Here is a 56705-nt window from a genome sequence, read left to right on the forward strand (position 1 = left end):
CGAGTTCGGCAAGGCGTCGCCGCTCGGGTTGCTCATCATCATCGTGCTGCTGATCGCCACCGCATTTCTGATCTGGTCGATGAACCGGCAGCTGAAGAAGCTGCCGAAGACCTTCGACGCCGAACATCCCGAGGCCGACCAGGCCTTCGACGAGGGCACGGACGCACCGGCGACAACAGACTCGGCGACAACGGAATCGGGGGTCGCCACCGATGAACGAAAGTCGGCCGATACCTGACGGGGCCACCCCCGACGGCGCGCGCAACTTGCTGAGCGCGTCGTCGAGTCCCTATCTGCGCCAGCACGCCGACAACCCGGTGCACTGGCAGGAGTGGGGTGCGGACGCACTGGCGCAAGCCCGACGACGCGACGTGCCGATCCTGCTGTCGGTGGGCTATGCGGCCTGCCACTGGTGCCACGTGATGGCGCACGAATCCTTCGAAGACGCCGACACCGCCGCGCAGATGAACGCCGACTTCGTCTGCATCAAGGTCGACCGCGAAGAACGCCCCGACATCGACGCCATCTACATGAGTGCGACGGTCGCGATGACCCGCCAGGGTGGCTGGCCGATGACCTGTTTCCTCACCCCGGCCGGCGAACCGTTCTACTGCGGCACGTACTTTCCGCCGTCGCCGCGACCGGGCATGCCGTCGTTCCGTCAGGTGATGGCGGCGGTCACCGAGGCGTGGACGCAGCGGCGCACCGAGATCGACGCGATGGCAAGCAAAGTGCGCGAACACGTCGAGGCGAACGCGAGTGCGTTGCCGCCGGGCACCTTGGCAGTCGATGAGAAGTTGCTGGCGCACGCGGTGACCGCCGTCCTCGGGGACGAGGACCGAGCCGCAGGCGGATTCGGTGGTGCGCCCAAGTTCCCGCCGTCGGCACTGCTCGAGGGACTGATCCGGCACACCGAGGTCACCGGCGATCAGGCTGCGCTGGCAGCGGCCCGTCGCACGTGTGATGTGATGGCGCGCGGCGGAATCCACGATCAGCTCGGTGGCGGTTTCGCCCGCTACGCCGTCGACAACGACTGGGTGATACCGCATTTCGAGAAGATGCTCTACGACAATGCGCAACTGCTGCGGGTGTACGCCCATCTCGCGCGCCGCACCGGAGATCTGCTGGCCCGCCGGGTGACCGGTGAGATCGTCGACTTCCTCGACCGGGACCTGCGGGTGGCGGGCGGCTTCGCGTCGTCCCTCGATGCCGACACCGAGGGCGTCGAGGGATCGACCTACGTGTGGACCCCCGAGCAGCTGACGGCGGTCCTCGGCGACGACGACGGACGTTGGGCGGCAGAGCTTTTCGCGGTCACCGCCGACGGTACCTTCGAGCACGGTACCTCGACGCTGCAGTTGCGCACCGACCCCGACGACGCGCAGCGTTTCGATTCGGTGCGGGCGCGACTTCGGGTCGCGCGGGCGTCACGCGCACAGCCCGCGCGGGACGACAAGGTGGTGACCGCGTGGAACGCCATGGCGATCACCGCGCTCGCCGAGGCCGGCGCCGGACTCGGCGAACCGGCCTGGATCGATCACGCGGTCTGGTGTGCCGAACAGATCCTGGATACCCACGTCGTCGACGGCGCGGTCCGGCGATCCTCGCTCGGCGGCACGATCGGGGTGCCCGCCGGTGGACTCGACGATCATGCGGCACTGGCCACGGCATTGCTCACCCTCTTCACCGTCACGGGTGATACCGACTGGCGCACAGCCGGTCTCGGGATACTCGATCGGGCCATCGACGTCTTCGCCGACCGAGATGAAGCCGGTTCCTGGTACGACGCCGCCGGCGACGGATTGATCGCCCGCCCGCGCGATCCGGTCGATGGTGCGACGCCGGCCGGAGCGTCACTGATGGCCGAGGCGTTGCTGCTGGCGTCGGGGCTGGCCGGGGTCGACGACGCGGCGCGCTACACCGAACTTCTGGACGCGACCTTGGCCCGGGGCGCGGTTCTGCTCGCGAAACTCGCACGTTCCGCCGGTCATTGGCTGGCGGTGGCGCAGGCTCGGGTGGCCGGACCGATGCAGATCGCGGTGGCGCAGGCGTCCCGCAGCGACGGGAAATTGGCCCGCGCCGCCCGCGAACTCGCGGCCGGAGGCACTATCGTCGTTGTGGGCGAACAGGATTCACAACCGCTGCTCGACAGCCGGGGGCCGGTCGACGGTCGAGACGCCGCCTATGTGTGCCGCGGCAACGTGTGCGGCCTTCCGGTGACGGCGTTGGACCAATTGGCCGACGCGGTGCTCACAGCGCCGTCGTCGACAGGCTCGCGCCCTCCGGACCCACCAGATGAGTGATCCGGCGATCACCGGCCACGTCGGCGAGCATCGCGGTGCCGGCCGGCCGTAGGTCGACGTTGGCGCCGAAGGCGATCGGCCACCCCAGGAACCGGCAGATGAACGAGCGGGAGAAATGCCCGTGCGACACGATGACCACATCGTGATCGGCCAGGTGTCCCGCGACCATCGCGACCGCCATGTCGACGCGGCGGGTCATCGCGTCCACTGACTCGCCGTGCGGGGCACCGGAAGTCCAGATGGCCCAGTCCGGATCGTGGTCGGCGTGAATCTGGACGCGCGTCAGCCCTTCGAAATCGCCGTAGTCCCACTCGGCCACCCCCTCGGTGATCTCGTCGGCGCGGAGGCCGGCGAGGTCGGCCGTGCGCTGTGCCCGACGTCGCGGCGAGACGATGACGTAGGGATCGATCGGGCCGAGCCGGTCGAGGACCCCGTCGAGGGTGGCGGCGTCATGCTCGCCCTTGGCGGTGAGGTCGATGTCGGTGCGACCCGTGTGACGGTCGGTGAGCGACCACTCGGTTTGGCCGTGCCGGATGAGCAGGACCCGACGGTGGGTTCGGTCGGTCATCGTATGTCTCCTGTCGTTGCGACGGCATACCCGTCCTCGTACCCGAGAACCGCAGCGACACCCCGGATGTCGGGGTCGAGTGGATTGGGCCCGAAACCGGCTGCGGCGCGTTCCGACGGCCTGATGACGGTCGCGCGATCCAGCACGGCCGCCACCTCGGGAGCAGGTGCGCCGCCGAGGTTGGCCATCGGTGCGAGCACGAAGACGCGATCGGCGACGGCGGCGAGGTGGGCATTGGTCGCCGAGAGACTTCCGCCGTCGATGTAGTCGGCATCATCGACGTGGACGGCCGGCCAGACGCCGGGGACCGCGCAACTCGCGGCCACCGCGTCGACGATTCCGACGCCCGTCCCGCTGGTGAAGGCGACCAGTTCGCCATCGGCGCGCAATGCGGTCACCTGCAGATTCTCCGGCCATTGCTGGGAGGGCAACCGGCTGGCCACCACCGCCCGGCGTGCGGCGGGGTCGGTCCGGGCGTATCGCTGCGACAGCTCGACGAGCCGACGCGCCTTGTCCGCGGCATCGGCGTCGCTCTCGTTGATCGCGACGATCCCGGTCATCACAGCGGTCAGATCGGAGCTGGGGGAGAGTTCGGTGTTGCGCCGAGTCGCGCGGACCATCACATCGAATTGCGTGACCGCCGAGCCGGATTGGAGAACCGCCGCACCGACGGCCGAGCCGGCCGAGGTGCCGATCACCGTGTCGGCGTCGGCGAGCGTCAGTGCCCCCGTCTCCTCGAGCGCGGCCAGCACACCGGTCAGCCAGCCGATACCGGCCAGACCGCCCCCGCCGAGCACCACTGTTGAGGACATGCGGCCAGCGTAGTCGTGGAGGTCTAGCGGCAGGCACCGGCGCGCAGCGTCTCCCCGAAACGCTCCGCCATCCAGTCGATCTCGTCGTGGGTGATCACCAGGGGCGGCGCCAGGCGCAAAGTGGAGCCGTGCGTGTCCTTGGCGAGCACGCCGTTCTCGGCCAGCCGCAGGCAGAACTGTTTGCCGGTGCCCAGGGTGGGGTCGAGGTCGATGCCCGCCCACAGACCGAGCCCGCGGACCGCGGCGACGCCCTGCACGAGGAATTCGTGCAGCCGGGCGTGCATGTGGTCGCCGAGTTCGGTGGCGCGTGCCTGCCACGTCCCGTCGGCGAGCATGTCGACCACCGTGTGCCCGACGGCGGCGGCCAGGGGATTGCCGCCGAAGGTGGAGCCGTGCTGGCCGGGATGCAGGACACCGAGGATGTCCCGGTCGGCGACCACCGCCGACACCGGCAGGATCCCGCCGCCGAGTGCCTTGCCCAGCGTGTACACGTCCGGGATCACGCCCCAGTGGTCGCAGGCGAACGTCGCTCCGGTGCGGCCGAGGCCGGACTGGATCTCGTCGGCGATCATCAGCACGTCGCGTTCGGTACAGAGCGCCCGCACACCGGGCAGATAGTCGTCGGGCGGCACGATGATGCCGGCCTCACCCTGAATGGGTTCGACGAGCACCGCGACCGTGTTCTCGTCCATGACCGCCGCGAGTGCAGGCAGGTCGCCGAACGGGACACGGACGAAACCTGGTGTGTACGGGCCGAATCCGGCGCGCGCCTCGTCGTCGTCGCTGAAGCTGATGATGGTGGTGGTGCGTCCGTGGAAGTTGCCGCCCGCGACGATGATTGTCGCCGCGCCGTCGGGAACACCCTTGACGTCGTAGCCCCATTTGCGGGCCACCTTGATCGCCGACTCCACCGCTTCGGCACCGGTGTTCATCGGGAGCACCATCTGTTTGCCGCACAACTCGGCGAGGGCGGCGCAGAACGGTTCGAGTCGGTCCGAGCGGAAGGCACGGCTCGTCAGGGTCACGCGAGAGAGCTGATCGATTGCGGCGGCGACGATCCGCGGATGGCGATGGCCGAAATTGACCGCCGAGTACGCACCCAGGCAATCGAGGTAGCGGGCACCGTCGACGTCGGTGATCCAGGCGCCCTCGGCACTCGCCGCGGTCACGGGGAGCGGTGAGTAGTTGTGGGCGACATGCGGTTCGGTATCGACCATGGGCGTTGCACTCCTCAATTCCAGTGTGCAGCATTTGATGCCGCCGCCACCCTTGAGGAGCTCGGAGAGATCGAGCGTGATCAGTTCGAAACCCGCCTGACGCAGTTGCGATTCCAGATGCGGTGCCCGATCGGTCATCACGACGTGAGCGCCGTCGGAGACCAGGTTGAGTCCGAGCACCTCGGCGTCTTCGCGGGTGGCGATGATCGCGCCGGGGTACAGCTCGGCAAGCAGTTGTTGTGACGCAGCAGAGAAGGCGTCGGGATAGTAGGCGATGGTGTGCTCGCCGAGGACGCCGAGCGCGGTGTCGAGGTGATAGAACCGTGGGTCCACCAGTTCCAAGGTGACCACGGGCAGACCGGTGATCGCGGCGATTTCGGCGTGGGTGTCCCGATGGGTACGAAACCCGCTGCCGGCCAAGATGCGATCACCGACGACGAGGAGATCACCCTCGCCCTCGCCGAGGCCGTCGGTGCGCCGCACGGGGCCGAATCCGGCGCGGGAAAACCAGGCGGCGTAGTGGTCGCTCTCGGCTGCGCGCTCGGGGAAGGTGAACCGCGCGGCGATGGCGCGGCCGTTCACCACGAGCCCGCCGTTGGCGGCGTAGACCATGTCCGGCAGTCCCGGTTGCGGCTCGACGAGATGCACCCGGTGACCCAGACGTTCGTAGGTGGCCCGCAGCGTGTTCCACTGCGCGACGGCGCGAACGGTGTCCACCGGGACACCCGGGTCCATCCACGGGTTGATGGCGTAGGTCACCGTGAAGAACGTCGGCGGGGTCATGGCATAGCTGCGTACCCGCGGGACTCGGGTGGTGGGCGCGACGAAGGACGGGCTGGTCAGCGTCATCTTTCGAGCGTATTCTCGGCATCTGGCGCAATCAATCGCCAAAGATTGCCTGATTGAGCAATAGGTCGATGGTCAACCGAGTCTCGGAGGGGATCTATTGCGTGAACTTGACGAACTCGACGAGAAGGTGGTGTCCTGCCTGACGCGTGACGCGCGCGCGACCTACGCGCAGATCGGCGACGAGGTGGGACTCTCGGCGCCCGCGGTGAAACGGCGGGTGGACCGGTTGGTCTCCGACGGCATCATCAAGGGATTCACCGCGGTCATCGATCCCGTTGCGCTGCAATGGAATACCGAGGCCTACGTGCAGGTGTTCTGCCGTGGCAACATCTCGCCCGAGTCGCTCGCCGCGGCGTGGGAACCCATTCCCGAGGTGGTGAGTGCGGCCACCATCACCGGTACGGCCGACGCGATCCTGCGCATCATGGCCCGGGACGTGCGGCATCTGGAGGAGGCGCTCGAACGCATCCGGCAGGCGAGTCCCGTCGACCGGACCGAGTCGATCATCGTGCTGAGTCAGTTGATCGACCGAGGGCACCCGTGAGGCATCCCGCGAACCTGTGTTAGCCTGGTCGCCGTGATCAGCACCGTGCGCGCGTATTGGCGCTTTATCGAGGCTCCGGGTGAGCCTGCGATGAAGCGCTGATTGCTGCACGCAAACACACAACCCGGAGCCCGAGCAGTGACCGTCAGGTCGCTGCTTTTGTCATTTCAGGGGCTCCGACCGCACCGGCCGTGCCCCGCCAACCACCAACATGGGCGTGACCACGAAAGGCACAGTGACGTGACCACTCTCCCGAAACTCTCCCCGGTCGGCGAATCCACCTCGGACCGGCGGATCACCGCCTTCCGGCCGATTCCGTCGCCGGACACGATCCGCAGCGAACTCCCGTTGACGCCGCGGCGCGCGATCGCGGTACAGCGCGACCGCGACGAGATCGCCGACATACTCGCCGGCCGCGACGACCGGCTGCTCGTCGTCGTCGGGCCGTGCTCGGTCCACGACCCGATCGCGGCGATCGACTACGCCCGCCGGCTCGCGCCGCTGGCCGAGGCCTACCAGGATCGCCTGAAGATCGTGATGCGGGTGTACTTCGAGAAGCCGCGGACCACCATCGGGTGGAAGGGCCTGATCAACGACCCCGGCATGGACGGCACCTTCGACGTAGAGCGCGGACTGCGCACCGCGCGCTCACTGCTGCTCGACATCATCGATCTCGGACTTCCGGTCGGTTGCGAGTTCCTGGAGCCGACCAGCCCGCAGTACATCGCCGACGCCGTCGCGTGGGGCGCCATTGGCGCGCGCACCACCGAATCGCAGGTGCACCGGCAGCTCGCGTCCGGGCTGTCCATGCCGATCGGCTTCAAGAACGGCACCGACGGCAACGTGCAGGTCGCCATCGACGGCGTGAAAGCCGCTGCGGCACAGCATGTGTTCTTCGGTGTCGACGACTTCGGCAACGGTGCGGTGGTGCAGACCGCGGGCAACGAGGATTGCCACATCATCCTGCGCGGCGGCACCGGCGGACCCAACTTCGACGCCGAGTCGATCGCCACGGCGACCGCGGCGCTCGAGCGGTCCGGCCTGGCTCCGCGGGTCATGATCGATGCCTCCCATGCCAATTCGGGGAAGGATCACCTCCGGCAGGCCGAGGTCGCGACCGAACTCGCGTCGGCGATCCGGGCGCGACGTGCGGCCGGCGAGGCACCGAGGATCAGTGGTCTCATGTTGGAGAGCTTCCTGGAGCCCGGCGCTCAGTCCCCGGACGCGCGGCCGCTCACCTACGGACAGTCGGTCACCGACAAGTGCATGGGGTGGGCGGCGAGCGCCGACGTCCTGGCAGCACTGGCCCGGACCTGAGGCCGAGTCGACGTTCTGCCCACAGCAGAACCGGTCTCGGTCTCGCGCACCGGACGCCTACGCTCGGTGGGTATGAACCCCGGTACAGCGCGCCGTGACCCTGAACCGCTCTGGCGTGAGGCGGCCGGACGTGTGCTGCGCCGTCACCGGCGCGACCGTGAGGAGCGGCTGGTGGAGACCGCGGCCCGCGCCGGGATCTCGAGTCAGTACCTGTCGGAGATCGAACGCGGGCGCAAGGACGCCTCGTCGGAGGTGCTGGCCGCGGTGGCCGGTGCACTCGACCTCGACCTGCGCCGACTCGCCGTCGAGGTGATCCGCGAACTCGACCGCCCCGTACCGGTGCGGTTGCGTTCGGTCTCGTCGACGGCAACGCCGATCGCCCCGCGCGCCGGTTACCGCGGGCCGGTCGCGCTGGCCGCGTGAACCGTGGTCAGGTGTGTCGGATCACCCCGGTATGGGCGATGACCGCATCGGCGATGCCGTAGTCGACGATCTCGTCGGCGCGTAGCACGCGGTCGCGGTCGGTGTCGCGGCGAAGTGTGGCGATGTCGCGACCGGTGTGCCGGCTCAGCGCCTCCTCCATCTCTTCGCGTACCCGCAGGATCTCTTCGGCGGCCAGGATGAGATCGGGGATCGTTCCGCGACCCTGTCCCGACGGCTGATGAAGCAGTACGCGTGCGTGCGGGAGTACCGAGCGCCGGCCCGCGTCGCCTGCGGCCAGCAGGAGTGCCGACGACGAGAGTGCCTGGCCCACACAGGTTGTCGCGATGGGTGCGTGACAGTACTGCATCGTGTCGTACAACGCGAAGGTCGCGTTCACCGAACCGCCGGTGGAGTTGATGTACAGATCGATCGGCGCCTCCGGATTGTCGGAATCCAGGTGCAGGATCTGCGCGATGAGCGCATTGGCGACGTCGTCGTCAACCGGGGTACCGAGGTAGATGATGCGTTCCTCGAGCAACCTGCTGTAGACGTCCATGACCCGTTCACCCTGCGGGGTGCGGCTGACCACGTTGGGGATCGTGTACGTGCTCATCGGTTCACCCCGAATCCGGTGGCTGCGGTCGCCAACGGCCGGATCTGGGTCAGGTCGGCGGCCAGGTGATCGACGAAGCCATAGGCGATCGCCTCGTCGGCGGTGAACACATGATCACGCAGCGAGTCGTCGAAGACGCGTTCCGGTGGTTGGCCGGTCTGCTCGGCGATGATCCCGAGAACGGTGTCGCGGACGTGACGCAGGTCGTCGGCTTGCAACTCGATGTCGGGGGCGTAACCGCCGATGCCGGCCGAACCCTGATGGAGCAGCACCTTGGCATGCGGCAGGATGAACCGCTTACCGGCGGTGCCGCAGCACAACAGGAATTGTCCGGCGCTGTAGGCCATTCCAAGGTTCACCGTGCGAATGTCGTTGGGAATCAAGCGCATGGTATCCATGATCGCGAGCATCGCCGGTACCGATCCGCCGGGAGAGTTGATCCACAGCGCGATGTCGGCGACGGGATCCTCCACCGACAGCAACACCATCTGTGCGCAGAGTTCGGACCCGATCTCGTCGTCGAGGGCTGTGTCGAGTAGCAGGATTCGTTGGGTGCGAAGGTTGTCGATGGTCTTCTCGTGCAGACGCGTTGGCGCTTTGTCGTCGCTCATGAGCACATCGTCCGATGCGGACACGCGCCCTCGGGTGTGGCACTGCCGAGGGCGGCATGATTCTGCGCTGGGCAGAACCATCCAATCCTCACACCACGTCGATCTCGGCCCGGGCGGCCGGAACGGTGATGAGGGAGTGCCGATACAGGGTGGCCGCCGGATCGGTCACGGAGTCGGTGACGCGGATCTCGGTTTCCCAGTGGCCGGGGCGGATACGGTTGAGCAAATAGCCGCGCTGTGCGTTGCCGAACCGCACGTGCGGGGAGGCCTCCTTCAACCGCGCGTCATCGAGGTCGCTGTTGGCCCCGTTCCCGCCGGAGGTGATCGAGGTCCCGGCGAGTTCCACACCGAGGACCGGGGATTGGTGTCGATAGTCCGATCGCAGATCGGCGACGACGGTGCGATGGATGTCGCCGGCGAGGGAGACGAGGTTTCTCACCCCGCGTTCGTGGGCGCCGTCGAGAACCCGTGCCCGTGCCGGCTCGTAGCCGCTCCAGCCGTCCATGCTCACCGCGCGCGTTGTTCCGTCGAGGCGGGCGAGGTCGGCCATCGGAATCTGCTGGGCGATCACGTTCCACCGGCTGCGTCGGCGCGCGAGGCCGTCGAGCAGCCACCGTTCCTGCGTCGCGCCCAGCATCGTGCGCGTCGGATCGGCGGTGTGCACATTCTGTGCGGTGTCGTTGTCGCCGTTGACCTGATCGCTGCGGTGACTACGGGTGTCGAGCAGATGGAATTCGGCGAGGTCGCCGAAGGTGAAGCGGCGGTAGGCGCGCAGATCGACACCTCGTGGGCGTGCCGATCGCCGGGTCGGTGTGTTCTCCCACCAGGCGCGCAGAGCGGCGGCCCGTCGTAGCCGGAACTGAGCCGCCGGTGTGCCGTCCTCGGGTACGGGGCCCGCCCAGTTGTTGTCCACCTCATGGTCGTCGAAGGCGATGATGAAGGGGGAAAGCTGGCGCGCTGCTTGAAGATCCGGGTCCGAATGATACAGCGCGTAGCGATCGCGATAATCGTGCAGCGATCGTGCCTCCCGGGTGGTCGAGCGGGGCCGCGGAAGGTGCCGTCGAGGACCGGCCGCCACGATCGGCGTCTCGTAGATGTAGTCCCCGAGGTGGAGCACCACATCCGGTGCCCGCCGCGCGAGATCCCGGTGGGCGACGTAGAAGCCCTCGGCCCAGTTCTGGCAGGACGCCACCGCGACGGTGAGCAGCCCGGTGCGCGCGTGCGAAGCCGGTGCGGTGCGGGTCCGGCCGATCGGGGACATGTCGCCGAGAGCACGAAAGCGGTAGAAGTAGTCGGCGGCGGGTTCGAGGCCGCGCACATCGATGTGCACGGCGTGGCCGCCTCGCTCGTCGGCCACCGCACTCCCGCGTCGGATCACCCGGCGCATCGACGCGTCGGTGGCCAACTCCCAGTCGACGCGTACGGATTCCCCGCACATCCCGCCACCCCGGGCCGTGGGGTCCACCGCCAGCCGGGTCCACAACACCACCCCGTCGGGCAGCGGATCGCCGGAGGCCACGCCGAGGGTGAACACGTGATCGCCGCGTCGTGGCGGGGGAGGGATCGAATCCGCTTCGGAGGACCGCAGTCCCGAGGTCGCGACGAGTCCGGCAGCAACCCCGGCCCAGCCGAGGAGACGTCGTCGCGACATCGGATGTCCGGACGTGGATGTGGCCACCCCGCCACCACAGCAGCGTCGGTTGTCCGGACGGCGACGAGGACCGGACCGGTGCGTGACGGGCCGGGAAACTCGGACCAATCGGGCGCCGGTAGGCTGATCGAGGCGTTCGGTGAGGGAACCCGGTGGGAATCCGGGACTGGCGCGCAACGGTGACGGCCGCGGGTGTCATGACATCCGCCGGGCCGGAGTCCGACTACTCGCCGAGTGCTGGTTTCCGATTCCCGGCCTCGCGCACAGGCCCCGAGCTGAGGGCATTGTCATGTCCCTGCATCGTCCGGCCCGGCTGATCTGCGGCCTGGGTATCGCCACGCTGACCCTGACCGCCGTGAGCGCCTGTTCCACAACCACTTCCGACGACGCCACGGCGGCAGGCGCAACATCGGTCGAGAACTGCGGCGTCACCACCACCGTGACCGCACCCCCGCAGCGCGTCGTCTCCCTCAATCAGGGTTCCACCGAGATCCTGCTGTCGCTCGGCCTGGCCGACCGGATGGTCGGTACCGCCACCTGGACCGATCCGGTCCGGCCGAATCTCGTCGCCGACAACGAGCGGGTACCGCGCCTGGCGGACAACAAACCGTCCTTCGAGGCGGTGCTGGCCACCGAACCCGACTTCGTCACTGCCTCCTTCGGCGGGACCCTGGGGCCCGGCGGGGTCGCCGAGCGTGCCCAGTTCGAGAAGCTCGGCGTCGGAACCTACCTGTCCCCGACGGATTGCGTGGGCAAGACCGGGGAGAGCGTGAATGCCGACGGCGCGCGGACCGAACCGTTCACGATGGATCTCGTCCATCAGGAGATCCGGGAACTGGCGCGCATCTTCGGGGTGACCGAGCGGGGTGAGGCGCTCGTCGCCGACCTGCGGCGTCGGCAGAGCGCTGCGGCCGGCGACGTCGAGGCGCCGGACGTGTCGATGGTGTTCTGGTTCGCCGACACCAAGACACCATATGTGGCGGGCTGTTGCGGATCGTCGGGAGTCATCGCGTCGGCGGTGGGCGCCCGCAACGTCTTCGTCGGAACCAAAGACGAATGGCCACAGGTGAGTTGGGAATCCATCGCGGAAGCCGACCCGACGGTGCTGGTGCTGGCCGATCTGAGCCGGCGCAGTATCGACGGCGACGCGCTCGACAGCAAGATCGCCTTCCTCGAATCGAACCCGGTGACCCGGGAGATGGCTGCCGTGCGTAATCGCCGGTACGTGGTGGTCAACGGTGCCGACCTCAATCCGTCGATCCGCACGGTCGACGGGGTGGAGAAAACCGCTGCCGCACTGCGGCATTGGGGGTTGGCGCGCTGACCACCCGGATTCTGTGGGTCGCCGGGCCGGTGGTGCTGGTGCTCTCGATCGCCGCGTCGACGACGATCGGTGTCGCCGACCTGTCTCCGGCCGACGTCTACCGGGTCCTGGTCGCGCATCTCGGTGGTCCGCCGTCGGGGCTGTCGGCGATCCGGGACGGCATCGTGTGGCAGTGGCGTCTGCCGCGCGCGGTGATGGCCGCCGTCTGCGGTGCCGGACTGGCACTGTGCGGTGTCATCATGCAGTCGTTGCTGCGCAATCCGCTCGCCGATCCCTACGTCCTCGGGGTCTCGTCCGGGGCGTCCACCGGTGCGGTGGCGGTAGTGGTGCTCGGCATCGGGTCGGGCGCGGTGTCGCTGTCGGGTGGTGCGTTCCTGGGGGCGATCGCCTCCTTCGCCCTGGTGATGCTGCTGGCCTACGGCGCCGGCGGTGGGACCTCGCGCATCGTTCTCGCAGGAGTCGCCGGCACCCAACTGTTCTCGGCACTGACCTCGTTCATCGTGATCTCGTCGGCCGACGCCGAACGCATCCGCGGCATCCTGTTCTGGTTGCTCGGCTCGCTGTCCGGGGTGGACTGGGCGGATGTGGCGGCGGCGGCGATCGCGGTGGGAATCGGGTTCGCCGTGTGTATCTGGCAGGCGCGGGCGCTGGATGCCTTCACCTTCGGCAACAGCGCCGCCGCATCGCTAGGGGTGTCGGTGGCCTGGGTGCGGGCCGGGCTGCTGGTGGTGGTCGCCCTGGTGACCGCGACCCTGGTGAGCGCGGTGGGCGCGATCGGTTTCGTGGGCTTGGTGTTGCCACACGCCACGCGACTCGTCGTCGGGGTGAAGCATCGCCTGCTGCTGCCGGCGGTCGCCGTCTCGGGCGGGATCTTCATGATCTGGGTCGACGCCATCGCCCGTACCGTCTTTGCGCCGCAGGAGGTTCCGGTGGGTGTGGTGACCGCGCTGATCGGGGTCCCGGTGTTCGCTGCGCTGCTCTTCCGGATGCGGAAGCCGACATGAGGGCAGGCATGATGTGGGGGCCGAAATGACTCTGGAGGCCAAGGGACTCTCGTGGAGCCGTGGCGGCAACCTGGTCCTCGACGACGTGACGTTGCGCCCCACAGAGGGGGAGACCATCGGCATCCTGGGCCCCAACGGGTCGGGGAAGTCGTCGCTGCTGCGTGCTCTCGGTGGCCTCGCGCATCCCCAGCAGGGGACGGTGACCCTGGAGGGCACCGACATCCGGCGGCTACGTCGACGGCAGATCGCGCGGCGGGTCGCGATGGTCTCCCAGCACGCGACCACCGATGTCGATCTCGCCGTCATCGATGTGGTCCGGCTCGGACGCATCCCACACAGTTCGGCCTTCGGCGGCGACGACGAGGGTGAACGCGTCGTCGCCGACGCGATCGCGCGCACCGGGCTCACCGACAAGGCACATGACCTGTGGCACACCCTGTCCGGGGGTGAGCAGCAGCGTGCCCAGATAGCTCGCGCACTGGCACAGGAGCCGCGGGAACTGCTGCTCGACGAGCCGACCAATCACCTCGACATCCACCATCAACTCGAACTGCTCGACTTCGTCGCCGCGCTACCGGTGACCAGCTACCTGGCCCTGCACGACCTCAATCACGCGTCGATGTTCTGCGATCGTGTGCTGATCCTGCGCCGCGGAGCGGTGGTGGCCTTCGGTGAGCCCCACGAGGTGCTCACCGAAGGCCTCATCGCCGAGGTCTACCGGGTGGGTGTGGACGTGGTGGTCTCCTCCGACGGCACCCGAACGGTGTTGTTCCGCCGGCCGTCGGCCTGAGCACGTAGTCGCCCGATCTGTCCGCTCGCCACGTCGATCGCCAGGAAGGCGAGCAGGCTGATGCCCAGTAGCGGGATGAACCACCCGACTGCCACTGCGGCGACCACCACGGCAACCAGGGTGGGCACGGGCAGCCGTCGCAGCGTTCCGCGCGCCGGCGGGCGGCCGACACCGACCGTGCCGGCCCGCCGGGGCCGCCGCTGCCACCACATCAGGTAGCCGCGGACGATGAGGGTCAGCAGCGCAATGACCAACGCCAGCAACAGGATCTGGTTGAGCAGCCCGAACAGGATGCCCATGTGCAGCGCGATTCCCCAGGTGGTCAGCTGTGCGGCCAGCGGCCAGTCACCGAAGCGCGACTCGTCGACGATCCGGCCGGTGGTCGGGTCGATCGCGATCGCATCGGGGGACAGTTGCCAGGGCTGCCGGGTCTCGGTGACGCTGATCGCAGTGCCGGGAGCCGACGGGATGGTGGCCTCGACCGCCTCGTCGACTCCCTGCGCGGCGGCCACGGCGAGGGCCGAATCGAGCTGAGTGAGCGTGGATATCGGTGTGTCCGAAGGTGTTTCGGTACTGCTCTCCGAATGGCCACCGTGATCGGCGTGTGCCGAGGAGCCGGTGTCGGCGCCGCTGAGCGAAGTGCTCATCTCCGGTGTCGTCCAACTCAGCGCGGTACGTAGCTCGGCGACGTTCTCACCCGCATAACGCGACCAGGTGAGGCCGGTGGCCGACAGGAACACCAGACCGACGACGACCCAGACGCCGATCGCGCCGTGCCAGCTGAGGTTGCGGCTGCGGCCGGTGACCGAGCGGTCCGGTGTGAGGAGGCGGGCCGCACGTCCGGCGCGGCGCCGTTGCCGGTGGCGCGTGATCCACAGCGCCAGCCCGCCGAGCGCGATCACCCACAGCCACGACGCGGCCAGCTCGCTGTAGAGACGGCCCGGTTCGCCCAGATGCAGGTGCCGGTGCAACTGGCTGATCCAGGTGCGGATCGGGAGGGCCGCGCTACTGCCGTAGGACACCAGCGCGCCGGTGGACTCGAGGGTGACGGGGTCGATGAAGACGGCGAGCCGTTCGGACTCGCCGAGCGTGGGATCGGTGAACAGCACCCGGGTGGTGTCTCCGGATTCGGCCGCCGGCCGGACGGCCGAGAGCTGCAGATCGGGTCGTAATGCGGTGGCTGCTCGCACCTGATCGGCGACGGCGGCGGGTTCGCCGGTGCTCGAGGTGTGCAGCTGATCGCGATAGACGAGTTGTTCGAGGGTCGGCGCGATCGCGTAGAGGCCACCACTGATCGTCGCGACGATCAGAAAGGGGGCGACGAGGATGCCGGCGTAGAAGTGGAGTCTCCTGATGAGGGACATGACGAAATGCCTTCCGGGCAGAAGCGGGGAAAGAAGGAGGAACCCGGGACGATCGGTTCGTCCCGGGGTGTCAGAGGTGTTCGGCCGGAAGGGGAGGTCCGCGGGTGTCGAGCGGCGCGCGGGCACGCAACCGGTCGCGAAGATCGGTCGAGAGAGGGGTCCCGACGAGGAGCAGAGCAGACTCCGCCGGCGGCGGGCCGAGAACGGCCCGTACCAGGCGGAGGATCGTGGTGAGAACACCGACGACAGCGGGTTCTGTCGCCTGCACGGCAGCCGCGGCCACCAGAGTTGCCAGCGCGTGCAGGCCCAGCATCGTGGAGGTCAGCGCGTGCCCGTGACCGCCGGTGAGGACGAGGAGAGCCAGGTGCGCGAACATTTGTGCGCCGCCGAGCAGGGCCAGGGTCGCCACCCAGCCCGGGCGAACCCGCGACAGTGCCGCCACACCCCAGCCGAACCCCGCGCAGCACGCCACAACGACGAGGAGCGCATCGGCATCCGGCATCATCCCGGCGGCCGCGGCGTGCGCGGTGGGACCGGTGACGGCCGACACGACGCCGACGAGCCAGCCACGCAACTGGTGGGTCACGCGCAGGGCCGGATGCACCGCAGCATCATAGCCGCGGTGCATCGCTGATCAGGACAACACCACCAGCCAGACGGCGATGTAGTGCAGCAGTGCGGCGATCGCGGTGCAGACGTGAAAGACCTCGTGGTGACCGAAGGTCGCCGGCCACGGATTCGGCCAGCGTGCCGCGTAGAGGACGCCGCCGATGCTGTAGAGCGCGCCACCGATGGCGAGCAGGATGATGACCGCCGGTCCGGCCTGCGCGATCAGCGTCGGGGCGACGGCGATGATCACCCAGCCGAGTGCAATGTAGAGCGTCACCCCGAGCCAGCGCGGCGATCCCGGCCACGCGATCTTCAGGATCACCCCGGCCACCGCGCCGGCCCAGACGACGCCGAGTACCCACCAGCGCGCGGGTGCGGGCAGTGCCATCGCGCAGAACGGCGTATAGGTGCCGGCGATGAACAGGAAGATCATCGAATGGTCGGCTCGCTTCATCCGAACCTGCGCACGGGGCGTCTTCCACGGGATGCGGTGATAGGAGGCGCTGACCGCGAAGACCCCGAAGACGGTGAGCGCGTACACGGCACAGGCGCCCGCGGCGACCGCGCCGCGCTCGAATCCGGCGCCGATCACCACCGCGATACCGGCCACCGCGGCCACATAGGCCGAATAGTGGTGGATGACGCCACGCAGACGTGGCCGCTCGGGAAGGGCGGACTGCGGTGGGATCGTGGTACTCACACAACCTACGGTAGCGTAACTTATCGGTGATGCCAGTGGGTTGTTCGTCTCGTCCGCCGTCGGGCTCCTCTCATCCGGACGCGTAAGGTGTCCCACGTGACAGCAAGGACCCGCCGATGAAGCTGCTGCCCGACCGGCTCCGGCGTCCGGTGCTGAGCATTTACGAGCGTCGGCTGATCCAGCTGATGGACATGGCCCGCATCCCGCGCCATGTCGCGATCATCTGTGACGGCAACCGCCGGTGGGCACGTGAGGCCGGCTTCGAGGATGTCAGCCACGGTCATCGGGTGGGTGCCCAGCGGATCGCCGACATGCTCGGTTGGTGTGCCGATCTCGGGATCGGTGCGGTGACCATCTATCTACTGTCCACCGAAAACCTGAGCCGGGAGTCCGACGAGCTCGACGCGCTGATGGAGATCGTCCCGGACATCGTGGACGAGATCTCGGCGCCCGACGGTCAGTGGCGGGTGCGGATCGTTGGCACACTCGACAATCTGCCGGGTGTTGTCGCCGACCGCCTGCGTGCCGCGTCGGACCGCACCCGCGGACGCGACGGGATGAACGTCAACGTCGCGGTGGGTTACGGGGGCCGGCAGGAGATCGTCGACGCCGTCCGCGCGCTGCTCGAGGAACGACTCACCGCCGGCGCAACCCCGGCCGAAATGATCGACGCGGTCACCGTCGAGGCCATCGACGCGAACCTCTACACCAAGGGACAGCCCGATCCGGATCTGGTGATCCGCACCTCCGGCGAACAGCGCCTGTCCGGATTCCTGTTGTGGCAGAGCGCCTATTCGGAGATCTGGTTCACCGACGCGTACTGGCCCGAGTTCCGTCGCGTCGACTTCCTGCGCGCCCTGCGTGACTATTCGGCACGTAACCGGCGGTTCGGCAAGTAGAACAGGCCGGCCAGCGCGTCGAGATCGGCACCGAAACTCGAGGCCGATGGCGTGCCGAACCCGACGACGAGACCGCCGTCCGGCAGAATCGGCGAGGCCGGATGGCGGAAGAAGTCGAGACCCGCGATGGCAATGCCCCGCTCGTGTGCACGCGCAACGAGCGCGGACTCCGTGTCGGCGGCGACGGGGATGACCATGTGCAGTCCGGCGGCGACGCCCGGCACCTCGATACCGATCGTCGCCAGGCGGGCGGTGAGGGCGTCGGATCGCCAGCGGTAGAACTGCCGGCTGCGGCGGATGTGGCGGTCGTAAGCTCCCGAGGTGATCATCTGGGCGAGGACGAGCTGGTCGACGAGACTGGCGTCGGGTTCGCGAACCCCCTTGGCCCACGCCACGGTGTCGACGAGGCGGGTGGGCAGCACCAGCCAGCCGATGCGTACGGCGGGGGAGAGACTCTTGCTGACCGAACCGGCATGGATGACGACATCCGGGCCGAGGGCCTGCAGGGCACCCACCGGCGAACGGTCGTAACGGAATTCGCCGTCGTAGTCGTCTTCGACGATCAGCGCACCGGTGTGGCGGGCCCAGGTGATCAGCTGTGCGCGACGCTCCGGATGCAGCGCCACTCCGGTGGGGAACTGGTGACTGGGCGTGAGGACCACCGCCGAGACGTCGAGCCGAGTCAACTCGTCGACGATGAGGCCATGGTGGTCCACAGCGACGGGGACGAGCTCGGTTCCGCCGCGCTCGATCGCCATGCGATGGAACGGGAGGCCGTAGGACTCCACCGCCACTCGGTCTCCGAAAACGTTGTGCGAGAGCAACTCCAACGATCCCTGTACACCTGTCATCAGAACGATGTCGTCGGCGGATGCGTGTACGCCGCGAGCTCGCGCCAGGTAGTCGGCCAAGACGCGCCGCAACTCGGGGCGGCCCTGCGGATGGCCCGGCGCGAAGACGTCGTCCGGTGCGTCGGACAACGCGTCGCGGGTCGCGTTGATCCACGCCGTGCGGGGAAACAGGCCGGTATTCGGTTGCCCCAGTGCGAAGTCGTGCCGCACCGCGGTGCCCAGGAACGGCGCGCGGGCGGTGCCGATGGCCCGCGGTGCCGGCGGCGCGGTGACCCCGTCGGCGACGCGCGTACCCGAACCCCGCCGCGCGGTCAGCCATCCCTCGGCGACGAGTTCGGAGTAGACCGACGAGACCGTCCCGCGCGCGAGCCCGAGGTCGGCGGCGAGCGATCGATACGGTGGCAGTGCGGTTCCCGGGTTGAGTCGACCGGTGGCGATGGCCTCACGCAGTGCGGCGGCCAGTGCGTGGCGGCGTCGTGAGGAGCGGCCGCGGGATTGGGCCCCGGGGTCGGGTTGCAGATCCAGGAACAGATCGGCCCCCACGCGGCGGGCAACCGAGTCCCACGGATCGACGTTCCCGCCGTCCGTCGAATTGGCCCACGTTTCTGACACCCGATTGACCTTCTTTCTTGATGCAATCCGGCTCTAGCGTAGAACGCAGCAGGAGTGACGAGGGACCGAACATGAGGAGGCACGAATGAGAACAGTGGTGCTGGGCGCAGGCGGCCAGGTCGGCCGACAGGTCGTCGACCGGCTTCGCGATGAGGGCGTCGACGTCGTGGCGGCGTCACGGACGACGGGGACCGACGCGTATCGCAACGTGGGACTGACCGATGCGGTGACCGACGCCGACGTCGTGGTGGATTGCCTCAACGTCACCACCATGAAGGCGAAGGCGGCGGTGGACTTCTTCGCGACCACTGCGACCAACGTCGGCAGGGCCGCGCACGCCGCGGGTGCGGCGGTCGTCTGCTTGTCGATCGCGAACGCCACGGATCCCGAGGTCAACCGCAAATTTGGCTACTACCAAGGCAAGTCGGCGCAGGAACAGGCCTATCGTCGAGAGTTGGAGCCGAAGGCGCTGACCATCGTCGCGTCGACCCAGTGGTACGAACTGGCCGCACAGATGATGGGCACCATGCGACTGGGTCCGCTCGCGCTGGTGCCTCACATGCGGTGCCGGCCGGCGGCAGCGGTTGACGTCGCCGAGGTCGTGGCCCGGGAGGCGATCACTGCCGCGCGCAACGAGACCCGGTCCGAACCCCGGGTGATCGAGGTCGCCGGACCCGACGAGCTCGATCTGGTGACGGTCGCCAGATCGATTGCGCGACAGCAGGGTGCACCGCGATGGGTGGCCGGGGTCAGATTCGGTGGCGCGGCGATCCGCAACGGTGGCCTGGTGCCCGCCGACCCGGAGGTCGTCACACCGACGACCCTGCCGGAATGGGTTGCCCGACAGTACCCGGCATCGACGTCGGAGGCGCAGCGATGAGTCCGCGGCCAAAAGTTCCGACCCGCATGTGGATTCCGGCGGATAACCCCGAGGTGTACAAGGCACTCGTCGCGCTGCAGCGCGCATCGTCGACGGGTCTGCCGGCCGAACTCGGCGAACTCGTCAAGATCCGCGCGTCGCAGATCAACGGATGTGCTTACTGCCTGCACATGCACACCTCGGATGCACTGACGATGGACATCGACCCGCGCAAGCTGATGATGGTCGCGACGTGGCGTGAGGCGACGGGGATCTTCGACGAACGTGAACGGGCCGCGCTCGGACTGACCGAATCGCTCACCCGCGTCGCCGACGACGGCGTGCCCGACGAGGTATTCGCCACTGCCAGAGAGTATTTCGACGACCATGAGCTCGGGCAACTCGTTGCCTCGATCGCCATGATCAACACCTGGAACCGGATCGCGATCGCCGGTGGCTACCCGGCCGGCCTCGATGAGCGGCGATCGCGCGACGTCTGAGATCAGAGTTTGCGCAGGCGGACGCGGTTGATGGAGTGGTCGACGTCCTTGCGCAGCACGAGGCTGGCGCGGGGCCGCGTGGGCAGAATGTTCTCGATCAGGTTCGGACGGTTGATCGAGATCCACAGGTCCCGCGCCGCCGCCGTCGCCTGCTCGTCGGTGACCGACGCGTAGGCGTGGAAATGGGAGTTGGGGTCGGCGAAGGACGTGGTCCGCATCTTGAGGAACCGGGAGATGTACCACTGCTCGATGTCGTCCATCTTGGCGTCGACGTAGATCGAGAAATCGAACAGATCCGAGACCATCAGGGTGGCGCCGGTCTGCAGGACGTTGAGACCCTCGAGGATCAGGATGTCCGGTTGGCGGACATAGTGATAGACGTCGGGCACGATGTCGTAGGCGATGTGTGAATAGACGGGTGCGGTCACCTCGCGGGCCCCCGACTTCACCTCGGTGACGAACCGCAACAAAGCCCGCCGGTCGTAGGATTCGGGAAAACCCTTGCGGTGCATGATGCCTCGTCGTTCGAGCACCGCGGTCGGCAACAGGAATCCGTCGGTGGTGACGAGGTCGACTTTGGGATGGGAATCCCAGCGCGCGAGCAGTGCGGCGAGCACGCGCGCGGTGGTGGACTTGCCGACGGCGACGCTGCCCGCGATCCCGATCACGAACGGGACCTGCCGGTTGGTCTGCCGCTCACCGAGGAAGGTCGACGTCGCGGCGAACAGGCGCTGTCGGGCCGCGACCTGCAGGTGGATCAGACGGGACAGGGGTAGATAGACGTCGGCGACCTCATCGAGGTCGATCTGCTCGCCGAGGCCCACCAGCTCGGCGAGCTCGTTCTCGTTGAGCACCATTGGCATCGATTGTCGCAGGTCACGCCACTGTTTGCGGTCCAGTTCCAGGTACAGACTGGGATCGCGATCGGTGGTGTGCCGCGCCATCAGATGCGACTTCCGGTCACCGTCGAGAGCTCGGACCAGGGCGTCATGCGCTCCAGCATATTGGCTGGGGTTTGTCGTCGATGACCCGGTGGGGGCGTGATCGCGTAGCCTCGCTCCCATGTCCGAGCTGGTCACCGAATACCTGCGCCTGGGCCTCGCCTTCGATCGTCTCGAAGAAGGCTTCGTCGACGCCTACACAGGCGATCCCGCTTTGCGTGCCGAGGTCGCCGACGCCCCGACGCCCGAGCCCGCGCAGCTTGCCCGACGAGCCCGCGAACTGGCCGCGGAACTCCCCGCCGGCCTCGACGCCGACCGTGCCACGTTCATCGGGGCCCATCTGCGGGCACTGGAGTGTTCGGCACGCAAGTTCGCCGGCGAACAGATCGGTTTTGTCGACGAGGTGAGCGCCTACTTCGACGTCGACATCGCCATGGGTGACGAGGAGACGTACCGCGGGGCGCACGCCGAGCTGGCCGACGCGCTCGGCGAACCAAGTGCGGCGGGGGATCGGCTGACCGGGCTCTACTCCGCCCATCGCGTCGCCGACGAGATCCCCGCGGAGAAGGTCGACGAATGCGTGCAGGCGTTCAGCGGGGCGCTACGGGAACGCGTGCGCGCGGCGTATCCGTTGCCGGACAACGAAATCGTCGAGTTCGAGGTGGTGACCGACAAGCCGTGGTCGGGCTTTAACTACTACCTCGGCGGCTTCCGATCGCGGGTGGCGATCAACGTCGACCTCACCCAGCACATGTCGAATCTGCCGCATCTGATCGCTCACGAGGCCTACCCCGGGCATCACACCGAGCACTGCCGCAAGGAGCAGTTCCTCGTCGAACAGGGAAATCAGCACGAGCAGTCGATCTTCCTGGTCAACACCCCGCAGTGCCTGATGGCCGAGGGCCTCGCCGACCACGCGCTCGGCGCCATCATCGGACCGGACTGGGGTCGCTGGGCCCAGGAGATCTATGCCGATCTCGGGCTGCGCTTCGACGGCGAACGCGCACAGCGTGTTTCCCGGGCTACGGCGGGACTGCTCGGGGTGCGCCAGGACGCCGCGCTGATGTTGCACGACCGGCACGCCGACACCGACACGGTGGTGGCCTATCTGCGCCGGTGGCTGCTCGCGCCCGAAGAACGCGCCCGGCAGATGCTGCGGTTCCTGACCTCGCCGCTGTGGCGGGCCTATATCTCCACCTATGTCGAGGGCTACCCGCTGCTGGCGCAGTGGCTCGATCAGCCGCCGTCGGCGGTGGCGCCGCCCGATCGGGCAGGACGGTTCGGGCGGCTGCTCGATGAACCCCTGATCCCGGCGTCGCTGCGGGGTGAACTGACCCCATAGACTGGGCCGCATGACCGCGAACTCCCAGTCCGTGAACTCACAAACCCTGGCCGACCTCGACCCTGACGTCGCGGCCGCGATGAACGGCGAATTGAGCCGTCAGCGCGACACGCTGGAGATGATCGCGTCGGAGAACTTCGTGCCACGCGCGGTCCTGCAGGCGCAGGGCAGTGTGCTCACCAACAAATACGCCGAAGGTTATCCGGGCCGTCGCTACTACGGCGGGTGCGAATACGTCGACGTGGTGGAGGACATTGCGCGCAACCGCGCCAAGGAACTGTTCGGCGCCGACTTCGCCAACGTCCAGCCGCATTCCGGCGCGCAGGCCAACGCCGCGGTGCTGCAGGCGCTGATGGAACCGGGGGAGACGCTGCTCGGCCTCGACCTCGCGCACGGCGGTCACCTGACCCACGGCATGCGCCTGAACTTCTCCGGCAAGCTCTACGAGAACGCCTTCTACGGCGTCAGCAAAGAAGACTTCCGCATCGACATGGACGAGGTGCGCAAGATCGCCCTCGACACCCGGCCCAAGGTGATCGTCGCCGGCTGGTCGGCGTACCCCCGAACCCTGGACTTCGCGGCGTTCCGGTCGATCGCCGACGAGGTGGGTGCTCACCTCTGGACCGACATGGCGCATTTCGCCGGACTGGTCGCGGCCGGTCTGCATCCCTCGCCGGTCCCGCACTCCGACGTCGTCTCCTCCACCGTGCACAAGACGCTGGGCGGCCCGCGCTCGGGAATCATTCTGGCCAAGCAGGATTGGGCCAAGAAGCTGAACTCGGCGGTGTTCCCCGGCCAGCAGGGCGGTCCGCTGATGCATGTGATCGCGGCCAAGGCAGTCGCGCTCAAGATCGCGGGCACCGAGGAGTTCAAGGAGCGCCAGCAGCGCACGTTGTCAGGTGCGAAGATCCTGGCCGAACGGCTGACGGGTGACGATGTCTCCAAGGCGGGCGTGTCGGTGCTGACCGGCGGCACCGACGTGCACCTCGTCCTCGTCGACCTGCGGAACAGTTCTCTGGACGGTCAGCAGGCCGAGGACCTCCTGCATCAGGTGGGTATCACGGTCAACCGCAACGCCGTGCCCTTCGACCCGAGGCCGCCGATGGTGACCTCCGGGCTGCGGATCGGCACCCCGGCCCTGGCCACCCGCGGCTTCGGTGACGAGCAGTTCACCGAGGTCGCCGACATCATCGGGACGGCGCTCGCCGCCGGGACATCCGCTGACGTCGCGGCCCTGCGCGGCCGGGTCTCCAAACTCGCCCTCGATTTCCCGCTCTACGACGGGCTCGAGGAGTGGGGCCTGATGAGCCGGATCTGAACGGTTGACCCACCGGGCGAATTGATCTGTCCGGTTACGCATCCGTATCCTCTATCGGATGAACGCCCTCACCGAAGACGACCTGATCATCGCGCTCGAGAAGGCTCTTCCCGAGATCGCCGAAGACCATGAGGCGGCCGCCACACCGTGGAGCCCGCACGACTGGGTGCCGTGGGACGACGGCCGCAACTTCGCCTTCCTCGGCGGCGAGGACTGGGATCCCTCCCAGGCGACCCTGTCGGCGGAGGCCCGCGCGGGTTCGCTGGCGCTGCTGCTGACCAAGGACAACCTGCCGTCGTATCACCGGGTGCTCGCGAAGTACTTCCCGGCCTTCTCCGACTGGCGCCAGCTGGTCGGCGTGTGGACCGCTGAGGACAACCGGCACGCGATCGTGCTGCGTGACTACCTCGTCGTGAAACGGGCCATCGATCCGGTCGACTCCGAGGAACGTCGTCGTGAGCACGTCACCAAGGGGTACCGGCAGCGCGAGGAGCAGGTGAACGAACTCGGGCCGCTCGACGTCCTCGCCCTGATGGCCGTCCACGAGAACCAGTGCGTCCACTTCATCTCGCGGCTGGCCGCGGCGGTCGATGACGACGTCTACCTGCAGATTCTCGCCAAGATCTCCAACGACGACCGTGTGCAGGCCGACACCTTTGCCGCCTTTCTCAACGCCGGACTGGTCGCCGACCAGGACAACACCGTCGTGGCGGTGGACCGCGCGCTACAGCGTGACGAGCCGATCGGCGGCGACATCGAGGGCTTCGAGGCGGAGTGGGCGCTGATCGCCGACTACGAGAACGCCGAGACCAAGGCGGCGACGGCGAAGATGCTGGCCGACGCCCTCAAACTCGACACCGTGCAGGGGCTCGGCGACGCGGCCGAAGCGGCGCGGAAGCGAATCCTGGAGCTCGCGGGTCGCGGCTGAGGTAGACGCCCTCGCGGTGAACGGGCGCTGGCCAGGCCGGAAAACACCCTGGTGGCGCGGTTGGCGTCCCTGCGTCGACGATACGTCCGGTTAACGCACAATTCACGCCGACACACCCGTTTCCGACGCGCCACGCCGACCGCACGCGCGTACGTTGACGGGTGACGGGCCGCGGGGAAGCGGTTCGTCCGGGAGGTTCGATTCGTGGTTTGCATCAGCAGCGCGAGGGGGCCGGCCCCGGTCCTGACGAACCGGCCGGTCGACCACACTGGTTTGTGCGGGGGCCCGCGCAAACGTAGGAGCCCACGTGACCACACGCACCTACGTCCTCGACACCTCCGTCCTGCTGTCCGACCCCTGGGCGGTCATGCGCTTCGCCGAACACCATGTGGTTCTGCCACTGGTGGTCATCGGTGAACTCGAGGGCAAACGTCACCACCACGAGCTCGGCTGGTTTGCGCGTGAGTCCTTGCGCATGCTCGACGACCTTCGTCTCGTCCACGGCCGGCTTGATGTCCCGATCCCGATCGGCGACGACGGCGGCACGGTGCAGGTGGAACTGAACCACACCGATCCCGCGGTCCTGCCGGCCGGTTTCCGCACGGACACCAACGATTCCCGAATCCTCGCGTGTGCGTTGAACCTGCGTGCCGAAGGCCGCGACGTCACGCTGGTCTCCAAGGACACCCCGCTGCGCGTCAAGGCGGGAGCCGTCGGCCTGGCCGCCGACGAGTATCACGCGCAGGACGTGGTGGTGTCCGGATGGTCGGGGATGACCGAACTCGACGTCGACTCGAGCGTCATCGACACCCTGTTCGCCGACGGCGTGGCGGATCTCGACGCCGCGCGAGAACTGCCCTGCCACACCGGAATTCGGTTGCTGGGGCACGGTTCGTCGAGTGCGCTCGGCCGTGTCAACGAGGAGAAGCGCGTCCAGCTGGTGCGTGGTGACCGGGAGGCATTCGGGCTGCACGGCCGGTCCGCAGAGCAGCGCGTCGCACTCGATCTGCTGCTCGACGAGAGCGTCGGCATCGTGTCGTTGGGCGGCAAGGCGGGAACCGGCAAGTCGGCACTGGCACTGTGCGCCGGGCTCGAAGCCGTCCTGGAGCGCCGGACGCAGCGCAAGGTCGTCGTCTTCCGACCGCTGTACGCGGTCGGCGGCCAGCAACTCGGCTACCTGCCGGGCAGCGAGGCCGACAAGATGGGGCCGTGGGCGCAGGCCGTCTTCGACACCCTCGAAGGCCTCGCGTCGCCGGCGGTGATCGAAGAGGTGCTGAGCCGAGGGATGCTGGAAGTGTTGCCGCTCACCCACATTCGAGGTCGATCGCTGCACGACTCGTTTGTGATCGTCGACGAGGCCCAGTCGCTGGAACGCAATGTGCTCCTGACCGTGCTGTCGCGCCTCGGCACCGGTTCGCGGGTGGTACTGACCCACGACGTGGCGCAGCGCGATAACCTCCGCGTCGGACGGCACGACGGTGTGGCCGCGGTGATCGAGAAGCTCAAGGGCCATCCGCTCTTCGCCCACGTCACCCTGACCCGCAGTGAGCGGTCGCCGATCGCCGCGCTGGTCACCGAGATGCTGGAGGAGTTCGGGCCGGGCGGAGCGTAGACCCGACGACCCGGTCACCGGGGATAGGTGATGATGATCTCCCCGGTGATCGGGTCGCGCCAGGTGATGGTGCGGTCGGTGTGCATGGTGGGTATCCAGAGGCCGAGGTGCTTGCGGTGGTGATCCGGGGTGCACAGCGGGATGAGGTTCTCGAATATGCTCCAGCCCCCGGTGAGCGGATCTCGGGGATCGAACTTCACCAGGTGATCGAGTTGGCATTCGTCAGACGGCCGCCCGCACTGCGGGTAGCGGCAGGTGCGGTCATGGCTGATCACCCGTTCCCGCACCGCCCTACTCGGACGATAGGTCAGCGCACCCGGTGGAATGGGCCCGCTCGCTTCGCTCCCGGCGCCCGGTGGAATGGGCCCGCTCGCTTGGCTCCCGGCGCCCGGTGGTGGCAGGTCGTAGCCGCCGTGTCCGGTGGGGTCGATGGGTGGGGCCGGACCGTCTCGGCCGGTGACGATGAGCCCGGAGTAGCCCGACGGGAGTAGCAGTTGGCCGGCGATCGAGTTGGAGATGAGGTCCTCGGCGTGGTCGGGGTCGATGGGCCCATGGCCACGCAGGTAGGGCACCTCGATGCCGGCGGGGTCGGTGACGACGATCAGTGCGGTTTGTTCACCGAGATCGCACGCGGTGGGGGTGTCGGCCACCTCCACCGCGGGGCCCTCGGGTGCCTCAGGTGCGTCGCTACCCGGGTACGAGCAGGTGTCTGTGTGCACGCCGGCCTCGGCCGGGTCCACCGAGGTGTCCGGATCGGGCGCGGTGTTCGCGTCGACGCCCGCGTCAGAGTCGGCGTCTGCTGGTGTGCTGCTGGCGGTGTCTGCCTCGTCGGTGTCGGTAGGCGTGTCGTCGTCGCAGTGGTCGGCGCAGTCGTCGTCATCGGCGGTGGGGTCGGGGGCGGGGGTGGCGGGGCAGGTGGTGTTGCCGCAGGTGCATGCGAGATGGCCGCCGGGTAGTCCGATGAGGTGGGCCAGCGCAGCCACGCGTTGGACACCGATCCGGCGGGGATCGTCGGCGCAGAGATGGCGGGCGATGAGGTCGGCGATTCGGCGGGTCAGATACACGCCGTGTTCGGCGGGCACGGTGGCATCGATGCTCGCATGCCCGTGAGCGTCATCGCCGATGACGACGTTCTGGTGACGCTCGGCGAAGTCTTTGCGCGCGAGGATCGCCGCGTCAGGGTCCAACGCGATGACGAGTTCCTCGAGCTGTTCACGCAACACCCGATCCGCCGACGGCCGCGCCGAGAGCGTCAACGCCAGCTGTTCGGCACCCACCCGGGTGTCCTCATCGAGCAACAACAGGGCGTTGGCCATCAACGCGGTACGCGCCAACGAATGCCGGCCGTCGAGGAACGCGATCCGCACCGCGGGCAGCTGCTGCAGGTGGGTGCCCAGCGTGATCCACCGGCTTGCGGTGGAGCGGGAGATCCCCAGCCGGACCGACACCTGCCCGATGGCGGCTTTGTCGGGCATATCGCGGACCCGACGGCCCAGTGTCCGGTTCCAGGACGGGTCGGCGATCATGTCCTGATACACCGCATGCCCGATCCGGTAGGCCAGCAGCACCGTACGGGCCTCAGCACGCCGCGCCAACTGCTGCATCTCCCGCGCCGCGTCCACCACCGCATCCGAAACCATCGACGACACACCGGTGTCGTCGGCGACCGGATCGGTCAGAGTGAACATCACGAGAGGCACGCTTCCGGGTACGAAGTAACCAGGGACGCTGTCGTCACGTACTCGTCGTCGAAAACTCCTGTGAACCGGGCCGGTTCACACCCTCATCATCTGAACTACCCACACACTAACGCGGGCCACCGACAAGACTCTGCTCGTGGATGCCGCCGAGCGCGACCGGTTCACCTATGCCGTCGGGGTACTCAGGCTCTCTCATTCGGCTACTGAGGTGATTCGATCCTCACCGCACCGTGACCATCACGTGATTCACGGAGACTTGCGCGCTGGCACACTGGTGTGGTGCTGAAGTTACTGATGAGGCGAATGAGACTTCTGGGACTATTGGTGATTGGGGTGTTGGCCGCTTTCGCTGCGGGTGCCGGCCAGTCCGTTGCTGCGCCGGGAACCACCACCACACCACCGCCGACCACCACGACCCCCCCGCAGACACCGGGGCTGGGTATACCGCTGCTCGATCAGCTCCTGAATTCGCTGGCCGCAGGACTGGGATCCAGCGACGGGGTGCTGCCCGGCGGTGCCGCCGGGTCCAAGACCAATCAGCTGATCGTGGTCAGCGCGCCCAAGGCGTCGGATACGACGGCGACGTTGACCGGGTTCGAGCGTGGATCGGACAAGAGCTGGAAGCCGGTCATCGGTCCCACCAAGGCGTTCCTCGGCTCGCTCGGCATGGGGCAGCCGCAGGACAACGTGTATCGGACGCCGGAGGGCAACTTCGCGCTGGACCAGGCGTTCGGGCGGCAGGCCAATCCGGGCACCAAGATGCCGTACTTCAAGACCGATGCCCAGGACTGGTGGGATTCCAATCCCAAATCGCCCACGTACAACACGCACGTGCGATCGGTGAACGGCCCCGGCGGGGACAGCGAGAATCTGTACAAGGTCGGCGAGATGTACGACTACGCGGTCAACATCGCGCACAATCCGCAGCGCACGCCGGGCAAGGCGTCGGCGATCTTCCTGCATGTCACCAACAATCAGCCGACCATGGGCTGTGTCGCCATCGAGCGCGAGCTGATGAAGAAGACGCTGCAGTGGCTCGATCCGGCCAAGAGTCCCCGGATCGTCATCGGCGTCAACCAGAGTGCTCCCACCGGTGATGCGCCCGAGGGCACCACGCCGGGCACCACCACGCCGCCGAACGGCCAGACGCCATCGGTGCCCGGTGACAACCCGCTGACGGGCCTGCTGTCGCAGCTGATGAACCTGATCCCGGCGTTGCTCGGGGTGGGCACGGGTAGCGCCGGGTGACGCGGGCTACTTCCGCAGTACGCTGACAGCGAAGTCGGCGTCGGGGTGCCAGGCACGCAGATCCCAGGTGGCGAAGCGATGTTCGAGTCGTAGCCCGGCGGCGGCGACGGCGGTGTCGAAGTGTTCGACCGTGAGCTCGCGATCGGTGTGGAAGCCGGTCACGAGCACACCGTCGTCCTTCAGGTGGGCGGAAAGCCTACGGAGAACGAGGGTCTCGGTATCCGGTGCGAGGAACACCATGACGTTGCCGGCGCACACGATGGCGTCGAACGGCTCGCCCTCGCCGTGGGCCGCGAGGTCGAGAGTCGACAGATCCGCGACGAGCCAGTGCGGCCCCGGATGGTCGGCCTGCGCCGCGGCGATCAGTTCGGGATCGACGTCGACTCCCACCACCTGATGCCCGACGGTGTGCAGGTATCCGCCCAATCGTCCCGGGCCGCAACCCGCGTCGAGGATGCGTGCGCCGCGCGGCACCATCGCGTCGATGAGCCGGGCCTCGCCTGCGAGGTCGGTTCCCTGGGCCGCCATGTCCCGGAATCGCTCGATGTACCACTGGCTGTGGCCGGGTTTGGTGTCGGTGAGCCAGCGTGGCGGTGGCACGGTCTCCCGTTTGAGTTCGAAGCACGCGGCCCGGCGGTCACCGAAGTCGTCCCGCCGTCCGGTGGTCGAATCCACTTGAGCCCGAGCCTGATCGAGCACCGGGGTGTCGGGGTCGAGGACACGCAGGTACTGCTCGTGGGACGCGAGTGAGGCAACCGCGGCGTCGACGTGATCGGTGACGTCGACGGCGTGCGTGGGATGCGGCCCGTTCTCGAACAGCCAGCGCGGACGGTCGCCGTCGATCGCGTCATAGGCGTCGAGGACGGCCGCCGAGAACTCCATGTGGTCGCGCTGATTGGGCGCGCCCGGCGCCCACTCCGGGCCACCGTAGAGCGACAGGATCACTTGTGGCGCAACACGGTCGATGGTCTCGGCGATCGTGGCCCGCAGCTCGGGGGTGTTGCGGATGTCGCTGTCCGGGAATCCCCAGAACTCCACCTCGTCGACGCCGACGACGCGCGCGGAGGTGCGTTGTTCCTCCTCGCGCAGGGGACCGCATTGCTCCGGCGGCATGCCCTCGATGCCGCGCTCGCCACTCGAGGCGAGTGCGTAGACGACCCGTTTGCCCTCCGACGTCCAGCGGTCGACCGCGGCCGCCATCCCGTACTCAGGGTCGTCGGGATGTGCGACCAGGACCAGCGCGGTCGACCAGCCGGACGGAAAGGGCTCGAGGGACATCCCTCAGCGCTCGCGGTCCAGGTTCGCCATCTTGAGAACGTCGAGGCGCTTGTCCAGTTCGGCCTCGGACAGCTTGTCGCCGATGAGGTTTCGGTCGATCACCGTCTGCCGGATGGTCTTGCCCTCCTTGAGGGCCTGCTTGGCGACGGCGGCGGCCTCCTCGTAGCCGATGGCGGAGTTGAGCGGCGTCACGATCGACGGCGAGCTCTCCGCGAGGGTGCGCAACCGATCCTCGTTGGCGACGAGGCCTTCGATGCAGCGGTCGGCGAACAGGCGGGAGACGTTGGCCAGCAACTTGATCGACTCGAGGACGTTGCGGGCCATCATCGGGATGTAGACGTTGAGCTCGAAGGCACCGTTGCCGCCGCCCCAGGTGACCGCGGCGTCGTTGCCGATGACCTGCGCCGCGACCTGCGTGACCGCCTCGGGCAGAACGGGATTGACCTTGCCGGGCATGATCGAGCTGCCGGGCTGGAGGTCGGGGAGTTGGATCTCGCCGAGGCCGGTGAGCGGTCCCGAGCCCATCCAGCGCACGTCGTTGGCGATCTTGGTCAGCGACACCGCGATGGTCTTCAGCGCACCCGACAACTCGACCAGACCGTCGCGCGCGGCCTGCGCCTCGAAGTTGTCCTTGGCCAGCGACAGGGCATCGACGCCGGTCAGCTTCTTGAGGTCCTCGACGACCTTGGTGCCGAAACCGTCGGGAGCGTTGAGGCCGGTGCCGACGGCCGTGCCGCCGATCGGCAGTTCACCGACGCGCGGCAGCGTCGCGGTGGCACGTTCGATGCCGGCCTCGACCTGGCGGGCGTAGCCGCCGAACTCCTGACCGAGGGTGACCGGGACGGCGTCCATCAGGTGCGTGCGGCCGCTCTTGACCACCTCGCGCCACTGCGTGGCCTTGCCGAGCAGGGCCAGGCGCAGGTGGTCGAGCGCCGGGATGAGGTCGGTGACGGTGGCCTCGGTGGCCGCGACATGCGTTGCGGTGGGGAAGGTGTCGTTGGAGGACTGCGACATGTTGACGTGGTCGTTGGGGTGGACCTCCACCCCGGCGGCCTTGGCGATGGACGCGATGACCTCGTTGGCGTTCATGTTGGAGCTGGTGCCCGAGCCGGTCTGGAAGACGTCGATCGGGAACTGATCGTCGTGCTTGCCGTCGGCGATCTCCTTGGCGGCGGCGATGATTGCGTCGGCCTTCTCGGCGTCGAGCAGACCGAGGTCCTTGTTGACCTGCGCGCACGCCGCCTTGAGCAGTCCCATCGCGCGGATCTGGGTGCGCTCGAGCGGACGGTGGCTGATCGGGAAGTTCTCTACCGCGCGTTGTGTCTGCGCCCGCCACAGGGCGTCGACAGGGACCTTGACCTCGCCCATGGTGTCGTGCTCGATGCGGTACTGCTGCTCGGTCATGTCCGTGTGTCCTCCGGCTCCGTCGGCGTTAGGTGATCCTGAGTGAACACGCTACTAAGTGCAGGTCTGCCGACCGCAGACGGGTGACGTTGGACCGCGACTTCGCCAGATCCCCGGGCCTCGTCTGGCGGTCACCCGAGGTGTGAGACCGCTCAGTGCCCGAGCAGGGTGCGGAACGCACGCGCCGCCGGCGACGGGTCGTGGCGGGAGACTACGCCGAGACTGGACCGCGCGGCCGCATCGGTGAGCGGAATCGCGAGCACGCCCTCGAACCCGGCGGCGGTGGTCACGCTGAGCGCGCCGACGCCGATCCCGCGTCGAGCCAGAGCCACCACCTGGGCCGGTGTGGTCACCTCCCATCGGGGCGAGGCATGCCGGCCCGCCCGCTGTGCTGCGGTATCAAGCGCCGTGCGGGCGCCGGTACCCGTCGGCAGCGCGATCACGTCGGTGGACAGCAGATCGTCGACGCTGCACGCCTGTCGCGACGCCCACGGATGGTCGGGTGCGACCACCGCGCACAGCGCGTCGTCGACGATGACGGTGGTGAGCAGATCCCGCGGTTCGCGCCCCGCCCAGCCCGCGACCGCGATGTCGAGAGAACCCTCGCGGACGCACACCACCAGGTCGTCGGAGAGTCCTTCGGTGAGCCGCACATCGATGCCGGGGTGTCGCGCGTGCATCGCGGCGAGGGCGTCCACCAGCGGTTCCCAGGTCAGGCCAGTCACCGCGCCGACGCGCAGCGACCCGGCCAGGACGCCGCGGATCTCCCCGGCGGCGGCGGTCACGGCATCGGCGGCGGCGAGGGCCTGCCGCATCGCCGGTAGCAATGTGCGCCCGGCATCGGTGAGCGCGACCCGGCGTGAGGTGCGGTCGAACAGGGCGACCCCGAGCTCGCGTTCGAGCTTCGCGATCTGCATGGACACACCGGACTGGCTGACTCGGACGGCCTGCGCACCCGCGGTGAAGGTGCCCGCGTCGACCACGGCGAGGGCATAGCGCAGCTGATGCAGTTCCATCACTGGTGATGATAGGTGCGATACCTATGTTCTGTTGGACCGATGAGTGCTCATGCCTCGACCATGGAGATATGAGAACCACAACGAACACCGATGCCACCACTGCCGGCCGGAATGCGGCCGAGGTCTACTTCGACGCATGGCGCGAACGCGACTTCGACCGCCTGCGGACGGTCCTGGCCCCCGACGTCAGTTTTGTGGGCGTGATGGGGACCGCAGACGGAGCCGACGACTGCATCGCCGGATTGCGGGGGATGGCCGAGTCGGTCATGGCGGATCTGGTCCTGCACGCCCGGGTTGCCGACGGCGCGGACGTCATCACCTGGTTCGACCTGGTGACCAAGGACGGCACGACGCTACCGACCGCCAACTGGAGTCACGTCGAGGACGGCCTGATCACCCGGATCCGGGTCACCTTTGACCCGCGACCGCTCGGGATGAGCTGAGCGGCCCGAGATGTGAGATTGGCGCGTCCACGGGCATCATTGGGGCATGCCGAGCTCGACTAGGGAGTTGGTCAGCGTTCCGTCGGTGAACAATGTCCAGTTGCCGGTCACGTGGGCAACCGCTGTCGCTGGTGGTGCAGTGGTCCCGGACTGGTCGGAGTCGACATCGACGTACAGTTGCTGGTCGGTCGTCTCGATGATCAGGCTACGGCCGGCGATTCCCTGGAGCTTGGCATTCAGCGCCTTCGCGCGGGTCTGATCGAGGCTGAAGAGGGTCTGACCGTTGCGGACGTCGAACGCGACGATCTCGTCTCCCGCGGTCAATTGGTAAGCACCGATTCCTGCGGCCACGTCGTACTGCACCTTCGGCAACCAGCCGTTGTCGGTCAACGTGAACACAGCCTCCGGGACGGCGAGCTTTGCGCCGGTCCGCAGGTCGAACGCGGTGTAGGGAATCCGACGATCGGCGCGACCGTACGTATTGATCCGATTCAAGCCGATGACCGCGCCGCCGCCGTACTGGTAGTCGAACTGACCGTCACATCCGGTGCCCTGCTGTGGTTGATCCATGTGCCCGAGCCACATCCCGTCCGATACCCGGACCACGCCGACTCGTGCGCACCGGTCGCGCCCCGCGATGGTGGAACCGGCTCGCTCGATGGCGATGGTCTCGGGCGTCGCCGCTTTTCCGGCGCCGTCCGATGTCCAGACGACACGGCCGCTGGCGGTGTCGACCCCGATCACGAAATAGCGTGCATAGTATACGTTTCCAGATGGCTGGCCGGTGTCGGCGTACACGATCGGGACCACCGGGCCACTCCCGATCCCGATCTGGCTGTCGTCGATTTTGGCATTGTTCTTCAGGTAGGTGACCGATTTCTCGACAGAACCTGTGAGCGGTTCACGGTGACGAGTCTGCCCTCCCAGTACTCGGGTTCGAGATTGGCTGCAGGGTGCCGCACGACGACTGCACCGATGAGCTTCGGCTCATCCAGTGAGCCCGAGCCTGCCCAAGCCTGGGATTCGATCTCTTCGCTGGGCAACAGCGTCGCGGCGTCGACGGTGACAGGTGATTTTCCCGGCAGATACACGGTGGCGGTGCCGCGCACTCCGCCGATGGGGAACTGCGTTTCCGAACCCCCGTCAAGTAGGAGTGGACCCGACACCGTGAACTCATCGAGATCGACGTGCTCGTCCGCGAGTTTCGGTGCAGTGGTGGTCGGCGTCGTCACTGGCGTCGCGGTCGTCGAGTCCGTGGTCGCCGTACTACCCGGACGGTCGGCCGACCCGCAGGCCGAAAGGGCTAGCGCGAGAATGACAACGACGGACGACAGCAAGAACCGTGAGTGACTCACCGAGTACCCTTCTGCATCCCCGCGGGGCGCGGGACGGTGCAGAAGGACGCTATCAGCGCCGGGGACGACTGCACCGTCACCTGAACATACGAATATGCCCAGTGCACAGGCGAATTGCGGTCGTACTAGATGTCGAGGCGGGCGTACTCGCGCAGCTTCGTGGTGACGTGCACGGCCTCGATCCGGCGGATGGTGCCGGACTTGGAGCGCATGACCAGCGAGCGGGTGGTCGCGCCGCCCGGCCGGTAGGTCACGCCGCGCAGCATGTCGCCGTTGGTGACGCCGGTGGCGCAGAAGAAGGAGTTCTCGCCCTGTACCAGGATGTCGTTGGTGAGCACCCGGTCGAGGTCGTGACCGGCGTCGATTGCCTTCTGTCGCTCGGCGTCGTCCTTCGGCCAGAGCTTGCCCTGGATCTCGCCGCCCATGCACTTCATCGCGACCGCCGTGATGATGCCCTCGGGGGTTCCGCCCACACCCATCAGCATGTCGACGGTGGAGTAGTCGCCGGCCGCGGCGATCGCACCGGCGACGTCACCGTCGGAGATCAGCCGGATCTTGGCGCCGGCCTGACGGATCTCGCCGATCAGATCGGCGTGCCGCGGACGGTCGAGAACCACGACGGTCATGTCGCGGACATCGATGCCCTTGGCCTTGGCCACCGAATTGATGTTCCACTCGACGGATTCGTCGATGTTGATGGCGCCCTTGGCCTCTGGGCCCACGGCGATCTTGTTCATGTAGAACACCGCCGACGGATCGAACATGGTGCCGCGCTCACTGACCGCGATCACGGCGATCGAGTTCGGCCGACCCTCGGCCATGAGCGTGGTGCCGTCGATGGGGTCGACCGCGACGTCGCAGTCGGGGCCGTCGCCGTCGCCCACCTCTTCGCCGTTGTAGAGCATCGGCGCCTCGTCCTTCTCGCCCTCGCCGATGACCACCACTCCGCGCATCGACACCGTGGAGAGCAGTTCGCGCATGGCGTCGACCGCGGCCTTGTCGCCACCGTTCTTGTCGCCACGCCCAACCCAACGTCCGGCGGCCAAGGCCGCGGCCTCGGTGACGCGAACCAACTCCATCGCGAGGTTGCGATCAGGTGCCTGGTGGGTGCTCGTGGACATGGCTCTGAAACTCCTCGGCGTCGGCGATGCGTGCTCGTGTCCCATCCTTGCATGTCATACCGGACATTCCGACGGCGGGCCGGTGCGGGGCGAGGGGTGGCAGAGGGGTGGCGTCGCGGCCCGACGGGTGATGGGATACTCGGCTCATGGCACAGAAACCGCGCTATCTGATCAGCGGCAAGGACATGATCTGGTCTCTGATCCCGCTGCTCGCGATCTGCGCGGTGGTCGCGATGGTGTCGGGCAACTGCTCGGTGGGTCTCACCGGCGGGGCATCCGACGACAGGGTCCCCGCCTTCGACGTCGCGAGTTCACTGAAGGCCGACGCCCGCGAGATGCCGTTCCCGGTCCGGCTGCCGGCGACGCCGGCCGGCTGGAAACCCAACTCCGGATCGTCGCCGTCACTGGACGGCCACCGGGTCAGTACTGCCGGGTGGATCAGCGGCAACGGCGCGTACGTGCAGCTCACGCAGAGCGACGCCACGGAGGACTCCCTGATCGGTTATCTCCGCGGCGAGGAGGACTACGACGCGGTGAGCGCGAACGGTACCCGCGAGGTGGCCGGCCGGACGTGGGTGACCTACTCGACGACGGGCGGCAAGAAGTTCTGGGTGACCGATCTCGGGGACGTGCGCATCGCCGTGCTCTCCCGCGGCCCGGACTCCGACATGGAACAGCTCGCGACGGCCGTGCTCGCCGCCGATCCACTGCGCCGAAACGGGTGACCCGGCGTCGTTCCGACGATCGAACTTGCCCGACGCACCTTGACATGCGCGACACACCTGCGCACGGTCGCGGTTCGATTGCGCGCTCGGCGCGAGAAGACGGGTAGTGCGCTACTCGTGAGGTGACGGCGCGCGATTCCTAGCGTTTCTCCTGTGAGGAGGCGCGCGATGACGTGGAACCCGTTCCGCCCGGCAACGATCCGGTTACTGTGGTTGCGCGCGCTGCCGAGCGCCGTGCTGTTCGTGCTGATGGTCGGGGTGGTCCCGCTCGACACCGCCGCGGGATCGGTGCCCGGTCGCGTTCCGGTCAGCGTCCGAATCGCTCCGGCGGTCACGGTGTCCACTCCGTCGGTGACGGCCCCGGCAGCCGCGTGCGTGCCCTGCCGGCGGGCCGCCGAGATCCGCTGGGAACTCGACGTGCGTCAGAGTGCCGCGCTGCAGTGAGGCCCGGACCGCTCAGTCTTGCGTGTCGTCGTCGGACTCCTTCTGTGCCAGAACGGCTTCGATCTTCTCCCGCGCACCGGTCAGATGATGGGTACAGCGGGTCGCGAGCGCTTCGCCACGTTCCCAGAGCCGGAGCGACTCGTCGAGGTCGAGGCCGCCGTGCTCGAGGGTCGTGACGATCTCCGCGAGTTCGTCACGGGCCTGCTCGTAGCCGAGCTGTTCGACCGGGGTGGGGGTGTCGTCGTCGGTCATCGCGACTCATCTCCTTCGGTGACGGTGGCGTGGGCGGCGCCGTCGGACACCCGGATGCGCAGGCGCGCACCCGGATACATGTCTGCCACCGCGCCGACGATCTGCTGATCGGAATCGGCCCGCTGCACCACCGCGTAACCACGGGCGAGGGTCTGTGCGGGACCCAGCGTGCCCAGCTGCGCCGACAGGTGCTCGATGCGACGGTCCTCGACGTCGACGCGCCGCCGGATGTCGCGGCGCAGGGCACGCCGCAGGTCGCCGACACGCGCGGCCTCGGCGTCGACGAGCGTATGTGGGCGCGCCAACACGGGCCGTGCGCGTAAGCCGTCGACGATGTGGGCTTCGCGACGGACCCAGTTGCGCAGGGCGTGTGCGCTGCGGCGGCGCAGTGCGGCGATGGCGGCGAGTTCGGCCTCGACGTCGGGGACGACCCGCTTGGCCGCGTCGGTCGGGGTGGCCGCCCGGACATCGGCGACCAGATCGAGCAGCGGAGCGTCGGGTTCGTGGCCGATGGCACTGATCACCGGGGTCGTGCAGGTGGCGACCGCACGTAGCAGCGCCTCGTCGGAGAACGGGAGCAGATCTTCGACGCTGCCCCCGCCGCGGGCGATGATGATGACCTCGACGTCGGGGTGGGCGTCAAGCGCCGCGAGGTGCGAGAGGATCGCCGGGACCGCGGTGGGGCCTTGCACGGGGGCGTCGCGCACCTCGAACCGGACCGCCGACCAACGACCTGTCGCCACCGCGACCACGTCGCGGGCAGCGGCGCTCGCGCGGCCGCTGATGAGTCCGATGCTCTTGGGCAGGAAGGGAAGTGGGCGCTTGAGCCGCGGATCGAACAGGCCCTCGGCGGCCAGTAGTTGACGCAGGCGTTCGATGCGCAGCAGCAACTGGCCGATGCCCACCGGCCGGATGTCGCTGATCCGCAGCGACAGCGTACCGCGTCCGGTGTAGTAGCTCGGACGCCCGAGGACCACCACATGCGAACCGTCGGTGAGCGGAACCTCGGTGCGCGCCAACAGATCCGGGCTGCAGGTGACCGAGATGGAGATGTCGGCGGCCGGGTCGCGCAGGGTGAGGAACGCGGTGCGGGTGCCCGGGCGCCGACTGATCTGGGTGACCTGACCCTCTACCCAGATCTGTCCGAGGCGGTGAATCCAGTCGGCGATCTTGGTGTTGACGGTCCGAACCGGCCACGGATTGTCCGCGGTGTTCGGTGAACTCATGCGCCCTCGGGGATCACGTGGACCGTTTGCTCTGCGCCGCGATCCGGTTGTCGAGCATCGTCACGAACGGCGCACGGTTGCGATTGGTCTTCTCGTAGTCGAGCAGTTCCTGCAGGTCCTCGGAGCCGACCGAACGCAGCTTCGCCCGCAACTGCGCCAGCGTCAGACCGTCGTACTCGATGTACTCGACCACCTCGGGGGCCGGGCCCGAGCTCGACTTGGCCGGTGCTTTCTTGGCCGAGGTGTTCTTCGCCGGGCGCTTGGTGGCGGATGTCACCGCCCCGGCACCGGTGTCGTCGGAGTCACCTGCGACGACACTCTCGGGTGCCGAGCTGTACAGGGCGAATCGCCCGGCAGCCGGGGTGTCGACGTCGTTGTGCTCGGGCGCCGGACTCTCGGGTGTCGCGTCGTCCTGCGCCGCCGGGCTCTCACGTGTGGGGGGCTGCTGGTCGAGGTCGTCGTCCTCGTCGAATCGAGCCCACTGGGGCTGCTCACTGGGCTTGTCGAAGATCATCTCGAGCGCGGCGTCGCCCTTGATGGCCAACTCGGCGATGTTCTGCTGCGCGCGCATCCCCGCCTGCAGCGTCTGGCTGACCGCCGTCATCGGCAGGGTGACGAGCAGAGTGGGCAGCTTGCGGGTCTCCTCGATGGCCGTGACGATCAGTCCTGCGGCGATACGGGCCGGGTAAGGTGCGCGAACCATGCCAACACTCTGCCATCACCCGGTGGCGTGTCCAACCCGTACCCTGGGAACCATGAGTGAATCCAAGCGCGTCCTGCTCGCCGAACCGCGGGGCTACTGCGCCGGGGTCGACCGGGCGGTGGAGACCGTGGAGCGGGCACTCGACAAGCACGGCGCACCGGTGTACGTCCGCAAGGAGATCGTGCACAACCGCCACGTGGTGGAGACCCTGAGCGATCGCGGGGCCGTGTTCGTCGGCGAGACCGACGAGGTCCCCGAGGGCGCCATCGTCGTGTTCTCCGCGCACGGGGTGTCCCCGGAGGTGCACCGGACCGCCGCCGCCCGCAGCCTCAAGACCATCGACGCGACGTGCCCGCTGGTCACCAAGGTGCACCAAGAGGCCAAGCGCTTCGCCCGCGACGACTACGACATCCTGCTCATCGGCCACGAAGGCCATGAAGAGGTGGAAGGCACCGCCGGTGAGGCGCCCGAGCACATCCAGCTCGTCGACGGCCCGGACAGTGTCGACAAGGTGTCGGTGCGTGACGAATCCAAGGTGATCTGGCTGTCCCAGACGACGTTGTCGGTCGACGAGACGATGGAAACCGTGAAGCGACTGCGCGAGAAGTTCCCCCAGCTCGCCGACCCGCCCAGCGACGACATCTGCTACGCCACCCAGAACCGTCAGGTCGCCGTGAAGGCGATGGCCCCGCACTGCGACCTCGTGATCGTCGTCGGGTCAACGAACTCGTCCAACTCGGTGCGCCTCGTGGAGGTCGCCGTGCAGAACGGCGCGAGCGCCGGTCACCTGGTCGACTACGCCCGCGAGATCGACCCGGCGTGGTTGGAAGGCGTGAACACCGTCGGCGTCACCTCCGGTGCCTCGGTACCCGAGGTCCTGGTCCGCGGCGTCCTGGACTACCTCGCCGAGCGCGGCTACGACTCGGTGGAGACGGTCAACACCGCCGAAGAGACCCTCACCTTCGCGTTGCCGCGCGAGCTGCGGCCGGCGCGGACCGCGCGCTGAGGTCTCAGCGGCCCCTCAGAAGTCGTCGGGGTCGAGACGCTTGACCCGGCGGTGCGGAAACGCCAGCGCGAGCACCGCGGCGATCACCACCGCGCACACGGCCACGCCCGCCAGCGCCACGTTGCGGGCGGTGTGATCGGGTGCGGGGTCCACCGTGGGCGCGGCGATCGGCGCGGACGCATTCGGATCTCGCCGCTGCGGCGGGAGGACCGCGGTGAGCGCGGCGACGGGATCGATGACGCCGTAGCCGATTTGCTGATCGTGTCCGGTGCCGGGCGCGTGCGCGGTGCGGATGATGCGGTCCATCACCTCGCGCGCCGACAGTTGCGGGTACCTGGCCCGGATGAGGGCTGCAGTGCCGGCCACATATGGGGTGGCAAAACTGGTGCCGGTCAACGGGATCGGCCCGGTCTCGGTCCGCTGGGCAGACACCAGCGATGATGATCCGCGCGCGCTGTCGAGGCTGATGATCTCGTTGCCGGGGGCCGCGACGCTCACCCACGGGCCGTTGAGGCTCGACGGCAACGGCGTCCCGGTCGACGCATCCACCGATCCGACGGCCAGGACGTAGGGGGCGAACCAGGCGGGAGATGCGATGGTGCTCACCGACTTCCAGCCGCTGGGATCGTCGGCTGCCGGCGGCTGATTCTGAGGCCGGCATGCGCCGTTGCTCTCGACGTTGCCCGCCGCGACCACGACCACCACGTTGCGGTCGTAGGCGTAGCGCACCGCGGCGCCGAGCGCGGGGTCGTTGAGTTTATCCGCGTCCGGCGCGCAGGCCACCTGGGAGATGTTGATGACGGTGGCACGCAGATCGACCGCCCGGACGATGGCGTGGGCCAGCGTGCGGACCGTCCCGAATCCTGAACCGACGTCGGGCTTTCGGCTCTCGCGCTTACGGTCGGCTGCCTCGTAGGCGCCGCTGGACTGACGGATCGCGATGATCGTCGACTCCGGCGCGATCCCGGCGAAGGCGTCCGAACTGCTCGGCCGTGCGGCGATGATCCCGGCCACGAGGGTGCCGTGGGCGTCGCAGTCGTCGAGACCGACACCGTCGGAGACATAGTCGCCACCGGGAATCACTCGTCCCAGTCTCGGGTGTGGTGTGACGCCGGTGTCGATGACGGCGATGCGCTGCCCGGCCCCGCGGCCGAAACGCCACAACTCATCGAAGTTCATCATCGCTTGCGCCGCACCGGGTTTGGCGTAGCTTCGGATCGACGTCGCGGTGGTGCAGTGGTGACTCTGCCGAGTCGGTTCGGGCGGTGCGACCGGAGCCGAGCGGATGAGTGCGCCCGTATCGATCCGCGGAGGGGTGACCGCGGCCGCCGGCGCGGCGCAGGTGAGCAGCACACCGGCGGTCACCATGACGGGAACCGCCCGGCGCCACCGCCCCCGCAGAACGGACACGGTCTAGATCTCCCGGACGATGCGGTAGAGATCGAGGATCCACAGCAACAACGGGACAATCGTTGTCACCAGCAGGTATTCGAGTATCTCGACCGCGCGGCGTATCACCGGCGAAAACTCCTGGGTGGGTGCGATGACCCCGAAGACCAGAGCGCCGCAGAGTACGAGGACAGCGAGTCCGAACCCGATGAGCGGCCAGTGATCGTCGCCGAAGGCAAGCCCGGTGATCAGCGTGATCAGGGTGAGCGCTCCGCCGATGATCAGCGTCGCCGCCTGGAAGAGATCGCTGTGCGACCGGCCGCGCAGACACAGCACCGCCCCGACGATCGCCGCGTAGGCGGTGGTCTTGGCGTCGAACCCGCCCAGCGGGGCCGCGGTGAGCACCGCGGCAACGACTGTGACGCAGGTGAATCCGACGACGATGCCGGTCAGATAGGAGTTGGCCACAAACGATCGACGCTCGAGTGCGTTTGCCTTGGGCAGGGCCATGGCACCGATCGCCCCGATGCCCTCGATCGTGGGTCGTGGTGCGACGTCTTCGATGTCGATGGCTGCGCCCGCGGTCGGTACCGGCGGGAGCGGCAACTTGGCCAGCACAATGGTGGCCCGAGGTGCCAATGCGATGACCAGCAGACCGGCGGCGGTGACCACGGCGGCCACGTCGGACACCGCAGCGTCGACGAGTATCAGTGCGCCACAACCGAGTACACCGCCGATAGCTGCGCTGGTGAGGGCACTGTGGGTGATGGGGCCGACCCCGGTGAGCCGGTACGAGACGATCGCGGCTAGCAATGTCAGCGCAAAGCCGAGGGTCACGTGCGGCGCGCCGAAGCCGCCAGGGGTGATCAGCATGCCGGCGACGAACACCGCCGGCATCGCGCACAGCGAGACGATGGTCGCCGACAGCGGATCACGGTAGTAGCGAGAGACGATGGTCGACGCGGTGATCAGCGCGAGAGCGAGCAGCCCGGCGAGACCGGCCACCCACAGGGTCTCGTCGGTGCGGCGGAATGCGGCCACGCCCGCCGAGGCCGCCACCGAGGCGAGCAGCGCGAGACCGTATCCCACGTAGCGGGCGGAGGTGGCCGACCAGTTGACGAACTGCGACTCGTTGAGTTTCGCGACCGCGTCGACGACGTCGTCGAAGAGCACGGGGGACTCGCCGGTGCGTGTCGAGGTGAGCAGCAGCAGGTCACCGTCGCGGATGCCGGACTCCGAGAGCGACCGGTTGAGGGGGAGCGGCTCCCGCCCGACGAGAGCCAGCGCCCACCGGTTCTGGCGGTCGTGACGACGTTCGGGGCCCGCTGGGTCGGCATCCGGATCGTCGGCGTCATGATGGGACGGGTTGCGCGATTCGATCTGGGCGACAAGGTCGCCCATCAGGCCGGCCAGCGGGATGGCGGCCGGCAGGGCGACGTCGAGCTGGGTGTTGCCGCCGAGTACGGACACGCGGACGAGCGCGGGTTCGATCGTCGGCTCACGACCGGTCTGCGTCGGTGTGCCGGCCGGTTGCCCGGACGGCGGCGCAAGTCTCGTGTCCACAGGTGTCATCGATGGAACCTCCCCCAATGCTTGAACCGCTAACATAACGAACCTCGGCCCGGTGCACCGCAGGAGATGCACAGACAGGGGGCCGCGAAGGGGGCGGGGGACTGCGATGGTGACGACCACCGAAGGGTTCGTTCGTCGTCCCCGCATCACGCCGCCCCGAACGCCCGGTGGTGAGGTCAACATCCAGGCCCCGCCCGACGTGCCGCGGGTGGTGCCGGGCAACCTGCTGATGAAACTCCTGCCGATCGTGATGATCGTGGCTGTCGTCGGCATGATTGCGCTGATGTTTGTCACCGGCGGACGCAACATTCTGTCCAATCCGCTGTTCATGATGTTCCCGCTGATGATGCTGATGTCGATGTTCGGCATGTTCGCCGCGGGCGGCCGGGGCGGCGGCAAGCGGGCTGGTGAGCTCAACGAGGAACGCAAGGACTACTTCCGCTACCTCGGGCAGATGCGTTCCGACGTGCTGGAGACCGTCGACAAGCAGCGAGCCGCGCTCACCTGGAGCCACCCCGACCCCGCCGCCCTGCCCGACGTCGTGGGCAGCCGACGGATGTGGGAACGCAGGCCCGGCGACACCGACTTCGCCCACGTGCGCGTGGGAGTGGGGTCGCAGCGTCTCGCGACACGACTGATGCCGCCGGAGACGGGACCGCTCGAGGACATCGAACCGGTGGCGATGGTCGCGCTGCGCCGGTTCGTGCGGACCCATTCGGTTGTACACCGGCTGCCGACCGCCATCTCCCTGCGCGGCTTCCCCGCGGTCAACATCGAAGGTGTCCGGCAGGAGACCCGCGAGCTGATCCGCGCCATGGTGCTCGAGCTGTGCACCTTCCACGGCCCCGATCACCTGCGGGTGGGCATCGTGACCGGCGACCCGGCCGGGGAGGCGTGGGACTGGGCCAAATGGTTGCCGCAGGTGGCCCATCCGAATCTGCGGGACGGCGTCGGGGCGGTCCGGATGATCTATCCGTCACTCGTCGATCTGGAGAACTCACTGGCCGCCGACCTTCTCGAGCGCGGCCGGTTCAGCCGTTCCGCCCCACCGGCCACCGGCCGTGCGCACCTGGTGGTCATCATCGACGACGGCTACGTCGCCGGTGACGAACGGTTGATCAACGATGCCGGGACCGAGGCCGTCACGATCCTCGATCTCACCGCCCCGCCGGACGGGCTCGCGGCCCGACGCGGCCTGCAACTCGTGGTACGCGGCGGTCGGGTGGCTGCGCGCAGCGCGTTCGGCGTCGAGGATTTCGCCGACATGGATTCAGTGACCGTGGAGGAGGCCGAGGCGGTCGCCCGACGCCTGGCCCGTTATCGGCTGTCCACAGCGGCCACCATGGCAAATCTGGAATCGGAGGCCACTCCCACCGATCCCGGTCTGCCCGCGCTACTCGGCATAGACGACGCAACGCAATTCGACCCGCACACCGCGTGGCGCGGACGGATCGGCCGTGACCGTCTACGCGTGCCGATCGGCTACACGCCGAGTGGCTCGACGGTGGAACTCGACATCAAGGAGAGCGCCCACGGCGGCATGGGGCCGCACGGATTATGCATCGGCGCAACGGGTTCGGGGAAGTCTGAGTTCCTGCGGACACTGGTGCTCGCGATGTTGGCGACGCATTCGCCCACCGAACTGAACCTGGTGCTGGTGGACTTCAAGGGTGGTGCGACCTTCCTCGGCCTCGAGTCGGCCCCGCACGTCGCGGCCATCATCACCAATCTCGAGCAGGAACTCGCGATGGTCGACCGGATGAAGGACGCCCTGTCCGGGGAGATGAACCGTCGTCAGGAGATCCTGCGCGCCGCAGGCAATTACGCCAATGTCGCCGACTATGAGCGGGCCCGCGCGTCCGGGGTGCGGCTCGAGCCGCTGCCCGCGCTGTTCATCGTCGTCGACGAGTTCTCCGAACTGCTCTCGCAGAAACCCGATTTCGCCGAACTGTTCGTCGCCATCGGCCGTCTCGGACGCTCGCTGCACATCCATCTGCTCCTCGCCTCGCAGCGTCTGGAGGAAGGCAAACTGCGCGGCCTGGATTCTCACCTGTCCTATCGCATCGGTCTGAAAACGTTCTCGGCCAACGAATCCCGCACAGTTCTCGGTGTTCCCGACGCCTACCACCTGCCCAGCGTCCCCGGGTCGGCCTATTTGAAGTGTGATTCTGCGGAACCGTTGCGGTTCAACACCTCCTACGTCTCGGGTCCGTACGAGCCGCCGGTTTCCGCGCACACCGACCACGAGGACAGCCCGTCGGCGGTGCCGCAGGGCCACCTCAAGGTCTTCACCGCGCTGCCCGTACCGCTCGACGAGGGCGTGGCGTCGGCGTCGCTCCTCGATCGCGCGGCCAGCCTGCTCGACGAGGAACCGCCCGGTGCGCCGGACCCCGAGAACCCGGGTGTGCCGTCGGCGATGACGACGCCGACGTTGCTGGAGACCATCGTCGGGCGCATCGCCGGCGCCGGTCCGGCCGCGCACGAGGTGTGGCTGCCGCCGCTCGACACCTCGCCGACCGTCGACGAACTCCTCGGTACGCGCGCCTGGACCCGGCCCGCGGCGCCGGGGACGCTGCGGCTGCCGGTGGGTGTGGTGGACCGCCCCTACGAACAACGCCGCGATCTGCATGTCCTCGACGTGTCCGGTGCGGCCGGCAACATCGCCGTCGTCGGCGGGCCCCAGTCGGGCAAATCCACCACGCTGCGCACCATCATCATGGCGGCGGCGGCGTCGCACACACCCGAACAGGTGCAGTTCTACTGCTTGGATTTCGGCGGCGGCAGCCTGACCGGCCTCGCCGGTCTGCCGCATGTGGGCTCGGTGGCCACGCGTGGGGACATGGACGCCGTGCGGCGCACCGTCGCCGAGGTGGCCGCGATCGTCCGTGCCCGCGAGACGACGTTCGCCCGGCTCGGTATCGACTCCATGCGGGACTACCGCGCGCGTCGTGCCGCCTGGTTCGAGTCCGGCACGACGACCGCCGACGATCCGCTCGCCGCAGACCGTTTCGGTGACGTCTTCCTCGTCTTCGACGGAATCGCGGTGCTGCGCAACGAATTCGAGTCGCTCGAAGAGCAGATCAACGTGATCGTCTCGCAGGGGTTGTCCTACGGTGTGCACATCATCGTGTCGGCATCGCGGTGGGCGGAGGTCCGGCCGGCGATGCGCGATCTGATCGGTAGCCGACTCGAGCTGCGGCTCGGGGACGCCATGGACTCCGAGATGGGCAGGCGCGCAGCGTCGTTGGTGCCGCAGAACCGCCCCGGACGTGGATTGACCGCGCAGGAACTGCACATGCTGATCGCCCTGCCGCGGCTCGACGGTGTGCCATCACCGGAATCGCTGCCGGCGGGTGTGGCGCAGGCGGTGGAAAAGCTGAGCACGGCCTACGCCGGACGGGAGGCGATGGCGGTTCGCAAACTGGGTACCGAGATCAGTGCCGCGACCGTGGGGCAGGCGCTCGCGCAGGCCGGAATCCAGCTGCGCCCCAACCAGGTTGCCATCGGCGTCGGGGAACTGGAACTCGCCCCGGTGATTCTCGATTTCACCACCGGACCGCATTTCATGGCCTTCGCCGACGTCGAGCACGGCAAGACCAATCTGCTGCGGACCATCGTCACCGGTCTGGTCGCGGGCGCGACCCCCGACGAGGTGCGAATCGTGTTCGTCGACTATCGGCGCACGATGCTGGGGATCATCGACGGCGATCACCTTGCCGGATACGCGAGTTCGGCGCAGCGGGCCACCCCGATGATGCAGCAGCTCGCGACCTACCTGTCCGAGCGGGTGCCGCCGGAGGACCTGACCGTGCAGCAACTGCGCGAACGCAACTGGTATGAGGGACCCGACGTCTACGTGGTGATCGACGACTACGACATGGTCGCCACCGCGTCGGGCAATCCGCTCCTGCCGCTGGTCGAACTGGCCTCGCACGCTCGCGACATCGGGTTGCACATCGTGCTGGCCCGCCGATCTGGTGGTCTGGGCCGTGCGCTCTTCGATCCGCTGATCTCGCGTCTCAAGGATCTCTCGTCGGATGTGCTGCTGATGAGTGGTGACCGCGACGAGGGTTACATCATGGGACGCGCTCGGATGCAGAACCTGATTCCCGGCCGCGGCGAGATCGTTTCGCGCACAAGGCCGCAGGAGATGATCCAGGTCGCCTACCTTGCCCCGGACGAGTGACCCGATGGCCCGCACCGTGTATCACCCCGATCGTCCGGCCGTCGTGGACCTCGCCTACGGCGGCTTGACGTCGTCGACGGTTCCGGGCGCAGTGCTCACCGATGTCACCGCGCTGCTCGAGGCTGTCGACTCACCGACGATCCCCTCCGGAGGCGGACGGATGTACACCCGCCACGCGTGGCGCGGCGTCTTCGAACGCCTCGGGCTCACCGTGCATCCGGGACGGTTGACCAGTGGGCTGGTCGTCGGTCACCCCAGCACGTGGGGGCCGCGCCGTGCGTCGGTGCTCGCCGAGGTCGGTGGGCGGCCGGGCGTAGTGTCGCTGGTACCCCGGGCGGTGCTCATCGCGCGCAGTCACAGCGACGTCACCATGAGCAGATGCGCGGTGGTCGAGACCACCCGCGTACCCCGCCGGCCCCGGGACCCGACGGATCGGACCCCGGATCGCTGGAGCGTGCAGATCATGCGCCGGGCCGCCGACGGGTGGCGTGTCGAACGCAGCACGGTGCTGGCGGCCGATGACGACGCCGACACCGTGGTGAAGGCCATTGACGACTCGGTGGAAGCAGTCTTCGTCGACGGAGCCGACCGCGCCGGGATCCGTCGGGCGGTCGATCTCGTCAGCCAGCATGCGGTGGCCGGTCGCGTGGTGCGCGTCGACCGCAGACTCATCCTCCGATACGGATGGCGGGTCGGTGAGACGTCGTCGGATGTGTTCACCACCACCGCATCCGAGGAGTCGTCGGCGTGGCCGGAGAGCGCGAAACCACGTCGTAGCAGGATCGTGTGGACGGCGGTCGCGGCCGTGGTCGCAGTGGCCATCGCGGTCACCGCAGTCGTGATCGGTGTCGTCGGGAAGCGCGACGATCCCGTCCCGGCCAGCGAACAGGTGGCCGTCGGCCGCACCACGCTGACCGTGCCGGGGCAGTGGCGTCGATCCGAGCAGGCGACCCCATCTGGTGCCTCCGCCGATCCGGGCACCACGCGCACGGTGTTCGTCGACCCCGACGACGGACGTCGCCTCATCCTGGTTCAGACGCGGGTGCGGGACGATTCGACGCAGGCGTCGGTGGCCGCGAGTCTGCGCAACCGGCTCGGTCAGCGCGGCGACGACGTGGTGACCGAGTTCTCGCCGTCGACCCGCTTCGCCGGACGCGACGTGATCAGCTACCGCGAGGCCCCGGCGTCCGGCAGCGCCATCCGCTGGTACGTGCTGGTCGATCATGCGCTGCAGGTGTCGATCGGTTGCCAACCCGGCACGGGTGCCGAACCCGTGGATGTCGAGTGTGAGCAGGCCGTGCGGACTGCCGGGATCGCGCCGGGGTGATCCCGAGGTCCGCGTTTTGACCCTGACCTGGGCACTCCCGTACTCTGGATCGCTGGTGCGTGGCACCTGCTCACCTCGTGTGGGCGGGTCACCGCAGTCCCGGGTCCCCGCTGGTCGCCGGAAGCAACTGCGCCATCGTTCCTGACCAGTAGCAACGACAACCAAGAGTTGAGGACAACTGTGCCCACCTACACCCCGAAGGCCGGTGACATCACGCGTACGTGGCATGTCATCGACGCCACCGACGTGGTGCTCGGCCGCCTCGCCGTGCAGAGCGCGAACCTGCTCCGCGGCAAGCACAAGCCGACCTACGCCCCGCACATGGACGGCGGCGACTTCGTCATCATCATCAACGCCGAGAAGGTCGCGCTGACCAGCAACAAGGCCGACCGCAAGCTGAACTACACCCACTCGGGGCATCCCGGTGGGCTCAAGTCCCGGACCACCGCCGAGCTGCTCGAATCCCATCCCGAGCGGGTCGTCGAGAAGGCGATCAAGGGCATGCTGCCGTCCAACAAGCTCGGCCGCGCCGTCGCGTCGAAGCTGAAGGTCTACGCCGGCCCCAATCATCCGCACGAGGCCCAGCGGCCCGTCCCCTTCGAGATCAAGCAGGTGGCCCAGTGAGCAACGAGAACATCAGCGACGAGGCCGTCGAGGCCGCCGTGGAGAACGCTGCCGAGGCTCAGGCCGACGCCGGTGAAGACACCGCCGCAGCCGAGACCGCCGTCGAGCAGGCCGTGGAGGCCGTCGAGTCCGTCGAAGCCGCTTCCGACGACTACGACACCACCGCTGTCGCCGCCGAGCCCGCCGTCGATCGTGGCCCGGTTGTCATCGACCGCCCGATCCAGACCGTCGGCCGCCGCAAGGAGGCCGTGGTCCGCGTGCGTCTGGTGCCCGGCTCCGGCCAGTTCACCCTCAACGGTGCGCGTTCGCTGGAGGAGTACTTCCCCAACAAGGTGCACCAGCAGCTGATCAAGGCGCCGCTGGTGACCGTCGAGCGCGTCGAGTCCTTCGACATCCACGCCAAGCTCGTCGGCGGCGGCCCCTCGGGCCAGGCCGGCGCGCTGCGTCTCGCGATCGCGCGTGCCCTCATCGAGGTCACCCCGGAGGATCGTCCGGCACTGAAGAAGGCCGGCTTCCTCACTCGCGACCCGCGTGCGGTGGAGCGCAAGAAGTACGGCCTGAAGAAGGCCCGCAAGGCGTCGCAGTACTCCAAGCGCTGATCTTGGCACGCCTTTTCGGAACCGACGGCGTCCGAGGCCTGGCCAACGCGGAGCTCACACCCGAGCTCGCGTTGCGCCTGGCCTCGGCCGCCGCGGTCGTTTTCGAGGAAGATTTCGCCGACTCGGGCGCGCGTCCGCGCGCGGTGGTCGGTCGTGATCCCCGCGCCTCCGGCGAAATGCTCGAGGCCGCCGTGTGCGCCGGACTGGCCGCGACGGGCGTCGACGCCATCCGCGTCGGAGTGGTGCCCACCCCTGCGGTCGCCTTTCTGACCGCCGACTACGGCGCCGACTTCGGGGTGATGATCTCCGCGTCGCACAATCCCATGCCCGACAACGGCATCAAGTTCTTCTCCGGCGGCGGGCACAAACTCGACGACGCCGTCGAGGACCGCATCGAGGCCGCGATGGACGACGACTTCGATCGTCCCATCGGTGCGGCCGTCGGCCGTATCGTCGACGCCCCCGACGCGGGTGACCGGTACAGCCGACACCTCGCCGCGGCGATCGATCACCGGCTCGACGGTCTGACCCTGGTGGTCGACTGTGCGCACGGCGCGGCCTACAAGCTGGGCCCCGAGGTGTATGAGGCGGCGGGCGCCGAGGTCATTGCGATCCACGCCGAACCCGACGGCCTCAACATCAACGACGACTGCGGTTCCACCCACATGGGCAAACTGCAGGCGGCGGTGCTCGAGCACGGCGCCGACCTCGGTCTGGCACATGACGGCGACGCCGACCGGTGCCTGGCGGTGGACTCCACCGGTCAGCTCGTCGACGGCGACGCCATCATGGCGATCCTGGCGACTTCCTTGAAGGAACGAGATCGCTTGCGCGACAATGTTCTGGTCACCACGGTGATGAGCAACCTGGGTCTGCACATCGCGATGCGTGAGGCCGGTGTCGAGTGCAAGACCACGGCGGTCGGGGATCGCTATGTGCTGGAGGAACTTCGGCGCGGCAGCTATTCGCTCGGTGGCGAGCAGTCCGGGCACGTCGTGGTGCCCGACTTCGGGACCACCGGAGACGGCATCCTGACTGGTCTGATGCTGATGGAGCGGATGGCTTCCACCGGCCGTCGGCTCGCCGATCTCGCCGCCATCCTGACGGTGCTTCCGCAGGAACTCATCAATGTTCGCGTGGCCGACAAACATGCTGTGGCGCAGTCACAGTCGGTCAAGGAGGCGGTAGTGGCCGCCGAGGGCGAACTCGGCGACACCGGCCGCGTGCTGCTCCGACCTTCGGGCACCGAACAGCTCGTGCGGGTGATGGTCGAAGCGGCCAGCGCGCAGGATGCGCACCGGATCGCCGGCCGTATCGCCGACGTCGTGCGGGCGGCCGGAGCGTGAGTACGCCCGCAGCGGTCCTGTTCGACTTCTCCGGCACGCTGTTCCGGTTCGAGGCCCGCGATGACTGGTTCGACGGCCTGCACGACGAGCACGGAAGTCCGCTGCACGTGGACACCCAGGCCGAGCTGATCCGGCGCATGACCCAGCCCGTCGGCGTCCCGGACGCGGTGGTCGGCGACGACCGGATCGCGTGGGAGAACCGGGATCTCGATCCCGCCCAGCACCGTCGTGCCTACCTCGCGATGCCGCGCGAATCCGGACTCACAGTGCCCGAACATGCTGCGTCGCTGTACGAACGGGTGCTCGACGCGAACTCGTGGGAACCCTTCGCCGACACCGTCGAGGTGCTGACCCGGCTGCACGAGGCCGGTGTGCCCGTCGGGGTGGTCAGCAACATCGCCTTCGATCTGCGCACCGTGTTGCGCCGCCACGGTGTCGAGAACCTGGTGGGGGCCTACGCGCTGTCCTTCGAAGTCGGTGCCATCAAACCGGATCCGGCGATCTTCCACGCGGCCCTCGACGCTCTCGGGGTGGCTCCCGGGGCGGCACTCATGGTGGGTGACAGCGACATCGCCGACGGTGGGGCCGTCGAACTCGGCTGCGCCTTCGAACTTGTCCACGACGTTCCCGTCGTGCAGAGGCCCACGGCCCTCCTCGATGCCGTGCGCCGGCACGGCATCGCCATCTGAGCTGCCGCCCCCGTTCGGCTGGTTGAGCCGGCACGGCGAGCGACAGCGAGCCGCGCCGCGTCGAAACCACTGGCAACTGACCACGTCGGCGCCCCCATGTGTGCTCCTGGTGGTTGCGGACATGGTTGTCTCGCTTGTTGTTTCGACACGCGGCGGACTCGCAGGGTGGGGGCACGGCTCAACCAGCTGGGGGCGTGTCTCAACCAGCAGGGGTGTTCAGAAGTTGCCCTTGGCCGCCCAGCCGCCGTCCACCGGGTAGATCTCGCCGGTCAGGAAGTCGCCCTCGCGCATGAGGTAGGCGACCATCGACGCGATCTCCGATGGCTTACCGAGGCGACGGACGATGTGTGCGTTGGCATTTGCCTGACGCATCTCCTCGGTGATGTCGGCCAGGATCGGGGTGTCGATAGTGCCCGGAGCGATGGCGTTGATCAGGACGTTGTGCGGACCGTACTCGTAGGCGGCCTGTTTGGTGAGGCCCACCACGCCGCCCTTGGCGGCCGAATACGACGCCAGGTTCGGCAGTCCGCGCAGCGCGGCCATCGACGAGATGTTGACGATGCGTCCGCCACCGCCCTCGATCATGTTGGGGATCACCGCGCGCATACCGAGCCACACACCTTTGAGGTCGGTGCCGATCACGGTGTCCCAGGCCTCCTCGGTCAGTCCGACGACGGAGTCCTCGCTGATCATGTTGACCACACCGGCGATGTTGGCGAGACAGTCAACGCGGCCGTGCCGATCGATGACGTCGGCGACGGTGGACGCCCAGTCGTCGGCGACACGGACATCGAGGCGTACGGCCTCTGCCGAGTGGCCGGCCTCGGTGATCTCCTTGATGGTGACGTCGCAGTCCTGCAGGTCGGCGGCGATGACGTGGGCGCCGTCGGCGGCCAGGCGGATGGCGGTGGACTGGCCGATGCCCTGATGGGCGCCGGTGACGATCGCGATCTTTCCATTGAGTGACATGAGATTCGGGGGCCTTTCGGTCGGTGGATGAGGACGATCAGGGCTGCTCGGCGAGCAGTTCCGCGAAACGTTCGGTGGCCGCGGTGCGGCGGGTCGGGATGTGTTCGGTGGGGATCTCACCCGCCGGCGGCGCATAACCCTTCAGGTACTGGCGGGCGACGCTGTCCCGGTGCACCTCGTCGGGTCCGTCGTAGAGGCGTGCGGCGCGGGCGGCGCGATACATGAACTCCAGCGGCAGATCCGCGCTGTAGCCGAGCGAGCCGTGGACCTGGACGGCGCGGTCGATGACGTCGTGCAGGATGCGGGCGCCGAAGAACTTGATCAGCGCGATGTCCTTGCGCGCCGCGGAGGTTCCCTCCTCGTCGATCCGCCAGGCGGCGTGCAACGTCGTCAGTCGCAATGCCTGGATCTCGGCGGCCGAATCGGCGATCCAGTTGCGCACTGTCTGCTTGTCGGCGAGCACCGAACCGTGGGCCGACCGATAGGTGGCGCGCTCGCACATCATGTCGAAGGCGCGTCGGGCCTGACCGATCCACCGCATGCAGTGATGAATCCGGCCCGGGCCCAACCGGACCTGCGCGACGACGAACCCATCGCCTCGCCCGCCGAGCATGGCGTCGGGACCGACCTTCACGTCGGAGAGGGTCACCTCACAGTGTGACCCGTAGGTGTTCGGACGGGGACGCGGGTTCTCGACGGACCCGATGTCCCGGACCACCTCGAGGCCCGGCGCGTCGATCGGGATGATGAACTGCGACGCCCGGCGATGCCGGTCGGCATCCGGATCGGTCACCGCCACGACGATCATGAAGTCAGAGGTGGTCGCGTTGCTGATGAACCACTTGTGACCGTTGAGATTCCAGTTCTCGCCGTCCCAGGTGGCGGTGGTGGTCAGGTTGGTGGGATCGGCACCGGCATTGCCGGGTTCGGTGAGTGCGAAGGAGGAATACATCTCGCCGGCGAGCAGTGGGTAAAGCCAGCGCTCCCACTGCTCGTCGGTGCCGACGGAGGCCAGGATCTCCGCATTGCCGGAATCCGGTGCCTGACAGCCGAAGACTAGGGGACCATACGGTGTGGAGCCCAGGATCTCCTGCATCAGACCGAGTTTGACCTGGCCGTATCCCTGACCGCCGAGTTCGGGATCGAGGTGGGCCGCCCACAGTCCCTGCGCGCGCACCTCCTCCTGCAGCGGTGCGATGGCACGCCGCAGCGTCGGCCAGTCGAGGTCGAGGACCTCGAGGAGAAAGATCTCGGCACGGACGAATTCGTCCATCCAGTCGAGTTTCTTCTGAAATTCGGGTTCGGTCGAGAAGTCCCAGGCCATGTGCTCGTGTACTCCGTTCGTGGTGGGGGTGAAACTCAGGTGAGGTAGCGATGGGCGCGATCGAAGAGCCCGTTTGCGTAGCGCCGCAGGCGTTCTCCGACCTCGCGCGGGGCATCTCCGGCGCACGATCGGGCGTAGGTTCCCTCGAGGATGATGCCCAGCTTGAAGCAGGCCAGCACCGCACACCAGTCCAGCGCGGACAGATCGCGATCCGAACGGGAGGCGTAGCGTTCGATCATCGCCGACCGTTCGGGCAGGTCGCCCGTCGCGCCGAGCGCACTCTCGTAGAGATCCGCATCGCCGGGATGCTCCGGCCAGATCGCGGCCAGGACACCGAGATCGAGAAGCGGATCACCGATGGTGGCCATCTCCCAGTCGACGATCGCCGCCACGGCAGGGCGATCCGGGGCGTACATGACGTTGGCGATGTGGTAGTCGCCATGCAGGATTCCCGGGGCGCCATCGCCGGGACGGTTTCGCTCGCGCCAGTCCGCGACGGGTGCCACATCGCCGAACTCCGGCCCCGGATACCCCGGCGTCGACGCGTAGCGTTCGAACTCGCCGATCCAGCGCGGCACCTGGCGGGCCAGGAATCCGTCGGGTTTGCCGAAGTCGGCGAGGCCGATGCCGGTGTGATCGACGGCGGCGAGCGACGTCAGGGCGTCGACGAGTGCCAGCCCCATCTCGCGGCGGCCGGCGGGTGCGGCCGCATACGGCGCGGAAAGTCGTTGTGCCGCATTGAATCCGTCTACCGGTTCCATCAGATAGAAGGCGGCACCCAGGATCGCGGTGTCGGCGCTGCCGACGATGAGTCGGGCGTGCGGAACGGTTGTGGCGCCCAGCGCGTCGAGCAGTCGCATCTCACGCTCGATGACGGTGTTCGAACCGGGACGCAGGTGCTCGGGTCCGCGGCGGAGCACGTAGTCGGTTCGCCGCGGCTGAATCCGATCATGATGTTCTGGGTGCCACCGCCGATCGGGGAGATGTTCTCGATGGTGCCGGGCGGCAGCTGCTCGCGGTCCATCCAGGCGTTCAGCGCGTCGACGTCGACGCCGGCGATCGCGGCGCTGGTGCTAGCGGGGGCCATGCTCTTGAACCTAGGGTTGCGCTGCCGCTACCGGAACCACCTCGTCGGCGTCGTTTGTGGGAATCCCCAACCGCGGTGGCCGACGTCGGGGCCGCCGGTCATTGACCTGCGAGTTCGAGCACCTGGAAGGCCATCTTGGCCGACAGCATGGTGTCCAGACTCGTCGGGTCGCGACGGCAGATCTCGCGGATACGTCCAAGCCGATAGCGGATGGTGTTCTCGTGCACGTCGAGCGACTGCGCGGTCGCCTGCACCTTGCCGTCGGCAGCCACGAAAGCACGCCAGGTGGCGAGCAGGGTGCCGTCGTCGTGATCGCGGACCGCGGCGACGTAGGAATGCGCGAAGTGCAGCGCCTCCTTGACATGTCCGCTGCTCACGATCACCCGGAACAGACCGAGATCGTCGAGGGCGATCACCTTGGTGCCCCAGTCGAATGATCGCGCGATGGCGCCGATGTCGCGCAACTCGCGGTGGGCGTGGGGGAAGTCGCCGGGGACGCGGCAGATCCCGGAGATGACGGTGGTGCCCAATGACAGTTGGCCGGTGAGTTTCTCGGCGATGGTGGTGACGTCGGTCTGGATCGCCCGGACGTCGTCGGGATCGTCGTGGGGCAGACGGACCATCACGATCACCGCCCCCGGCAACCGGACGGCCGGGGGCGCCGGGATGGACATGACCGCGGCGAAGGTCCGGGTCACCAGCGACTGGATCGCCGACGCCGACAACTGTCCCTGGGCGTCGTCGACCGTGAAGCGCACCAGTACATGCGGGTGGGTGAGGTCGATGCCGAACTGCGGGCCGCGCCGGACCAGATGTTCCTTGTCTCGTCCGTAGCGCAAGAGGTCGGAGAGGTAATCGTCGCGGGCCTGTCCCTCGGTCTCGATCTGACGCCGTTCGGAGAGCATCTGCAGGGCCAGCACGGTGGCGCCGCGTTCGGCGATGTTGGCGTCGATCTCCTGCAGGCTGCGCCCGATCTCCACGATGCCGACAAAGCCGCTCGGCTTCCCTCGATCACCATGCGGCACATCAGATGACGGCGACCGAGCCCGACGGCGAGCTGGGCCGGAACCACAGCCGACGGCGTGGTGACGCTGAGTTCGGCGAGCGT

The 56705-nt window shown here is 68.0% G+C and carries 53 protein-coding genes, 2 pseudogenes and 1 riboswitch (2 of these 56 running past the window's edge); of the genes and pseudogenes, 26 read left to right on the plus strand and 29 right to left on the minus strand.

The features are described 5' to 3' along the window. Window positions 1–238: the 3' portion of a hypothetical protein gene (locus GBRO_RS08060; protein ID WP_012833477.1), read on the plus strand. The gene continues 44 nt to the left of window position 1, outside the view; 238 of the gene's 282 nt are visible here — the last part of the coding sequence; its start codon lies off the left edge, out of view; the stop codon is at window positions 236–238. Beyond that, on the plus strand, window positions 213–2303 hold the full coding sequence (locus tag GBRO_RS08065; protein ID WP_012833478.1) for a thioredoxin domain-containing protein: 2091 nt from the start codon (window positions 213–215) through the stop codon (window positions 2301–2303). The genes GBRO_RS08060 and GBRO_RS08065 overlap by 26 nt, the downstream gene beginning before the upstream one ends. On the opposite strand, the gene GBRO_RS08070 is transcribed toward GBRO_RS08065, so the two are convergent. Genes GBRO_RS08070 through rocD form a run of 3 tightly spaced genes read right to left on the minus strand, consistent with a single transcriptional unit; the run spans window position 2251 to window position 5749 of the window. After that, window positions 2251–2871 carry a histidine phosphatase family protein gene (locus tag GBRO_RS08070; RefSeq protein WP_012833479.1) on the minus strand — a complete coding sequence of 207 codons (621 nt, stop codon included), beginning with the start codon at window positions 2869–2871 and terminating at the stop codon, window positions 2251–2253. The two genes, GBRO_RS08065 and GBRO_RS08070, sit on opposite strands and share 53 nt — an antisense overlap. After that, on the minus strand, window positions 2868–3683 hold the full coding sequence (locus tag GBRO_RS08075) for a patatin-like phospholipase family protein (protein ID WP_012833480.1): 816 nt from the start codon (window positions 3681–3683) through the stop codon (window positions 2868–2870). The genes GBRO_RS08070 and GBRO_RS08075 overlap by 4 nt, the downstream gene beginning before the upstream one ends. Before the next feature lie 23 nt (window positions 3684–3706). Further along, entirely contained in the window at window positions 3707–5749 is a 2043-nt protein-coding gene (gene rocD / locus GBRO_RS27530; protein WP_012833481.1) for an ornithine--oxo-acid transaminase, read from the minus strand. Between the two features lie 97 nt (window positions 5750–5846). Between rocD and GBRO_RS08085 the strand changes: the two genes are divergently transcribed. The 3 genes from GBRO_RS08085 (at window position 5847) to GBRO_RS08095 (ending at window position 8033) form a co-directional block, all read left to right on the plus strand. Continuing rightward, complete coding sequence (locus GBRO_RS08085) at window positions 5847–6293, plus strand: Lrp/AsnC family transcriptional regulator (RefSeq protein WP_012833482.1); 447 nt, start codon at window positions 5847–5849, stop codon at window positions 6291–6293. Between the two features lie 240 nt (window positions 6294–6533). Then, the gene (locus GBRO_RS08090) at window positions 6534–7610 is read left to right on the plus strand and encodes a 3-deoxy-7-phosphoheptulonate synthase (RefSeq protein ID WP_012833483.1); all 1077 of its coding nucleotides are present in this window, start codon (window positions 6534–6536) and stop codon (window positions 7608–7610) included. 72 nt (window positions 7611–7682) lie between these two features. After that, window positions 7683–8033, plus strand: coding sequence for a helix-turn-helix domain-containing protein (locus tag GBRO_RS08095; RefSeq protein ID WP_041919800.1), 351 nt, complete (start codon window positions 7683–7685; stop codon window positions 8031–8033). A gap of 7 nt (window positions 8034–8040) precedes the next feature. On the opposite strand, the gene GBRO_RS08100 is transcribed toward GBRO_RS08095, so the two are convergent. The 3 genes from GBRO_RS08100 to GBRO_RS08110 form a co-directional block, all read right to left on the minus strand. Then, window positions 8041–8646: a ClpP family protease gene (locus GBRO_RS08100; protein ID WP_012833485.1), complete on the minus strand. Its 606-nt coding sequence runs from the start codon at window positions 8644–8646 to the stop codon at window positions 8041–8043. Further along, entirely contained in the window at window positions 8643–9257 is a 615-nt protein-coding gene (locus tag GBRO_RS08105; RefSeq protein ID WP_041920333.1) for a ClpP family protease, read from the minus strand. Before GBRO_RS08105 ends, GBRO_RS08100 begins: the two co-directional genes overlap by 4 nt. A gap of 88 nt (window positions 9258–9345) precedes the next feature. Then, a complete protein-coding gene (locus tag GBRO_RS08110) occupies window positions 9346–10908 on the minus strand; it encodes an alkaline phosphatase D family protein (protein WP_012833487.1) in 1563 nt (520 codons plus the stop codon). 98 nt (window positions 10909–11006) lie between these two features. Continuing rightward, window positions 11007–11134: riboswitch (cobalamin riboswitch) on the plus strand. Window positions 11135–11197: 63 nt separating this feature from the next. On the opposite strand from GBRO_RS08110, the gene GBRO_RS08115 reads away from it, so the two are divergent. The 3 genes from GBRO_RS08115 to GBRO_RS08125 are packed head-to-tail and all read left to right on the plus strand — an operon-like array spanning window position 11198 to window position 14026. Beyond that, entirely contained in the window at window positions 11198–12232 is a 1035-nt protein-coding gene (locus GBRO_RS08115; protein WP_012833488.1) for an ABC transporter substrate-binding protein, read from the plus strand. Beyond that, window positions 12214–13236, plus strand: a complete 1023-nt coding sequence (locus tag GBRO_RS08120; protein ID WP_012833489.1) for a FecCD family ABC transporter permease — start codon at window positions 12214–12216, stop codon at window positions 13234–13236. The genes GBRO_RS08115 and GBRO_RS08120 overlap by 19 nt, the downstream gene beginning before the upstream one ends. Window positions 13237–13261: 25 nt before the next feature. Then, window positions 13262–14026, plus strand: a complete 765-nt coding sequence (locus tag GBRO_RS08125; RefSeq protein WP_012833490.1) for an ABC transporter ATP-binding protein — start codon at window positions 13262–13264, stop codon at window positions 14024–14026. Here the strand turns inward: GBRO_RS08125 and GBRO_RS08130 are convergent. The 3 genes from GBRO_RS08130 to trhA form a co-directional block, all read right to left on the minus strand. Beyond that, window positions 13951–15390, minus strand: a complete 1440-nt coding sequence (locus GBRO_RS08130; protein WP_012833491.1) for a PepSY-associated TM helix domain-containing protein — start codon at window positions 15388–15390, stop codon at window positions 13951–13953. The two genes, GBRO_RS08125 and GBRO_RS08130, sit on opposite strands and share 76 nt — an antisense overlap. 70 nt (window positions 15391–15460) lie before the next feature. After that, complete coding sequence (locus tag GBRO_RS08135) at window positions 15461–15994, minus strand: hypothetical protein (RefSeq protein WP_227892863.1); 534 nt, start codon at window positions 15992–15994, stop codon at window positions 15461–15463. 30 nt (window positions 15995–16024) lie between these two features. Further along, complete coding sequence (gene trhA / locus GBRO_RS08140; RefSeq protein ID WP_370452949.1) at window positions 16025–16723, minus strand: PAQR family membrane homeostasis protein TrhA; 699 nt, start codon at window positions 16721–16723, stop codon at window positions 16025–16027. Between the two features lie 92 nt (window positions 16724–16815). Here trhA and GBRO_RS08145 point away from each other — a divergent pair, with 92 nt between their 5' ends. Beyond that, window positions 16816–17598, plus strand: coding sequence for an isoprenyl transferase (locus tag GBRO_RS08145; RefSeq protein ID WP_012833494.1), 783 nt, complete (start codon window positions 16816–16818; stop codon window positions 17596–17598). On the opposite strand, the gene pdxR is transcribed toward GBRO_RS08145, so the two are convergent. Beyond that, on the minus strand, window positions 17565–19061 hold the full coding sequence (gene pdxR / locus GBRO_RS08150) for a MocR-like pyridoxine biosynthesis transcription factor PdxR (protein ID WP_012833495.1): 1497 nt from the start codon (window positions 19059–19061) through the stop codon (window positions 17565–17567). The two genes, GBRO_RS08145 and pdxR, sit on opposite strands and share 34 nt — an antisense overlap. Before the next feature lie 85 nt (window positions 19062–19146). Between pdxR and GBRO_RS08155 the strand changes: the two genes are divergently transcribed. Together GBRO_RS08155 and GBRO_RS08160 are read left to right on the plus strand one after the other, a co-directional pair. Then, entirely contained in the window at window positions 19147–19941 is a 795-nt protein-coding gene (locus tag GBRO_RS08155; RefSeq protein ID WP_012833496.1) for an SDR family oxidoreductase, read from the plus strand. After that, complete coding sequence (locus GBRO_RS08160; protein WP_012833497.1) at window positions 19938–20420, plus strand: carboxymuconolactone decarboxylase family protein; 483 nt, start codon at window positions 19938–19940, stop codon at window positions 20418–20420. The genes GBRO_RS08155 and GBRO_RS08160 overlap by 4 nt, the downstream gene beginning before the upstream one ends. A 2-nt stretch (window positions 20421–20422) precedes the next feature. On the opposite strand, the gene coaA is transcribed toward GBRO_RS08160, so the two are convergent. Further along, a complete protein-coding gene (coaA, locus tag GBRO_RS08165; RefSeq protein ID WP_012833498.1) occupies window positions 20423–21364 on the minus strand; it encodes a type I pantothenate kinase in 942 nt (313 codons plus the stop codon). A gap of 118 nt (window positions 21365–21482) precedes the next feature. Here coaA and GBRO_RS08170 point away from each other — a divergent pair, with 118 nt between their 5' ends. The 4 genes from GBRO_RS08170 to GBRO_RS08185 all read left to right on the plus strand — a co-directional run bounded on the left by GBRO_RS08170 (window position 21483) and on the right by GBRO_RS08185 (window position 26561). Continuing rightward, window positions 21483–22703 carry a hypothetical protein gene (locus tag GBRO_RS08170; protein ID WP_012833499.1) on the plus strand — a complete coding sequence of 407 codons (1221 nt, stop codon included), beginning with the start codon at window positions 21483–21485 and terminating at the stop codon, window positions 22701–22703. Between the two features lie 10 nt (window positions 22704–22713). Beyond that, window positions 22714–24021: a serine hydroxymethyltransferase gene (gene glyA / locus GBRO_RS08175; protein ID WP_012833500.1), complete on the plus strand. Its 1308-nt coding sequence runs from the start codon at window positions 22714–22716 to the stop codon at window positions 24019–24021. A 58-nt stretch (window positions 24022–24079) separates the two neighbouring features. Next, window positions 24080–24949 (plus strand): acyl-ACP desaturase, encoded by an 870-nt coding sequence (locus GBRO_RS08180; RefSeq protein WP_012833501.1) that lies wholly within the window; start codon window positions 24080–24082, stop codon window positions 24947–24949. 307 nt (window positions 24950–25256) lie between these two features. Further along, complete coding sequence (locus GBRO_RS08185; protein ID WP_012833502.1) at window positions 25257–26561, plus strand: PhoH family protein; 1305 nt, start codon at window positions 25257–25259, stop codon at window positions 26559–26561. A 14-nt stretch (window positions 26562–26575) separates the two neighbouring features. On the opposite strand, the gene GBRO_RS08190 is transcribed toward GBRO_RS08185, so the two are convergent. Then, window positions 26576–28249, minus strand: coding sequence for an HNH endonuclease signature motif containing protein (locus tag GBRO_RS08190; protein ID WP_012833503.1), 1674 nt, complete (start codon window positions 28247–28249; stop codon window positions 26576–26578). Window positions 28250–28564: 315 nt separating this feature from the next. Here GBRO_RS08190 and GBRO_RS08195 point away from each other — a divergent pair, with 315 nt between their 5' ends. Next, window positions 28565–29509: a L,D-transpeptidase family protein gene (locus GBRO_RS08195; protein ID WP_012833504.1), complete on the plus strand. Its 945-nt coding sequence runs from the start codon at window positions 28565–28567 to the stop codon at window positions 29507–29509. Between the two features lie 6 nt (window positions 29510–29515). On the opposite strand, the gene GBRO_RS26520 is transcribed toward GBRO_RS08195, so the two are convergent. The 4 genes and pseudogenes from GBRO_RS26520 to GBRO_RS08210 form a co-directional block, all read right to left on the minus strand. Then, entirely contained in the window at window positions 29516–30109 is a 594-nt protein-coding gene (locus tag GBRO_RS26520) for a class I SAM-dependent methyltransferase (RefSeq protein ID WP_223375518.1), read from the minus strand. Between the two features lie 6 nt (window positions 30110–30115). Beyond that, window positions 30116–30787, minus strand: a pseudogene (locus GBRO_RS26525) (PIG-L deacetylase family protein); the annotation flags it as partial. 3 nt (window positions 30788–30790) lie between these two features. After that, window positions 30791–32191: a class II fumarate hydratase gene (locus tag GBRO_RS08205; protein ID WP_012833506.1), complete on the minus strand. Its 1401-nt coding sequence runs from the start codon at window positions 32189–32191 to the stop codon at window positions 30791–30793. A 152-nt stretch (window positions 32192–32343) separates the two neighbouring features. After that, the gene (locus tag GBRO_RS08210) at window positions 32344–33207 is read right to left on the minus strand and encodes a LysR family transcriptional regulator (RefSeq protein WP_012833507.1); all 864 of its coding nucleotides are present in this window, start codon (window positions 33205–33207) and stop codon (window positions 32344–32346) included. Window positions 33208–33278: 71 nt separating this feature from the next. Here GBRO_RS08210 and GBRO_RS08215 point away from each other — a divergent pair, with 71 nt between their 5' ends. Continuing rightward, window positions 33279–33653, plus strand: a complete 375-nt coding sequence (locus tag GBRO_RS08215; RefSeq protein ID WP_041919802.1) for a nuclear transport factor 2 family protein — start codon at window positions 33279–33281, stop codon at window positions 33651–33653. Window positions 33654–33689: 36 nt separating this feature from the next. On the opposite strand, the gene GBRO_RS08220 is transcribed toward GBRO_RS08215, so the two are convergent. From GBRO_RS08220 to glpX, 3 genes are all read right to left on the minus strand, one after another. Beyond that, entirely contained in the window at window positions 33690–34451 is a 762-nt protein-coding gene (locus GBRO_RS08220; RefSeq protein ID WP_148223274.1) for a hypothetical protein, read from the minus strand. Between the two features lie 62 nt (window positions 34452–34513). Continuing rightward, window positions 34514–34762, minus strand: coding sequence for a hypothetical protein (locus GBRO_RS08230; RefSeq protein WP_147290641.1), 249 nt, complete (start codon window positions 34760–34762; stop codon window positions 34514–34516). A gap of 371 nt (window positions 34763–35133) precedes the next feature. After that, window positions 35134–36129: a class II fructose-bisphosphatase gene (gene glpX / locus GBRO_RS08235; RefSeq protein ID WP_012833511.1), complete on the minus strand. Its 996-nt coding sequence runs from the start codon at window positions 36127–36129 to the stop codon at window positions 35134–35136. 146 nt (window positions 36130–36275) lie between these two features. Between glpX and GBRO_RS08240 the strand changes: the two genes are divergently transcribed. Beyond that, a complete protein-coding gene (locus tag GBRO_RS08240; RefSeq protein ID WP_012833512.1) occupies window positions 36276–36854 on the plus strand; it encodes a DUF4245 domain-containing protein in 579 nt (192 codons plus the stop codon). Window positions 36855–37022: 168 nt separating this feature from the next. Further along, window positions 37023–37298, plus strand: coding sequence for a hypothetical protein (locus tag GBRO_RS08245; protein WP_012833513.1), 276 nt, complete (start codon window positions 37023–37025; stop codon window positions 37296–37298). A gap of 12 nt (window positions 37299–37310) precedes the next feature. Here GBRO_RS08245 and GBRO_RS08250 read toward each other — a convergent pair whose 3' ends face one another. From GBRO_RS08250 to GBRO_RS08260, 3 genes are read right to left on the minus strand one after another with little or no spacing between them, the layout of a single operon-like run. Beyond that, window positions 37311–37550, minus strand: coding sequence for an exodeoxyribonuclease VII small subunit (locus GBRO_RS08250; protein ID WP_012833514.1), 240 nt, complete (start codon window positions 37548–37550; stop codon window positions 37311–37313). Next, window positions 37547–38776 carry an exodeoxyribonuclease VII large subunit gene (gene xseA, locus GBRO_RS08255; RefSeq protein ID WP_012833515.1) on the minus strand — a complete coding sequence of 410 codons (1230 nt, stop codon included), beginning with the start codon at window positions 38774–38776 and terminating at the stop codon, window positions 37547–37549. Before xseA ends, GBRO_RS08250 begins: the two co-directional genes overlap by 4 nt. Before the next feature lie 13 nt (window positions 38777–38789). Then, a complete protein-coding gene (locus GBRO_RS08260; RefSeq protein WP_012833516.1) occupies window positions 38790–39479 on the minus strand; it encodes a lipid droplet-associated protein in 690 nt (229 codons plus the stop codon). A gap of 52 nt (window positions 39480–39531) precedes the next feature. Here GBRO_RS08260 and GBRO_RS08265 point away from each other — a divergent pair, with 52 nt between their 5' ends. Beyond that, entirely contained in the window at window positions 39532–40485 is a 954-nt protein-coding gene (locus GBRO_RS08265; RefSeq protein WP_012833517.1) for a 4-hydroxy-3-methylbut-2-enyl diphosphate reductase, read from the plus strand. A gap of 15 nt (window positions 40486–40500) precedes the next feature. On the opposite strand, the gene mycP is transcribed toward GBRO_RS08265, so the two are convergent. Next, the gene (gene mycP / locus GBRO_RS08270) at window positions 40501–41853 is read right to left on the minus strand and encodes a type VII secretion-associated serine protease mycosin (RefSeq protein WP_012833518.1); all 1353 of its coding nucleotides are present in this window, start codon (window positions 41851–41853) and stop codon (window positions 40501–40503) included. Window positions 41854–41898: 45 nt separating this feature from the next. After that, the gene (eccD, locus tag GBRO_RS08275; RefSeq protein ID WP_012833519.1) at window positions 41899–43446 is read right to left on the minus strand and encodes a type VII secretion integral membrane protein EccD; all 1548 of its coding nucleotides are present in this window, start codon (window positions 43444–43446) and stop codon (window positions 41899–41901) included. Between the two features lie 106 nt (window positions 43447–43552). Between eccD and GBRO_RS08280 the strand changes: the two genes are divergently transcribed. From GBRO_RS08280 to GBRO_RS08305, 6 genes are all read left to right on the plus strand, one after another. Further along, window positions 43553–47632, plus strand: a complete 4080-nt coding sequence (locus GBRO_RS08280; protein ID WP_012833520.1) for a type VII secretion protein EccC — start codon at window positions 43553–43555, stop codon at window positions 47630–47632. Window positions 47633–47636: 4 nt separating this feature from the next. After that, window positions 47637–48959 (plus strand): type VII secretion-associated protein, encoded by a 1323-nt coding sequence (locus GBRO_RS08285; RefSeq protein WP_012833521.1) that lies wholly within the window; start codon window positions 47637–47639, stop codon window positions 48957–48959. Between the two features lie 180 nt (window positions 48960–49139). After that, window positions 49140–49583, plus strand: a complete 444-nt coding sequence (gene rplM / locus GBRO_RS08290) for a 50S ribosomal protein L13 (RefSeq protein WP_012833522.1) — start codon at window positions 49140–49142, stop codon at window positions 49581–49583. Further along, complete coding sequence (gene rpsI, locus GBRO_RS08295) at window positions 49580–50182, plus strand: 30S ribosomal protein S9 (RefSeq protein WP_041919806.1); 603 nt, start codon at window positions 49580–49582, stop codon at window positions 50180–50182. The genes rplM and rpsI overlap by 4 nt, the downstream gene beginning before the upstream one ends. A 2-nt stretch (window positions 50183–50184) precedes the next feature. Further along, window positions 50185–51528, plus strand: a complete 1344-nt coding sequence (gene glmM / locus GBRO_RS08300; RefSeq protein ID WP_012833524.1) for a phosphoglucosamine mutase — start codon at window positions 50185–50187, stop codon at window positions 51526–51528. Then, window positions 51525–52217, plus strand: a complete 693-nt coding sequence (locus GBRO_RS08305) for an HAD family hydrolase (RefSeq protein WP_012833525.1) — start codon at window positions 51525–51527, stop codon at window positions 52215–52217. Before glmM ends, GBRO_RS08305 begins: the two co-directional genes overlap by 4 nt. Before the next feature lie 216 nt (window positions 52218–52433). Here GBRO_RS08305 and GBRO_RS08310 read toward each other — a convergent pair whose 3' ends face one another. The 5 genes and pseudogenes from GBRO_RS08310 to GBRO_RS08325 form a co-directional block, all read right to left on the minus strand. Beyond that, the gene (locus GBRO_RS08310) at window positions 52434–53186 is read right to left on the minus strand and encodes an SDR family NAD(P)-dependent oxidoreductase (RefSeq protein ID WP_012833526.1); all 753 of its coding nucleotides are present in this window, start codon (window positions 53184–53186) and stop codon (window positions 52434–52436) included. 37 nt (window positions 53187–53223) lie between these two features. Next, window positions 53224–54510 carry an acyl-CoA dehydrogenase family protein gene (locus GBRO_RS08315; RefSeq protein ID WP_012833527.1) on the minus strand — a complete coding sequence of 429 codons (1287 nt, stop codon included), beginning with the start codon at window positions 54508–54510 and terminating at the stop codon, window positions 53224–53226. Between the two features lie 35 nt (window positions 54511–54545). Then, window positions 54546–55597: pseudogene (locus GBRO_RS08320) on the minus strand (phosphotransferase family protein). A 98-nt stretch (window positions 55598–55695) separates the two neighbouring features. Then, window positions 55696–56409, minus strand: coding sequence for a PucR family transcriptional regulator (locus GBRO_RS26895; RefSeq protein ID WP_227892934.1), 714 nt, complete (start codon window positions 56407–56409; stop codon window positions 55696–55698). Beyond that, on the minus strand, window positions 56292–56705 hold the end of the coding sequence (locus tag GBRO_RS08325) for a GAF domain-containing protein (RefSeq protein ID WP_227892864.1). It continues 813 nt past the right edge of the window; only the last 414 of its 1227 coding nucleotides appear in the window; its start codon lies beyond the right edge, outside the window; the stop codon is at window positions 56292–56294. Before GBRO_RS08325 ends, GBRO_RS26895 begins: the two co-directional genes overlap by 118 nt.

Source organism: Gordonia bronchialis DSM 43247, from assembly GCF_000024785.1.
GTDB lineage: Bacteria > Actinomycetota > Actinomycetes > Mycobacteriales > Mycobacteriaceae > Gordonia > Gordonia bronchialis.

Bases quoted from the DNA above. Each gene is read 5' to 3' on its own strand.
- GBRO_RS08065 (WP_012833478.1), top strand. From the start codon at position 213: ATGAACGAAAGTCGGCCGATACCTGACGGGGCCACCCCCGACGGCGCG.
- GBRO_RS08070 (WP_012833479.1), bottom strand. From the start codon at position 2,871: ATGACCGACCGAACCCACCGTCGGGTCCTGCTCATCCGGCACGGCCAA.
- GBRO_RS08075 (WP_012833480.1), bottom strand. From the start codon at position 3,683: ATGTCCTCAACAGTGGTGCTCGGCGGGGGCGGTCTGGCCGGTATCGGC.
- rocD (WP_012833481.1), bottom strand. From the start codon at position 5,749: ATGACGCTGACCAGCCCGTCCTTCGTCGCGCCCACCACCCGAGTCCCG.
- GBRO_RS08095 (WP_041919800.1), top strand. From the start codon at position 7,683: ATGAACCCCGGTACAGCGCGCCGTGACCCTGAACCGCTCTGGCGTGAG.
- GBRO_RS08100 (WP_012833485.1), bottom strand. From the start codon at position 8,646: ATGAGCACGTACACGATCCCCAACGTGGTCAGCCGCACCCCGCAGGGT.
- GBRO_RS08105 (WP_041920333.1), bottom strand. From the start codon at position 9,257: ATGAGCGACGACAAAGCGCCAACGCGTCTGCACGAGAAGACCATCGAC.
- GBRO_RS08110 (WP_012833487.1), bottom strand. From the start codon at position 10,908: ATGTCGCGACGACGTCTCCTCGGCTGGGCCGGGGTTGCTGCCGGACTC.
- GBRO_RS08115 (WP_012833488.1), top strand. From the start codon at position 11,198: ATGTCCCTGCATCGTCCGGCCCGGCTGATCTGCGGCCTGGGTATCGCC.
- GBRO_RS08125 (WP_012833490.1), top strand. From the start codon at position 13,262: ATGACTCTGGAGGCCAAGGGACTCTCGTGGAGCCGTGGCGGCAACCTG.
- GBRO_RS08130 (WP_012833491.1), bottom strand. From the start codon at position 15,390: ATGTCCCTCATCAGGAGACTCCACTTCTACGCCGGCATCCTCGTCGCC.
- GBRO_RS08145 (WP_012833494.1), top strand. From the start codon at position 16,816: ATGAAGCTGCTGCCCGACCGGCTCCGGCGTCCGGTGCTGAGCATTTAC.
- GBRO_RS08155 (WP_012833496.1), top strand. From the start codon at position 19,147: ATGAGAACAGTGGTGCTGGGCGCAGGCGGCCAGGTCGGCCGACAGGTC.
- GBRO_RS08160 (WP_012833497.1), top strand. From the start codon at position 19,938: ATGAGTCCGCGGCCAAAAGTTCCGACCCGCATGTGGATTCCGGCGGAT.
- coaA (WP_012833498.1), bottom strand. From the start codon at position 21,364: ATGGCGCGGCACACCACCGATCGCGATCCCAGTCTGTACCTGGAACTG.
- GBRO_RS08170 (WP_012833499.1), top strand. From the start codon at position 21,483: ATGTCCGAGCTGGTCACCGAATACCTGCGCCTGGGCCTCGCCTTCGAT.
- glyA (WP_012833500.1), top strand. From the start codon at position 22,714: ATGACCGCGAACTCCCAGTCCGTGAACTCACAAACCCTGGCCGACCTC.
- GBRO_RS08180 (WP_012833501.1), top strand. From the start codon at position 24,080: ATGAACGCCCTCACCGAAGACGACCTGATCATCGCGCTCGAGAAGGCT.
- GBRO_RS08190 (WP_012833503.1), bottom strand. From the start codon at position 28,249: ATGTTCACTCTGACCGATCCGGTCGCCGACGACACCGGTGTGTCGTCG.
- GBRO_RS08195 (WP_012833504.1), top strand. From the start codon at position 28,565: ATGAGACTTCTGGGACTATTGGTGATTGGGGTGTTGGCCGCTTTCGCT.
- GBRO_RS08205 (WP_012833506.1), bottom strand. From the start codon at position 32,191: ATGACCGAGCAGCAGTACCGCATCGAGCACGACACCATGGGCGAGGTC.
- GBRO_RS08210 (WP_012833507.1), bottom strand. From the start codon at position 33,207: ATGGAACTGCATCAGCTGCGCTATGCCCTCGCCGTGGTCGACGCGGGC.
- GBRO_RS08215 (WP_041919802.1), top strand. From the start codon at position 33,279: ATGAGAACCACAACGAACACCGATGCCACCACTGCCGGCCGGAATGCG.
- glpX (WP_012833511.1), bottom strand. From the start codon at position 36,129: ATGTCCACGAGCACCCACCAGGCACCTGATCGCAACCTCGCGATGGAG.
- GBRO_RS08240 (WP_012833512.1), top strand. From the start codon at position 36,276: ATGGCACAGAAACCGCGCTATCTGATCAGCGGCAAGGACATGATCTGG.
- GBRO_RS08245 (WP_012833513.1), top strand. From the start codon at position 37,023: ATGACGTGGAACCCGTTCCGCCCGGCAACGATCCGGTTACTGTGGTTG.
- GBRO_RS08250 (WP_012833514.1), bottom strand. From the start codon at position 37,550: ATGACCGACGACGACACCCCCACCCCGGTCGAACAGCTCGGCTACGAG.
- xseA (WP_012833515.1), bottom strand. From the start codon at position 38,776: ATGAGTTCACCGAACACCGCGGACAATCCGTGGCCGGTTCGGACCGTC.
- GBRO_RS08260 (WP_012833516.1), bottom strand. From the start codon at position 39,479: ATGGTTCGCGCACCTTACCCGGCCCGTATCGCCGCAGGACTGATCGTC.
- GBRO_RS08265 (WP_012833517.1), top strand. From the start codon at position 39,532: ATGAGTGAATCCAAGCGCGTCCTGCTCGCCGAACCGCGGGGCTACTGC.
- mycP (WP_012833518.1), bottom strand. From the start codon at position 41,853: ATGGTGACCGCCGGTGTGCTGCTCACCTGCGCCGCGCCGGCGGCCGCG.
- eccD (WP_012833519.1), bottom strand. From the start codon at position 43,446: ATGACACCTGTGGACACGAGACTTGCGCCGCCGTCCGGGCAACCGGCC.
- GBRO_RS08280 (WP_012833520.1), top strand. From the start codon at position 43,553: ATGGTGACGACCACCGAAGGGTTCGTTCGTCGTCCCCGCATCACGCCG.
- GBRO_RS08285 (WP_012833521.1), top strand. From the start codon at position 47,637: ATGGCCCGCACCGTGTATCACCCCGATCGTCCGGCCGTCGTGGACCTC.
- GBRO_RS08310 (WP_012833526.1), bottom strand. From the start codon at position 53,186: ATGTCACTCAATGGAAAGATCGCGATCGTCACCGGCGCCCATCAGGGC.
- GBRO_RS08315 (WP_012833527.1), bottom strand. From the start codon at position 54,510: ATGGCCTGGGACTTCTCGACCGAACCCGAATTTCAGAAGAAACTCGAC.